The following is a 56400-nucleotide window of genomic DNA, read 5'->3' as shown; positions in this document are numbered from 1 at the left end:
GCTTTTGTCACGAGGAACTTTTGGGCATGATTCCAAGCGATAATACACAAGCTTGTGTACTGTCTTATAGCAACTATTTACTCCCAAGTTTTGGGAGAGCCACTCGACGATTTCTTGATAACCATTAAAACCTTGTGGTTCTTGCAATCTTTTATCTAATGCTTTTTCTGCCCAGTTTGGGATGCTTCTTGGTCTTCCTGGCGAAAATTTTTGTTCTAAGAGTCCTTCAATCCCTCCTGCTTTGTACTGTCGAATCCACTTGTGTAGGGTCACTCGATTTCGACCAATCATTTCTGCGGTTTGAGAAATTGTTTGACCATGCCCTGTTTTGAGTAAATATAGTAGCTGCACTCTTTCTTTAGCCATCGCAGTTTTTTGTATCGCCAGTAAATCTTTGAGTTCTGCGACAGTCTCTTTAATTTCTAGCTGATATACCCCTGACATTGTTTACCTTTTATCTGGTTTAATCTTATTATCACATCTGTAGGCTTATTTTAGAGAATTGGTATTAGTTAATGTCCTAACCACTGGCTATAAAAAGAGAGACGTTTTCATAAACGTCTCTATCAGGGTTATAGATAGATATGGAAATCAATGACAACAGAGGAAAGGTTAAAGATGTTGCTCTCACCCGTCCCCTGTAACTTGCCATTTAAGTAACACCAAAGACAATCACTAAGCCCAAAACTGCCCCAAAGACGATGAGGGCATAAAATTGGACGCGACCGTTTTCTAGGTATTTCAAACCTTCACCACTAACCAGGGTGAAAAATCCTGTTAAGTTTACAGCACCATCTACAACCCGGAAGTCTACTTCCAGTACCTGTCTAGCGAGACGGCGTAAACCCAGGACGAAGACATTGTAGTAAATGTCATCGAAGTACCACTTGTTGAGGGAAAACTCATACAGGGGTTTAATGCTTTTAGCGATCGCTGCTGCATCAATTTTCTTCCATAAATACATCAGCGCCGCTAGGGTAATACCGACAACGGAAATGGCAATAGAACTACCCGCCATCACATAAAATTCTTGGGGGTCGAACTCTGCCGCTTTTTCCATCACTTCAGCTAAATTTTCAGTGGGAGAAAAGATAAACTGCTCAAAATAGTTGGCGTAAGGAGTACCCACCAAACCAATCAAAATTGAAGGTACAGCCAACACCACTAAAGGTAAAACCATTGTCCAAGGGGATTCATGGGGAGAATCGCTGTGATGAGAGTGGGAGTCGTGGGAGTGGGCCTCCAGTTCTCCTTTCTTCATCGCCCCAGGGCCAAAGTTGGGTGCTGGTTCCCCAGCTAATTTTGCTACTACAGCGGCAGCAGCTTGCTTAAGTTGGGTTTTGATTTTCTCATCTTTACCCCGGAATTTGCCTTCAAATGTTGAGAAATACATTCTAAACATGTAAAAAGCGGTAATACCGGCAGTTAACCAACCAATGAACCACAACAGAGGGTTAGCAGCAAAGGCCGCACCTAGAATTTCATCTTTTGACCAGAAGCCAGCAAAGGGAGGAATCCCGGAAATTGCCAAGCAGCCGATCAGAAATGTGAAACCTGTAACGGGCATATACTTCCGTAGTCCACCCATTAACCGCATATCCTGGGCTAAAACGGGGTCGTGACCAACCACTGCTTCCATGCCGTGAATCACAGAACCAGAACCCAAGAACAGCATGGCCTTGAAATAGGCGTGGGTCATGAGGTGGAATAAACCAGCAGAGTAAGCACCTACTCCCATAGCCATCACCATGTAACCGAGTTGGGAAATGGTGGAGTAAGCCAAGCCCTTTTTGATGTCGTTTTGGGTAATAGCGATGGTCGCACCCAAGAAAGCTGTAAATGCTCCAGTGAAGGCAATCACGTTCATTGCGGCGGGAACGTGCTCAAACACTGGGTACATCCGGGCAATCAGGAATACACCTGCTGCCACCATTGTAGCGGCGTGAATAAGGGCAGAAATGGGAGTGGGGCCTTCCATTGCGTCTGGTAACCAGACATGGAGGGGAAATTGAGCGGATTTGGCCACTGGGCCGAGGAAAACTAAAATCGCAAACAGCACTGCCAGGAAATTGCTGACAGAACCTGTGGCTACGAGTTCAGCTAGGCGATCGCCCATGAGATTGAATTCAAAGCTGCCTGTGGCCCAAAATAGCCCCAGAATGCCCAACAACAGACCAAAGTCACCGACGCGGTTAGTAACAAATGCTTTTTGACAAGCATCGGCGGCTGCCTTGCGATCGTACCAAAAACCGACCAGCAAGTAGGAACACATCCCCACCAATTCCCAGAAAATGTAAATCTGTACCAGGTTGGGGCTGACCACCAGTCCTAGCATGGATGAGCCGAATAAGCTCAGATACGCGTAGAACCGCACATAACCAGGGTCATGGGCCATGTACCCATCAGTGTAAACCATTACTAAAAAGGCTACCGTGGTGACAATCACCAGCATTACCGCTGTTAAATGGTCAATGGTGTAGCCCATAGTGAGGTGAAAATTGCCTGCTGCTGCCCATTCCAGAGTGCGGAGATAAGGCTCATGCCCTTGAATTTGACTCCAGAGCAAAGCGATCGACAGACCCATTGCTGCCCCCATCAGGGAGATAATTACCGCAGCATTTAGCTGTCGTAGGCGATTTGTCACCTGATTTAATGAAATTAGCCCTAGACCGACTAGCATTGCTCCTAGTAAGGGCAAAACTGGAATCAGCCAGGCATACTGATAGATTACTTCCATCACTGACGCCTACTTCTTTTAGAATTCTGCACGAAAGAGGTTGAAGGCCAAAGCATGAAGAACGAAAAGTCAATTATAAGTCTCGCACAACATTCGAGAACGCCGATAGTAGGCGCTTTAGCAGCCTCCCTTTGAGGGTAGTTTTGGTTCGAGGAAGTTACAAGTCGTGACGGATTGAGTAAACAGACAATTTTCATACTTCCACGGTTGTGTCTTTGCTATTTCTGTGCAGAGCAAGCCAGGAGCAAAGAACAGCCGTTACCGTGTTTGCAACTTCATCACTTTAGCCTTCAATTGCCTAAACTTGTCCTAACTGTTAATAATTGTGACACACACCCTTGAGGATAAAATACCCCACTCGCAAATGATTGAGTGGGGTATTAAGCATGGTTTTATATTTGGCTAAAAAGTTGTTAAGTTTTTAATGCTAAATTTTGAATCAATTGACACTGGTTACACAGTACGGGGTGTTGATCATCAAGAGTCGAATTTAAGCTGAACGGCACTCCCAGTCTATGGTTTTGGGACTATTGTAATTTTTATGACTAATGCTGGATGCTAGTTTGATTTCTTCTAAAGCTAAACGAAAATCTTCTCTAGAACGAAAACCCTCTAGCCGTTGACGGACTATACCTTTTTCAATCAAAAGTAAGGTTGGTAAGGATTTGAGCCTATAGGTGTTAGACAACTTAAAATTTTGATCGGCATTTATCCCCACTAGTTTGATTTCTGAGCCATATTGCGCTTGAAACTGTAATAACACAGGATGAATAATCCGACACAATCCACACCAAGGTGCTTCAAAATTGACTAAAACGGGAACTGAAGATTCTAAAACTTCTTGAGTAAATGTCCGTTCACTAACCGACAACACCATGACACCTCGTGAATGATTAAGATTGTTCTATGGAAATAGCTACCAGCAGGAGAAGTTATACCATTAGGAATTTGGGCTTGGGGGTGGGAAATTGGCTTCTGGGTCTGGCTGAGTAATTGTGTAGTTGGCTCTGGATAATTCAGCTTTGAATGATATAAGCTCTCATGCTTGTGATAAATGGGTAAGATTGGAGTGCTTTGTATTGTTAGTATGGAAAAAAGCCAACTCGATTAATTTAGTGGCTTTTTGGAGATGTTGAACTCTTGAGTGCGGTGTAATGTCTAGAAAATATGTTCCTAGTACAAATTCTATCGGCTCAAGATAACTCTACTAACAGCTATTTGAATTCATCCTACATTGATTATGGGGCAACTGATCAGCAGAAGTTTTGATTAAATTGGTATCGGCTATGAGTATTGGGGATCAGCTATAACGACCATTGTACTTTACTTGTAGCTTCTATTAATAGCGGATGGGCCCACCAGAGTAAACCAACAAAAATGGTAATGCCTAAATACGCAGGACGCAGAAATTCATGCCATTGGAGAGATTGACGACCATCGAGAATAGCTTGGAAGGGAACGATGGAAGTTCTTTGTTTAACAGCAGCGAAAGCCTCACCATAGCGATCGCTCAACCTGCGGTCACCATGCCACACACCAAATAAGTGATGCAGTATCAAGCCCATAGAAGTGACAAGGGTAAAGCTTGTACCCAACCAGAGAGTATGAGCAATACACCAAATCACTTGACCAAACATTTGGGGGTGACGGGTAATACGGATAATGCCTGTTTCGTAAAGATGGACTTGGGGCTTTTGAATAGCCGCAATTTCTAGTAGATTGAAGGTAGCAGGATATAAAAACACAAAGGAAATTGCAGATAATACCCAAACTAATATTTTCACCCCCGGCACTCCTTGGACTTGCCACAGCTGCAAGCCGTCATAACGGTGCTGAAAAAAGTAAACAATGAGAATCACCGCCAAGGGTAAGCTTACCAATGCAAACAAAATGCGATACAGCCTTGGTCCAATGTATTTTTCTGCCCAAGGACGCAGAGCAGCGCCACCACTATGGGCGATGGCAAAGGTTAATTGTAACCCCAGCATGACAAAATGACTGGAGGTAAACCAAGGATTCGGCAGCATATACACAAGTGAAGTAATCTATAGAAAACTAAATTTAGTAACACCAATACCACGAAGTATGTACCAGAAGTGCGGAGTCAAAATATGGTATCCGCGTCTTTTTGGCCCTTGCCTTTCTGTTTGCAGATTTTATCATCAGAGGATTAATCAGTGTTGAAAACAGGACTTGAAACAATATGTTGTGGTAATGTCTTTTTCGAGTAAAGCTTCCAATTTTACGAACCAATAAATCATACCCAGCCATCTGAGAAACTTGATTTATTGCCAAAGCCGCTCCTTTCTTGTTTGTGGGTTGAGCCTTATGTCTGACCTTCCTTTCACACTAGATCAGTTACGCATTCTCAAAGCGATCGCTCAAGAAGGGAGCTTTAAGCGTGCCGCTGATAGTCTTTATGTCTCCCAACCTGCCGTGAGTTTACAAGTTCAAAACCTAGAGCGGCAGTTAGATGTCCCGTTATTTGATCGTGGCGGCCGTCGCGCTCAATTAACAGAAGCTGGTCATCTACTCTTGAGTTATGGAGAAAAAATCCTCAGTTTATGTCAGGAAACTTGCCGTGCCATTGAGGATTTACAAAATCTCCAAGGTGGAACTTTAATCGTTGGTGCATCCCAAACCACGGGAACTTATTTGCTACCAAGAATGATTGGTTTGTTCCGCCAAAAATACCCCGATGTCGCAGTGCAATTGCACGTTCATTCTACTCGCCGCACTGCCTGGAGTGTAGCCAATGGACAGGTTGACCTCGCCATTATTGGTGGAGAAATACCCGCAGAATTAGTAGAATCTTTAGAAATAATTCCCTACGCTGAAGATGAACTAGCGCTGATTTTGCCGCCGTTCCATCCTTTTGCCAAACTAGAAACCATTCAAAAAGAAGACCTATATAAACTTCAATTCATTGCCCTTGATTCCCAATCAACTATCCGCAAAGTAATTGACCATGTTTTAGCACGCTGCGATATTGACACTAGGCGATTTAAATTTGAAATGGAACTCAATTCCATCGAAGCCATTAAAAATGCTGTCCAATCGGGTTTAGGGGCGGCTTTTGTCTCAACTTCGGCGATCGCTAAAGAGTTACAAATGGGTGTTTTACATTGCGTTCCCATTGAAGGAGTTGTGGTCAAGCGGACACTGTGGTTAATATTAAATCCCAATCGCTATAGATCCAAAGCCGCAGAAGCTTTTAGCCAGGAAATTTTACCCCAGTTTGCCACTCCTGGATGGAATCAGGAAACGTTAAAGTTATCACCAAAAAATCTTGTGGTTAATACATTGGATGCTGTCACCCGCAACTTTGCCGACGCAGACTGAAAATGTCATCAACCATTTGGAGTCAGTAGCCAAACTATTGGAGATTAGCGATTGGCAATTGGAGATTAGCTATATGGTGATTTGAGATGTTTACCGTTATTCAGCGGACTAACTCAAACCAAACAACTAATTGCCAACGGCCAAACCTCAAATCGAAAATTTTTTGACCACTGACCCATGACCAAATACCAACATGGAACTTTACTGCACTCGTCCTAGTTGTCCACGTCCCAACAACTACTGTGCGGATTTGGACGATCTCACAACTCTGAAAACAACAGTGCAAAAATACTGCACTGCTTGTGGAATGCCGTTGTTGTTAGATGGTCGTTATGTACCTATTCAGATGCTGGGAAGAGGAGGCTTTGGAGCAGCATTCCTGGCACGGGATCGCCGTATACCTGGAATGCCTTATTGTGTCGTTAAACAACTCCAACCCATAGGTAATTTAAGTTCATCTCAACTTCAACTCGCTCAACAGCTATTTACTAGAGAAGCAGAGGTTTTAGCCCAACTCGGTCGTGAACATGAGCAAATCCCAGAATTATTTGCTGATTTTCCTGTCACTGTTAAGAGTACCTTTCCCGGTAAAAAAGAGCAGTTTTTCTATTTAGTTCAGGAATATATTCAGGGACAAAATCTCGATGCTGAGTTGAGTGAAAAAGGTAAGTTTTCAGAAGTTGAAGTTTTAGAATTACTCCAGGCAATTCTCCCAGTTTTACAGTTTGTCCATGACAAAGGCATTATCCACAGAGATATTAAACCCTCCAATATCGTCCGCCGTCATGATGGTAAACTCTATCTGTTAGATTTTGGAGCAGTAAAACAAGTCACGAATGTTTCTCCGGAAGCTCATGTGTCTACGGGTATTTATACCCCAGGATTTGCACCACCTGAACAAATATCCTCTGGTCAAGTATTTCCTGCCACAGATTTATATGCTTTAGCTGTGACGGTTATCACTCTGTTAACTGGGGAAAAAGCCACCAACCTATTTGATCCTCAACATCATCAGTGGCAATGGCGCTCTCTCGTCAGCATTAACCCCCACTTCGCTGATATTTTGGCAAAAATGCTCTTACCGGCAGCAAATCAGCGTTTCCAGTCAGCAGAGGCAGTATTGGCAGCCCTTTCTAGCCTGGATACCATCCCTGGAAAACCACAGTTTATCTCTGGACAATCGCATTTTTCTAGCTGGGAAATCTTGAGTGGTGCGGCTTTTAGTGGCTTTGAAGGGGCATTAATTGCGATCGCTCTATTGAGTTTAGTCAAAAACCCCATCATTGGTTTGGGTATATCCAGTGTAGTTTTAACCGCCCTAATTTTTGCTCAAACCCAACGTTGGCTAGAAAAACGGGATTTTCTGATTATTCCCAGCATTTCTTTAGCGATTATCTTTTTTATTCCCTATCTTCAAAGTGGGATGACCGTAAGACAAATCTTGATGCTGGCTTCATTTGCCGCATTAGCAGCCATTAGTGTCACTGCCTTATTTCGTTTAGTATATAAATTTTTATATTTAATTCTGTGAAAAAATCATGACCACAACTGAAGTTATTCAGGTGGCACTGTCAAGTTCAAGTTTAATTTGGAATTTCTCATGGTTAATGCTTAATTCTCTCTTCTCTATGTCCCAAAAGGAAATAAAAGTTTTAGTTTTATCTCTATTAATTACAACTAGCATTGCTAGCGGTGTGGTTTGGTTGGTCACCAATTATTTTCTCGATGAGCTATTAACTATTATTCAACTAACTCATCCCCAAGATTCACAAATTACAGCACTTATTAGTTTCGGGGAAAGAATCCTGACTCCTGGTGAAGTTGCTCCCGCTAAAAAAGATGGTGTCAAAGCCATGGGTGGGAAAAAATTTGCTCAAGCGATCGCTCATTTAAATGTCGCCCGCAATTTGAACCGCAACGACCCCGAAACCCTGATGTACCTAAATAATGCCCGCATTGGTGCCAAAACAAGTTATACCATCGTCGCTTCTGTTCCCATTGGCACTAACCCCAATGCAGCCTTAGAAATACTACGAGGTATTGCCCAAGCGCAAAACGAAATTAATACTATTGGTGGGATTAAAGGAGTACAGCTACGGGTGGGAATTGCTGATGACCAAGATCACCCCCTACTCACTCAAAAAATTGCTACTCAATTAGTCGCTAACCCATCTGTATTAGGTGTAGTCGGCCCCTATAGCAGCGATGTGACGTTAGCAGCAGGTCAGGTCTATACAGCCGGAGAACTAGTAGCAATTACTCCTACCAGTACCAGCTGGAAAATTACTAATTTTAGTCCCTATATTTTCCGCACTGTCCCCAGTGATGTCATCTCGGCTAGAACTTTAGTCAGTTATATGATGACAACCTTGCAGAAAAAAAATGCAGTGGTATTCTTTAATTCCCAAAGTAACTATAGCCAATCCCTCAAATCAGAGTTTGTGTCTTCTGTGGTGCAAGAAGGTGGACAAATATCAGGAGAATTTGACTTATCACAGCCTGGTTTTAGTCCTGGTAAAACTTTGTCACAAGCTATTAAACAAGGTAGTCAAGTGTTAATGTTAGCTCCTAGTCCTGACACTCTAGACCGGACATTGCAATTAGTGCAGGTCAACCAGCAAAGATTAAGTTTACTGGCAGGAGATAACGTCTATAATTTGAAAACTTTAGAAGTCGGCCGACAGCAAGCTTTGGGAATGGTGGTAGCTGTACCTTGGCATATTCACAGTCGCTCCCAATCTAGTTTCTCCCAAAATTCCCGGCAGTTATGGGGAGCGGATGTAAGTTGGCGTACTGCCACTAGTTATGATGCCACTGTGGCTTTGATTACTGCCTTAAAAACAAATCCCACTCGCTTGGGAATTCAACAAGCCTTATCCTCACCTAGCTTTACGGCTGATGGTGCTGTGGGTCAAATTAAATTTTTAAAATCAGGCGATCGCCAAGCTCCAGTCCAACTTGTCAAAATTATCCGGGGTAATCGTTCTGGGACTGGGTACGATTTTGAACCGATTTGAGCAAGTGATTGAACAAGTGAACATCCAAATATTGCCAGTATTTTCCAAGACATCTTGGGTGGTCAAGGGTTAAGTCCCCTCTGGGAGTGTGTCTGCACGACCACCCATACCTTAAAAAGGTGGCTGATAGTCCTGGTGGCATCTTTTACACTTGGGCCCCGAAAATATTTCCTCAATGTTCTTGGATGTCTAGAGTCTTGGGGCAAACTATGAATTAGACATTGCTTGTGATCAGAGACAGTTCTGATTAGCTGCTCAAGGCTCTGATCCAAGAAATACGCGAACATCAAGGTTCTTTCATCGGGAAAAACCCGATTACCCAAAATCTGTTTGTGGTGGTCAAACAGATTGGCGTGAGTGCAGATTCTTACCTAGAGTCTCAAGAAAGCTGTTTTAGCTCGCTCTGTTAATGGACTCTGCTGGTAAACAAATCAAATTATCCCCTTGGGTAAGAATGAGGCCACGTTGACGCAATTTACCCATCAAACGGGTTACGGTTACACGAGTGGAACCGATGGCACTGCCAATTTGGGCATGGGTTAGAGGGAAGGGTAGGCAATAGCCACGAATTACATCGGGATCTGTTTCGCTCATTGCCGGTTCTCCATATTCCTCAATCAACAAGGTGAGGAATCCTAAGAGACGGTCAATGGTACGCCTTTGTCCCAAAGCACTCAGCCACAACAACTTGCGTTGGTGCTGATATCTAAAGGCATCCATTACTTCCCGACGGAAGTGAGGCCAGTTGTCCAAATCATGCCAGTACATCCACAACACGGCTGTTTGGTCAACGTGAGCGTAGGACTGGAGTGTAAATGGAGACTGAGCAACAATTTCAAAAGGCTGTCCAGCGCCCACAAACCCTAAAAAGGCTTCTTCTGGGGTTCTGTTAATGCGCCGAGATGTGAGTTGGCTGGCAGTGGCGCTGACTTGAGCGGTTCCTACCATGCGGATAGCACCTCTCTGCACTAAGTACAGCAAACCAGGTCTAGCTGGAATACGTTCATCTTTGCTGAAGGTGCGGCAGCGATAGTGTTCTTGTGCCCAGTCAAGAATGCGTTGCCAAGTCAAGAAAGGCCGTGATGCCTCGGAAAAAGAGGATTGAGATTGCATAGGTAACAAAGAGCGTTCGGCTGAAGACAAAGACGTCATAAAAAAAGGTGCAAGGAGTGTCTTTGTGTAAACGGGTAGGCTTAACGCCTAACAGCGCCAGCCATCCAAAAGCGTAGAAAGCATTATTGTAGCTTCTACTCTTTTGTTATACTTCCTACTGTACAATGAAGGTAGTAAAATTTACTCGCTATTCATCGCTTATTCATTAAATTTTATCCTACTCTCATTTTTCTTTACCTAGAGTAAACTTCTATCGGCAGGTAGATGAAACAGGATAAAATAACGCACTCCGCAGATTTTTAGAAAAAAATACGTGCATCAGTCGCTACTTTTTCCTAATTATACATCAATTAAACAGCTAATAAATAGCTATTTATTAAAAACCCTAAGTGTTTATACCAGCGATAGGGCAATTCTAAGCATAGGAAGTACCAAAGTTCCTCTCTATCTAGATGGAGATGGTAAAAAAATTATATATATTTCTAGCATGGCCATGCGAATGGCGACATCCCACATTTCTCCTCTAGAGACTGCTAGGGCGATCGCTTCTCATTTTTCTAGGGGTTGTGAGGGCTTATTTACAGTTAAAACCGATGTTTCCGGCAAGATTTACATCGAATTAATACACTCAACCTTAGCAAATTGGTTACAAAATTTTACACAAGGCAGTGTTCCTTGGGAGATAAAAGAGACAATCGTTAAATCAAGTCACGATGTGCCAATTATTTTTCAAATGCAATATGTTCATGCTCGTTGTTACTCGATACTGCGTTTATCGCTGAGGGAAGAATTAATTAATTTATGTGAAACAAGTATTAATACCAATAGCTGTTTCCCTAGTTTTGTCACAACTCAACCCATACCTTGGTTGAATTCAGAACAGCAATTGTGTCTGCAACAGCCAGAGGAGATGGCGTTAATTCAAGTTTTGTTAAAAATAGTTGACGATTGGGTATGTCCTCCCAGCGATCGCCCAATTAAATGGGAGCAAGCTGGTGTTAAATTGGCTCAAGCTTGGGAAAAATTCTCTGCTCATTGCCGAATTTGGGGTGAAGTGAGGATTAATTCCCCAAATTTAAGCCAAGCTAGATTGGGATTGCTGATCATGACTCAATTGGTCTTAAAAGCTGTGTTGGAGGAGAAATTAGGAGTTATTGCTCCTATAGAGTTATGATTCTTAGCAAAAATTTAAATTACGGCTATTGACGGAATAAATCACCTTGGATATAGTATCTGGTGTGTGAGGAGCGAACCAGCAAGGACACCGAGACGAAACACGGCCAGTCGTCGGTGTCCTTTCTGATGTTTAAAGCAAGAATTTTTCAATTGCCGTCACTACTCCGTCGAAGTCTATACTGGGTGCTACCCAATCAGCGATCGCTTGCACTGGTTCTGGTGCATTACCCATAGCAACACCCAAACCTGCATATTGGATCATTTCTATATCGTTGAAATTGTCACCAATGGTCATAACGTTATCTCTTTGTAAACCCAGGATGGTTTCTGCTAGATAGGCCACAGCCTTACCTTTATTCGCGACGGGATTAGTTGCTTCTAAGAAGGTATCAACAGATGTAGTGAGATATAATTGTGCTGGTGTATATTGACGACGTAAATCACTCAACAGACGTTGAACTAGTTGGACATCATCGCACAAAGCTAAAACTTTGGTTGTTTCCTTCTCTAATACTTGACGCAAGTCTCCCACAGGGATGGGTTTGATGTTGCTACGTTTAGCATAGAATTTTGTGGCTTTGGAGATTTCCCGTACATAGAGTTGGTCATTGATATAACAATGTATAGAAAGGAGCGATCGCCATTCTGGTTGTTCAAAATAATCTAGTAATTGGTGGGAAATTTCTCTAGAGACAGACCAGTGACGCAGTACCTCACCTGTATTGGGGTCTTGAATCCATGCACCTTGATAAGCCATTAAGGGCAGAGTGGAACCAATTTCTTGATGAAATCTCAATGCCGAGCGATACATTCTACCAGTGGCGATCGCTACTTGAATACCTTTTGCTTGCACCGCAGCAATAGCATCTTTGACAGATTGATTGATATTGTTACTATGTCCGGCAATTGTGCCATCAATATCCAAAACTAAAAGTCGAATATTGTTGTCTGTTTTTGGCTGGTGGTTATTGTCAGAAGATGGATTAGTAGAGGATAGGGACATAAAATATTAGCTGATATTGTACGTGAATAGGCAAGTTTAAAGTTAACTATCTGGCAGTAGAAATAGGAAAAAAAGATATATTTTTCTACTGTTTGACATTTATTACCATAGAGACCACAACTTACCGCAGATTGCAGGTCATCAAAATTTAGGATTGGAAATTTTCGATTTCAGATGAATGACAAAGATAAATCAAGTTGTACCATCTAGCAATTCTTGGTACTCGATAAAGGATATGCACAATTAGCACTACACGCATATAAAGCTAGTATACTTTTTGTATGGCTTAAACGTTAATGATAAACGTAAAAGTGTATAATGATATGAATTGGAAGTAGCTAACAATACTTATTGCTGGAATTTTTGAACATTTCTTGCAGGAAAACTAAGTCTGGACTACAGACACTATACAAATAATTGGTATTCTTATGTCAACAAAAAAAACATCAATTAAAGTCACTGATATTGCTGAATATATTCGTTATAAATCCTGCGATCGCCGATTTAAATTAAAAATAAATAATTACGAAATTGCTAAAGAAGTTCCTCGCTATATCTATGATTTAATTTTTTCTACTTCTTTAGATCCAGTTTTAGAGGCAGAAGGTCACAGAAGAGAAGAAGAATGGGAAACTTCACTTCAAAAAATGGGGTTACTTAGCTTAACTAAAGGTAATCAAAATTCAGATTCAGATGAACCAACTGATTGGAATAAATTTGTTGAAGAGTTAAATAAACTGTCATCTGGACAAACAGCTTATGGGCGAGAAATATCTGTAGGTGGAAATCTGGGTGAATTTAATATTAGTGGGCAAATAGATTTTGCAATTATTTTATGGGAACAGAATGAACCTAGATTGCGATTAGTGGAGTGCAAAGCATCTCGAAAAGATAGAACTTATCATCAAGTACAAGTTGCTGTATATCGACTGATTATACATCAGTTGATAAAAGATAACCCAGTCACTATTAATGGAGTAGAACTGAAATCTGAAAATATTGAATGTGTTGTTGTTAGAATTGATGAGAATACTAATAAAAGCCAAGATATTCTTCAATCTAAAGCTCTGAACCTTGATATCATAGAGTCTGATATTAAGCGTTTATTAGCTTGCGATGGTTCATTATACCGAATTGTACATACTAACTTAGCTGAATTAGATTATCAGTTAGATCAAAAATGTAGTGATTGTACATTGAGCGTTCATTGTTTGGCCGAAAGTGCTAGAGAACGTCGTTTAGAATTATTAGGAATAGACTCATCAATTGTTAAATCTTTCCATAAAGTAGATGTCAATAATATTGATGATTTAGCTAACATTGATTTAACAGGCATTCAAGCTAGTCAAATTCAACAAGATATAAGTTTTACAGAAAATTTAGAACTTCTTAAATTAAAAGCACAAACCCGTAGACATACCCTTCCTGGTGGAGATTCTGCCCCAGATACTTATGAAGTACAAGCACTACCAAATTATTCAGGAGGTCAGAGTCAACTTCCAGAACATACAATTAATGGAGAGTGTCTGATTCGTGTCTATCTTTCTGTTGAGTATGATTATGTTGAAAATAGAATAGGTGCGTTAGCTGCTCATATCACTAAAAGTACAGGAAAATTAGACCCAAAATTTCTACAAAATGAAGAAGGTAAATGGCAACCAGACCCTAATATTAAAGAATATATAGAAGAAGGACTTGATGAAAATAAACAGCGGATTTATAGAGAAAAAGAACTTGAAGGCTTAGATATTATTAAATTTAAAACATCGGCATGGACAGGAGAATATAGAGAAGATAATGGTTCTGAAAAAGAACTAATACAAGCATTTCTATTAGAATTAGTAGATGCTATTGCTGAAGTTGCAGAAGTAGAAAAAGCTCCAATTCACTTTTATGTTTGGTCACGCCAAGAAATGACTCAATTAATTGAGGGATGTTCTCGTGTTAGTTCTCAACTACTGAGTCATTTACGAGAGTTATTAGGGTGCCGGGAAAGTTCAGAACAACTTATTTATTCTTGTTTGTCTAATGAAGTAGATTGCCGTTATGCTTTAGGATGGACAGGAAGGGATTTAGCAGTTGTCAGTTCTCTTCAATGGTTTGGAAGACGTTACCATTGGCAAAGGAAAATTGGAGGAAAAATTGTAAGTTTGGATCAAGTTTTTTCTCAAGATGTTTTCGACTTTAAAACAAATTTAGAAATAGATGAGAATAATCAATGGGTAATATCAAATTCTCAAAATACCCGTAAACATCAGTTTGAAGTTAGATTAAGATACTTTAATTCTCTCAGTGCTGCATATTGGCGTGGTTATTGGCGAAAACTTCCTGATCCTAATGATTCAACACTTAAAGATGACTTGAAAAAATATATTGAGTGTTGCAATCAAGCACAAAGACCAAACTATTTAAAAGAGTATTTTCGCGCTCGTACTCATGCTATTAGGTGGATTGAAGAAGGAATTAGGTTGAAAAACCCAGACCTAATCAAAGAATCTTTAGTGATTGCTGATTTACCTAAATTCAACTTAGGTATAGATGATGCGGCTCAAGCAGCTATTGATTTTCTTCGTTTAGATCAGCACGTTAAGGTAACAGATTGGATTGCTAGTCATTTAATACCACCTATATATCGTATTTCTTCGGGGCGAACAATCCCCGTGAAAAATGTCAGATCGCACAGTAATAATAGGCTAACAGCAGAAATTAATCTTGATGGATATAATGTTACTTCTGAAGTTTTACAAGCTAACTGCACCATTGATCTAGGTTCTTTTGTTAGGCTCAGTCCTAGTAATGAAAATTCACTTCACGGTCAAACAATTAATCAACTTTTTGCTGGTGGAAGTACCTGCGTTGTAGAAAGAATTGATTGGCATACTGGAGAAATTGAACTTACAGTTAGACAAACAAACATCCCAGATCGTTATCAAGTTCGTGGTCGTTTTTTCCCTAATGGAGAATATATTTATGATTATGCCACGATTGATGAAAGTCCCTCAGATTTTGTAGCTGGAAGAGTTGATCAAAAACTACGAAATAGTCAAGGAAATCATGTTTGTCAATGGTTAGCTCCGCAAAATCCGCAAATTCCAGCACAAACTCCCATTTCATCGAATGACCTAGAACTATATGGAAATCTACTTCAGACTTTACCACTACCAAATAGTAAAAGATTAGACGATAAGCAAAAAGAAGCAGTTATCAATGGACTAAATACAAGAATTCAACTTTTGCAAGGTCCACCGGGAACTGGTAAAACAGAAACAACTGCGATCTCAACTTTTCTAAGAATTCTGGCACGTCGTTCTGCTGGTGATCTTATTATTATTACGGCTCATACTCATACGGCTGTAGATAATTTACTTTTACGTTTAGATAGCCTTTTACCTATCTTAAACCGACACACTGCCGAATATGGACTTACTACCCCAACTATTCAGTTGAGTAAAGTACATTCTTCAGAAATTGAGCCTACAGGTGGAAATATACAAGACTTTTCCTCTAAATCTTGTGTGAAGAAAGTTATTAAAATGGTATCTAATAATGTATTGGTTATTGGTGGTACAACCAGTGCAATTTTGAAAATGGTAGATGAATTAAATAGCAAACCGACGTTTACTAATAGATATACTCAAGGTTTTCAAACAACTACTCTAATTGTTGATGAAGCAAGTATGATGGTATTCCCTCACTTCTTAGCTTTAGCTACATTAGTCAGAAATGATGGTGAGATTATGTTAGCAGGAGATCACCGACAGCTTGCTCCTATTGTTACCCATGACTGGGAAAATGAAGATCGTCCTCCTGTTATATTTTATCAACCTTATGTTAGTGCCTACCAAGCAATTCAAAATCTAAAAGAAAACTCAGAAGTTTTAGTACCTGATAAAGCAATTTTACGTTCATCTTTAGACAATACTTTTCGTTTACCTTATGAAATTCGTAAACTGATTGAACCAGTCTATCAAAAAGATGATATTCAACTAAGAGGTAAGGAAAAAGAACAAAATCTAGAAGAAAAAGAGATTGTAGGAACTTGGAAACAGCTTTTACAAGGAAAAAAAGGACTTTTTCTTGTTTTGCATTCTGAACGTGAATCAAAACGTAGTAACCAAATTGAAGTAGAAATAATCAAACAGATTCTTGAAGCTGGAGGAGAACTTCCTGATAGTTCTACTGCAATTCTTACACCACATCGCGCTCAAAGATCACTACTAAAAACCGAATTAGCAACTTATTATGGAAAGGTTGTAGATGTAATTGATACTGTCGAAAAAGTTCAGGGAGGTGAATGTGATAATGTAATTGTTTCTGCAACAGCCAGTAATCCATCAGCAATTAGCAAAAATGTGGAGTTTATTCTTAGTCTCAATCGCTCAAATGTTGCATTTTCAAGAGCTAAAAAACGTTTAATAATAGTTTGTTCTAAAACACTACTGAATTATATTCCAACAGAACTTGAAAACTATGAAGAAGCAATTCTTTGGAAAACTTTGCGTTCACAATGTTCAGAACGTATTTTTACAGAACAAATCGCTGAACACACAGTTGACGTGTTTACAAATCCTTGAAATTGGAGATAGCTGTAGGTAAAAGTATAATCATTCATCCATCAGCTTTAAGCAGTGCAGCAGTCTCCCAGAGGTATTGTCAACGAGACAGTTAAAATAGGTCTATGTCCCCAACTCGTGCTAATCAGGTGAATTCCCTTTCTGCATCTGCAACCAAACCTACCTTCATCCTCGTGGATGGACACTCTCTGGCTTTTCGTTCCTACTTTGCTTTTGCCAAAGGTAGGGATGGAGGACTGAGGACAAAGACAGGTATTCCTACCAGCGTATGTTTTGGCTTTTTAAAGTCACTGCTGGAGGTGATGACGACAGAACAACCACAAGCAATGGCCGTGGCTTTTGATTTGGGGTTGCCAACTTTCCGTCATGAGGCAGATGATACATATAAAGCAGACCGTCCTGGGACACCAGAAGACTTTATCCCTGATTTGGAAAACCTGCATGAGTTGTTGAGGGGTTTGAATTTACAGGTTTTAACTGCCCCAGGCTATGAGGCAGATGATATATTAGGGACTTTAGCAGAAACAGCGGCAGCATCTGGGTATCGTGTGAAAATTCTCTCAGGCGATCGCGATTTATTTCAACTCATCAACCCAGAAAAGGGAATTACTGTTCTCAACTATACTCCTGAAGCATGGAAACGGTCAGGTAATAGTATCACTGAATATGATAGCGAAAAAGTCCAGGAAAAATATGGTTTTTCTCCTGCTCAAGTTGTTGATTATAAAGCACTGTGCGGTGATACATCAGATAATATTCCTGGGGTAAAAGGCATTGGTGATAAAACAGCAGTGAAGCTGCTCAATACCTATAATTCTCTAGATAATATTTATGAGAAATTAGAGGAAATCACAGGTGCAACTCAGAAGAAATTAATTGAAGGGAAAGAAAGTGCTTTTCATTCTCGTTATTTAGCTACGATTATTCGGGATGTGCCTTTAGAAATTGAGTTAGAAAATTGTCAACTCACAGGATTTAATACTGGTGTGCTGACTCCAATTTTGGAAAAATTAGAATTTAAAACTTTTTTGGGTAAAGTTAACGAAATTCAAGAAAAGTTTGGGGGAACGATTGACGCAGCAGAAATATCAGATACCCCCAGTGTTGATGAAGGTGATGACATATCATTTTTTACTGCGGAAGAAACAGCATCGGCATTATTAGAAAAGCAACCAGAGACAACTATTCAACCACACATTATCACCACGGAAGAGAAATTACATGAGTTGGTGAAATGGCTGGAAAAATGTACTAATCCAGATGAACCAGTTGCGTGGGACACAGAAACGACAGATTTAGAACCCAGAGATGCTAATTTAGTGGGGATTGGTTGTTGTTGGGGGACGCAACCAGATGAAGTTGCTTATATTCCTGTGGGACATGCAAGTGGTGAAAATTTAAACTTGGATTTAGTTTTAAATACACTACGTCCGATTTTAGAAAATACTAATTATCCGAAAAGTTTTCAAAATACTAAATTCGACCGTTTGGTATTCCGCAATCAAGGAATTAATTTAGCGGGAGTAGTTTTCGATCCCATGTTAGCCAGTTATTTGTTAAATCCTGATAGTAGTCACAAATTGAGTGATTTAGCACAGCGATATCTAGGATTACAATTAACAGAATATGAAGATATAGTTCCTAAAGCCAGTAAAAAAGAACGGCAAAAAACTATTGCGGATATTCAGATTAGTACAGTAGCTCATTATTGTTGCTATCAAGTTTTTGCTACATTTCAGCTAGTCATAAATCTGCGGGAAGAATTAGAGAAAATACCAGCTTTGAATAAACTTTTGGTGGAAGTTGAGCAACCACTGGAAGCAGTTTTAGCAGATATGGAAGATGTGGGATTTAGTATCAACTCCGATTATCTGCGGGAACTTTCCCAGCATTTAGAAACAGAATTAGCTGGTTTAGAAGTGACTGTGGTTGATATTGCTGGCGAAAAATTTAATTTGGGTTCTCCAAAACAACTAAGCTATATTTTATTTGAAAAGCTGGGATTAAGTACCAAATATTCTCGCAAAATTCAAACTGGTTATTCAACCGATGCAGCTACTTTAGAAAAACTCCAGGAAGTTGATCAAACTGGTTTAGTGACAGCATTAATTGAATATCGCACTTTATCAAAATTAAAATCTACCTATGTAGATGCTTTACCAGTTTTGGTACAATCTAAAACTAAACGGGTGCATACAGATTTTAACCAAACTGCTACTTCTACAGGCAGGTTATCTTCTTCCAATCCTAATTTACAAAATATTCCCATTCGTACCGCCTTTAGTCGGCAAATTCGCAAAGCATTTATCCCCGAATCAGGTTGGTTAATGGTAGCTGCGGATTATTCTCAAATTGAGTTAAGAATTTTAGCTCATTTGAGTCAGGAACCAGTGTTAGTGGAAGCGTATCAAAAGAATGAAGATATTCACACTGTCACCGCTAAGTTAGTTTTTGAAAAAGAAGATATTACATCAGAAGAAAGAAGATTTGCCAAGACGATTAATTTCGGTGTTATTTACGGCATGGGTTCCCTGAAATTCTCGCGGTCAACAGGGATAGATAAAAGCGTTGCCAATGAGTTTATTAAGCGATTTAATGAAAGATACCCGAAAGTATTTGCCTATTTAGAGGGAGTGAAGAAACAAGCGATCGCTTACGGCTATGTAGAAACGATTCTGGGGAGAAGACGCTATTTTGATTTTACCAGCAACAGCCTACGTCAATTAAAAGGCAGCAATCCCGAAGAAATTGATTTAAGCAAAATGAAAAACTTAGGTGCTTATGATGCTGGGCTTCTGCGCTCTGCTGCCAATGCTCCTATTCAAGGTTCAAGTGCTGATATTATTAAAATCGCTATGGTGCGCTTACAGAAAGTTTTGCAGAACTATCAAGCGCGGTTATTGTTGCAAGTTCACGACGAATTAGTATTTGAAGTCCCACCCCAAGAATGGGAAGAATTACAACCACAGATTAAATCAGTGATGGAAAATGCGGTTGATTTAACTGTACCTTTACTAGTTGATGTCCGTGCAGGTGAAAACTGGATGGAAACGAAATAATAGCAATAGACATGTGGTGAAGATGAATGTAGAGAAGTTCCGTCGGAACGTCTCTACAAGGGTTTCAAACTATGCATATTTAATTACCACCAGATGTCCAATGTAATAGCATTAAAAATCAAAAATGGGACAGGTATGAGTTCAGAGGATGTTTGAAGTTATGTAGATCCCATTCTTCTCCTGAACTTCTGTTCGCGCAGCGTGCCGTAGGCATACTTCTGAACTTCTGAACTTCTGCAACTCCTGAACTCCTGAACTTCTGATTCACATGTTACGTTAACTCACATCTTGCGTCTCAGTGATATTCCTAGCATTATATTGTGTTAGAAACCTGAAACTGGGAAATACTGTGATGTCACCACTGTTATCCACTACCATTGTGAAAGACAACAAAGAGTCTCATTTCCACAATGCGATCGCTAGGGTTTGTCAGCATATCATCCAGGTAGCAGCTACGATTCTCCCTATGGTGGGGGTAATGAATGTAGGATTAGCCCAAGGACAGCAGATTATCCCCGCAGTGGATGGTACAGGCACAATCCTATCTCCCCACGGTAACAGAATTGATATTCAAGGCGGTACGACTTCTCGCGATGGTGCCAATTTATTTCACAGTTTCCAAGAGTTCGGACTTCAACAAGGTCAAATTGCCAATTTTTTAGCTAACCCCAACATCCAAAATATCCTGGGACGAATTACAGGTGGTAATCCTTCTTTAATTAATGGCCTAATTCAAGTCACAGGTGGTAATCCCAACCTGTTATTAATGAATCCTTCCGGCTTTGTTTTTGGGCCTAATTCCAGTTTAAATGTCCCTGCTGCTTTCACTGTCACCACAGCTAACGGTGTTGGTTTTGGTAACAGTTGGTTTAATGCTGTTGGTAGTAACAACTATGCAGATTTAGTAGGACAACCCAATGGCTTTGCTTTTACCATGAGTCAACCAGGGGCAATAATCAATACTGGAAACTTAAGTGTCAACACAGGACAAACCTTAAGTCTGTTGGGTGGTACTGTCATCAACACTGGACAACTTACTGCACAATCTGGACAAATTTTAGTTACAGCTGTACCAGGACAACAATGGGTGCGTCTGAGTCAACCGGGAAATTTGTTGAGTTTAGAAATTCAGCCCTTTACAGGAAATGATACCCAACCCAATAGCGCAAATATAGCGATCGCTTCTATTCCTGAATTACTCACCCTTGGTAACACAGGCATTACAGCTAATGGTAACACCATCAAACTTCCCACCAACAGCATCACAATTGCCGCCCAACCTGGTACAAATATCATTTCCGGCAAAATAGATGTTTCTGGTAATACAGGCGGCAAGGTCAATATTTTCGGGGATAAAGTCGGTTTAGTTGCTGCCAATATTAACGCTAGTGGGCATCAAAATGGTGGAACTGTCCTCATTGGTGGTGATTATCAAGGTAAAGGCACAGTTCCCAATGCCCAAGCAACCTATATTGACTCCCAAACAGTTATTAATACAGATAGCACCAATAATGGTAACGGTGGACGCACCATAGTTTGGGCAGATAATCAAACGGATTTTTTCGGTCAAATTTCTGCAAAGGGTGGTTCTGTATCTGGTGATGGTGGTTTTGTGGAAGTATCCGGCAAAAATAACCTAAATTTCCAAGGGACAGTGGATACTACTGCGACAAATGGCAACACTGGGACATTACTTCTCGACCCTAGCACCTTAACTATTATTGACGCTGCTGCTGGTGCTGGTAGCTTTGATACCCCTGCTGACGCGACAATTTTTGATTCTGACCCCAACAGGGGAAATAATACAATTTCTTGGGGGGCGATCGGTAATTTAGGCACAAATATCATTCTCCAGGCCACTGGTGATATTACCATCAATGCCATTACCAGCAATTCCCCCTTTACCAGTGGTGGTGTGGCTACACTTAACTTAGGTAATAGCGGCAGTTTTCAACTTGCTTCCACCAACGGTATTGTCAGATTTATCAATACAGATAACACCATCAAAACATTGGGTGGCAGTATTGATATCTCTGGCACTAGTTTGACCTTGGGCAACCTGGATACATCGGCTAGAGACGGCACAAGTGGTAATGTGAGATTATCTGCAACTAGCGGTGATATTGATGTTGGTAATATCATCACCAGTCCTGAAGAACCTGCCAATCATATTATGGGTGGTGGTAATGTAGATATTACAGCCTCTCAAGGTAGCATCACCACAGGGTTTATTAATACATCTGTCAATGCTGGATCAAGCACTTTTATTCAAGGCACAGGTGGATCTGTTAGTTTAACAGCAGCCAAAAATATTTTCGTCAACGGTGATATTAATGCTTCAGTTTCAGTGTCATCTAGTCAGGGTGATAACAATGCTAAAGGTGGCAACGTTACTCTGCAAACCACTGATAATAGTGCCAGTTTGATTAGTTTTAACAGCATCAACACCCAAGCTGGTACTAACAATGGCACAGTTAAAGGTGGTGACGTTCAAGTATTAACCAATGGACTAGTTCAGGGTTTTGGTAGAATCAGTGAGTCTTTAAACACCATCGATACCAGTGCTATTTTCTTTAATAGCGATAGTTTTTCTACTTTTTCTAACTTTGGTGGCACCATCACTATTAAACATGATGGCGGTGCGGATAATGTGCCATTTATAGTCGGCACTAACAATAACCCCGTTAATGGTACTAGAGGACGTATCACTAGAGGGGACACTGCAACTATATCCTCAGATAGTTTCCCCGTTTTACCTAATGGAGGTAATGCACTTGGCACTACAACAGGAATTACTATTACCTCTGTCAATACTGCACCGACATTAACATCAAGTTATACGCCTAACTTTACTGCTAAAACCAACGATGTCAATCTAGATAATACATCGATCGTTATTGAAAATATATTAGTTGGACAACTCCGACAAGGTAACAAAGTATTATCAGCCGGAGATATATTCTTTTTAGACCAGCAATTTGACTATATTCCCCCACCTAATGCTAGAGGTAACATACATGCTTTTACAATTAAAGCAAGCGATCGCGTCTCCTTCTCTCCCCTAGTACCAGTTTTCATTAACTTTGGGGGAACTAATACTCCTAATACTCCTACCCCAACCCCTCCTAGTTGCGATTTTCAGTGCAATAAACCACCAGAACCACCAAAGGGTAATCCTCCCATCCCGTCTAATCCTAGTCCTGGGCCTACTGCCCTAAATACAAATCCTACTCCTGAAGATAAATTTACATCTATATTTGCTAATCAATTAGGTGTATCGGTTCCGTCTGTGAAAATAGATAGCGAAGCGCGGGAAATAGCTGTTAAAATCGAATCCGCTACAGGAGTTAAACCTGCTTTCATTTATATCAGTTTCGCACCGATAGAAAGGCTTTCTGGGAATAATATCTTAGAACAAGATACAGACCAACTAGAAATCGTTTTAGTTACTGGTAAAGGTGAACCTATTCGCAAACGAATTGCTGGCACAACCAAAGCAGAAGTTCTTAAAACTGCGAAGGAATTTCGTGACCAAATTACAATTCCCTACAACCGCAGCACCAAAGGATATTTAAAGCCTGCCCAACAGCTATACAATTGGATTATTTCTCCCATAAAAGCCGATTTACAGGCACAAGCCATCCAAAATTTAGTATTCTTACCAGACGTAGGTTTACGTTCCACACCCCTAGCAGCACTCCATGATGGAGAACGTTTTTTAGTCGAGCAATATAGTATTGGTTTAATGCCAAGTTTGAGTTTAACTAATACTCTTTATACTGATATTAAAAAATCCCAACTTTTAGCCATGGGTGTGTCTGAAAGCACCCAAGGACAAGACCCTTTGCCAGCGGTTCCAGCAGAAGTTTCTACCCTAGTTTCTAAACTTTGGCCTGGTAAATTATTTCTGAATAAACAGGCCACAGTCGATAATCTCAAATTTATCCGTAGTCAACAGCCTTTTGGCATTATTCATTTAGCTACCCATGCTAATTTCAGCCGTGGTTCTTTGGATAATTCTTATATTCAACTATGGGACAATAAGCTGAGATTAAATCAAATTCGTCAACTAGGTTTCAATAACCCGCAAGTGGAAATGTTAGTTCTCAGCGCTTGTAAAAGTGCCTTAGGAGATGAAGAAGCAGAAATTGGTTTTGCTGGACTAGCAATTATGGCTGGAGTGAAAACAAGTGTTGCTAGTCTTTGGGCTGTTAATGATAGTAGCACTGCCCTTTTAATGACCAAATTCTATGAAAGCTTAAGAACTGCTCCCATTCGTGCAGAAGCGCTGAGAGAAGCTCAAATTGCTATGGCTAAAGGACAAATTTATATTCAAAATGGTCAAGTACGCGGACTAGAAGAAATAGGTAATTTTTCTTTACCAGCGACAACTATTGAAAACTCTAATAGCCCTTTTACTCATCCATTTTATTGGGCAGCTTTCACAATGGTAGGAAATCCTTGGTAACTGGACTCATCTAAAACTATTTTTTTCCTTTATTATTCTAGATAATGAGGTTATGCGTCTTGAAATTATGCTAAATAATGACTTATTGCTATGTTTTTTGAAAACTTATAATTAAACATAATTAGTATAAATATTCATTCTAGTGCAACATAATGAAACAAGAACAATTATTACCAGGATTATTCGGAATCGTAAACTCTAATAGGGATTTTTCTCAGAGAGATAGTTGGGGAAAAAATCAGTTTAATAACTCTTTCCCTGCTGCATTAGCATGTTATATGTATAGTAAAGGCTTGAAACTTATTTACTTAACACTTGATAATCAACTGAAAATCAAACATCAAACAATAGATGTAGAAGATATTTTTGGAGTTAACCCGCTTTCTCCTAATTTATTTTTTGCTTTTGAAAGCGATTTTGTACCTTATCGCAAGCTGGTAATAGGGAAGTTGCCAAGAGTTGATCTAGTCACTCAGGATATTTCTTATAATGAATCTTGTTTACGCTGTATGGAGATTAAATTAACCGCATTACCGGATAATTCAACTTATCGCTTGACTGATGATAAGTATGGCTGTGAAATTGTTGTAAGACCAGATACTATTGTTTATCTTGCTGTCAGTATTGCTAGTCATTTTCAAAACACTAGAAATAAGTTATTAAACTACATTGATCCAGTATGTTCAGAAATTAATGATTGGACAAATATCCGTTCTATTTTACCTTTGATATCTTCAATAGTTGATTGTTTAGATAATTTGTTTTGTGATTATATAGATATTCAATCACCATTAGTTATTCAGCCTGTTTGGAAAACGTTAGGTAAAACTTCAAAACTATATCATAATTGTTTAGATATTTTTGTTTGGAGTAATTTGGGTTTTACAAGACTGTTCTTTGATATAGCGAAAAGATTAGCCAAAACCGGAGAAGAAGGTATAAATAGACCAATGCGTTCTGTAGTTTGGTTGTGTAAGATGTTATACGAATTTGCTTTGAATGGAAAAATAAGTCATAAATTTATTATTGATAATCTTACATATAATACTAAGAATGATAAAGCCTTTGCTTTAAGTGGGACTAATACTCATGTCTATATGGTTTGTAATGAACTGATTCAACCTAGAATTACTAAAGAGGAAATTCGTAATATTATTATAGGTAACGGACAAAACTTCTTAAGTCCAGAAAGAAGATTCGACGCTATTATTCTCAGCAATCCAGAAATTTTTGATTATACATTAAAGTCTATTTAAAAATATGGCGAAATCAATTTTTAATGAAATTAATAAATCATCCTTGAAGGTTTTAGATATTTTTGCAGGATGTGGAGGACTATCTTTAGGTTTCCAAAATGCAGGCTTTGAGATTGTAGCTGCTTTTGATAACTGGAAAGCAGCAATAAACGTTTATCAAAAAAACTTTAATCATCCTATGATTAATTGCGACCTGAGTCAAGTCAATGGTGATTATACATTATTGAGTCAAATACCAGAAATAGACGTTATCATCGGAGGACCACCCTGTCAGGATTTTTCTAGCGCTGGCAACCGTAATGAAGATTTAGGACGAGGAAGTTTAAGCATTGTATTTGCTGAAATTGTACGTGTAATTAGTCCTCAATGGTTTGTAATGGAAAATGTAGATAGATTTCCTAAATCAAGAAAATATTTAGAATGTCGAAAAATTTTAAAATCTGCTAATTATGGTTTAACTGAAAAAATATTAGATGCAAGCCTATGTGGTGTACCGCAAAAAAGGAAAAGATTTTTTTGTATAGGTGAATTAGGTGGAAAAGATGAAGGTTTGCTATTTTACTTAGAAAGCAATTTATCCAAAAAATCTTTAACTATCAGAGAATATACAGGTGATATTTTAGGCATTGAATATTATTACAGGCATCCTAGAAGCTATAAAAGAAGAGCTATTTTTAGTATCGATGAACCAAGTCCAACTATTAGAGGTGTTAATAGACCAATTCCGAAAAACTATCAATTACATTCTGGTGATGCCTGTCCAGTAACATCTAGTTTACGTCCTTTAACCACTATTGAAAGAAGTTATATACAAACTTTTCCATATGATTTTATTTTTGAAGGTTCAAAAACTGATTTAGAGCAAATGATTGGAAATGCTGTACCTGTTAAGTTGGCAGAATATGTGGCCAAAGCACTTTTAAAATATATTCATCATAAATATAAAGATGAATTTTTTAGTAAGAGCCTATCTTTACCTTTGTAATACTAGTTAAATTTTTCTACACAGTAGTCGCAAATAGAAAATCCTGGAGATGTCTGATGCCAATTTTAAAATTAACCCAAAATAAAAATTTCCTATTTACCTTCTTAGCCACTTCAATTTTATTCACCAACCTTGACATCAAACCAGGACAGGCAGTTTGTGCTGCACCTTATAGCAACCTCGATTTTGAACAACAACCAACTTCTTACTGGAAACTTGAAGGTCGTGCAGGTTTCGACATTAATAAAGGATATAGTTTTAAAGGTTTCAATAATGCCTGGATGCGAAATGTTTCTGGCTGGAATGGTCTTCGTCAACAAGTACGTCTCAAACCTAATTCTAACTATATCTTAGAAGCCTATGTACGGACTTCTAGTAATGTCACAGATGGATATTTTGGAGTGCGTGACACTCAGCAAAAAGTTTGGTCGGAAATCAAGTTTGGTAGCTTACCTCAATATACAAAACTTACATTACCGTTTCGCACTGGTAATGCTTCAACTTATAACATATTTACAGGTTTCTGGGCTTTAGGACAAGATAGTTGGGTGCAAGTTGATACCTATTCTTTGCAAGGGCCAAGTCCAGGTTGTGCTGATCAAGAATAATTTGATCATACATTTATACCTTGCCATGAACCTTTGAAAACAATTACTTCTACATCTTTCAAGGTGTATTACTATTGTTAAACACAGATGTATCTAAAATTTGTGCCAAGTTTTCAAAGTTCATTCGGCATCTTCAATCTATAATCCCCAATTGATAGGATTAGTAGATAAATATACATCTTTTACCAACTGACAACCGCTATATTACTGATATTTTTATAATTAATTGAACAACTAGTTGAATTTTTTACTAATATGCAATTTTTTTACTTATTATCTAGGTTGGTATTTATAAAAACATAATAACTTTCCTATAAAATTACCGTATTTATGTAATAAGTGATATATATAATTGGCAAAATATTAATAAATTGTTCTTTGCAATACTTTACTTCTTTTTAATTAAAAAAAATAAATATAGATTAAAAATAATAACTAATATCTATTTTCGTGAAGTAGATCAGGCAAAATTAAGGGTATGCTGAATTATTAACATCACTTAGTTGACATCTTCAGTAATTAGCTGTGATGAAACTTCAAGGTTGATTAATGCTTTACTCTCTACCCAGAATTTAAGTATTAATCAGTAGCCGTGATAGTTGTGTATATCTGTGTACTGAGCCAGATGTTCAGCAAATTCCGAAAAAAAATCTCTTTTTACACTCTATGTGAGTAGTAAGAACCTAAGTAAACTTAACATTAACTGTGTAAAATGATAGAAAAAATTTTGTTGGCTGTCTCTGGACTAGGACACGCGGAAGAAATGCTCAAACGCTTGAGCGAAATGCCTTCAATTCAAAGTGCAACAGTTACTGTTTTGCATGTAGTTCCCCCCCAAAGCACTGCTGCATCAATGACTGCGAAGTGGGAAGAAGGCGGTAAGATTCTAGCTAATGCCATTCAGTCTTTAAATCTAGATCCTGCTAAAGTCTCTTCGATTTTGCGCCAAGGAGACCCCAAAGACGTAGTTTGTCAAGTTGCAAATGAAATTGACACTGACTTGATTATTATGGGTTCACGGGGATTAAAACGCTTACAATCCATTTTGTCGAACTCTGTCAGTCAGTATGTTTTCCAGTTATCTTCTCGCCCCATGTTACTGGTTAAAGATGATATTTATGTCAAAAAAATTAACCGAGTCATGGTGGCAATAGATAACTCTGATGCCTCGCAAAATTGCCTGAAATTAGCCCTATTTTTATTACGAGGTGTTGGAGGTGGCCAATTAATTTTGGCTAATATCAGCACTGATTTAGGTGGTAAATTATCAGGTATTACTGAAATTAAGCCAGAGAGAAATACTGTTTTAGGACAAGCGGTAGTTGAAGCCGAAAAACAAGGTATTCCGGTACGTTGTGTGACTAGCTGCGGTAAACCTGGGGAAGAAATTTGTCGTTTGGCTGAGGAATTAAATGTAGATTTATTGTTAATCGGGTCTCCAGACAGACGGCCATCTATTGCTAAGAGTTTTGTGGATTTAGATAGGCTTGTGGGTGCGTCTTTGTCAGACTATGTTCGTGTTAATGCAACTTGTCCTGTGTTGCTGGCGCGGACGGTTGGTTAACATTTGACTCAAAGCGGTTGATAAATAAAAACCCCTGCACAAATTTAGTGTAGGGGCTTTTTATGTTATAGCCACATTAAGAATCTTTTTTACCTTCGCGGCTGGCGGTTTGAATGTAAAGAACTATTAAAAAAACGGCGGGAACTAGTACGAACAAAATGCTCGCTACAAATCCCAAGTCATTAACTTGCATGGGGAGATAGCCTCTCTTTAATTTCCAGTCAACAATTTTAGAATAGCATCATCGTTGACAGAGTTAGAGCAAATTTTCTGTTGTGGGTAATACTGGTGGAAAACTTAAGGCTTGGTAACGACGCTGACGGGGCCATTTACTAGGGTTTGACAAGCAAGACGATAGTTTTCTGGTTTTTTCTTGAATTTGCGTTTTTCTACTTCTGTACGAGGGGAGAGATTTTCTAGTCCTGCGACTATCTCAACGACGCAAGTGGCACACTGACCATAACCTCCACAATTGGTCATTTTGCCTAAAAATTTATAGAGATCAATGCCGTTTTCGATGGCTTTGAGTCGAAGGTTGGCCCCATTTGCTGCCACTACTTCTTTGTTTTCTTTCACAAATTTGATATTCCCCATGATGTTGATTCCTCCTGTAAATGTGGCCTTTGGTTGCGTGTTGATTAGAATTGATACACTATTTTACTTAATTATATGAAATTTATTGCAAAACATTAAGAAATATGACTTTTATCAAAGATAATGAGGCAAAAAAATAGGACAGATGAAATACACCTGTCCATGGAGTTGGAGATAAATTAATTTACCTGAAACCCACTGCTGCTTGCCACACAAAAGCCAACAGCAAGAAGAAAACGGGAATAACAGGGAGAACATCTACCAATGGATCAAAGATTTGGTATGCTTCAGGCAGTTTTGCTAATAATAGTGCTGCTTCCATGTTTGTTTAAATCCACCTATCCAACACAGCTTTAATAGTTGAAATGTATATTAACATGGTTTGGTCATTGGTCTTTTGTTTGTAAATTTTCCTCTGGATGGGTAAGCCAGTGACCAAAGTCGGTGAAAAAGCGATCGCTTAATATGGATTGGCGAATTTTTTGGGTAAAACGAATTAATTCGGTGATGTTGTGAATTGTCAGCAAGGTATAGGCTAATATTTCTTGCGATCGCACCAAATGAGAAATGTAAGCACGAGTGAAATTTTGGCAAGTGTAACAGGGACAGGTCTCATCTAAGGGGGTAAAATCTTCACGAAACTTAGCATTTTTTAAGTTCCACCGTTCCCCCTGAACAATTGCAGTCCCATGACGTGCCCATCTAGTGGGAATTACACAGTCAAATAAATCTACACCAGAAGCGATCGCGATCGCCATTTCCCGATAAGTACCCACACCCATCAAATAACGGGGCTTATTCACTGGTAATAGGGGTGCTGTGGCTTGGACAATTTGTGCCATGAGTTCTGGTGGTTCACCCACACTCACACCACCAATGGCAAATCCTGGCATATCCAGCTTACCCAAATCCAGGGCAGCACGTGCCCGTAAATCCAAATACACACCACCTTGAACAATGGGAAACAAAGCTTGGTCAGGGCGTTGATGGGCATTTATACAACGTTCTAGCCATCGGTACGTCCGGTCTGTTGCCGCTTCTACCTCTTGCCGAGTTGCTGGATAGGGGGGACATTCATCAAAAGCCATGATCACATCTGCACCCAAAATATTTTGGATTTCAATAGACCGTTCTGGCGTAAATTTAATGATTTGTCCATCATGAGGTGAGCGAAAAGTCACTCCTTCTTCGGTAATTTTTCGCATTTCGCTCAAGCTAAATACCTGAAACCCACCAGAATCAGTGAGCATCGGCCCATTCCAGCCCATGAATTTATGTAAGCCTCCACCACCTGCAACTATCTCTTCCCCTGGCTGGAGATGTAAATGATAGGTATTAGATAAAACCATTTGTGCTCCAGTATCCCGTAACTGGGCAGGAGTAATGGTTTTAACATTTGCCAGGGTTCCCACAGGCATAAATCGGGGAGTTTCTACAGGGCCATGGGGAGTAAAAAATATCCCAGCCCTCGCTTTTGTCTGACTACAGGTAGCTAGACTCTGAAAAGAAAAATTGGCATTCAAGGTAAAAACAAAGCTATTGAGTAAAATTCATAGACCAACTTAACATTTGCCCCACCCTGCCGATAGGTAAGAGGGGAACTTTTGATCACTTCTTGGCTTCTGGTAACACAGTATGGACTAAGGCATCCTCTGGAGATAGTGGCAGGACAAAGCCACAGAGTCGAAGTTGTAAAATACTGTTCGCGCAGCGTGGCGTTAGCCATACTCCTGTAAGGGCGGGTTTACCAAAATTCTCGTTCATAGTTGATGATATCTGTAAACCCGCCCCTACTGACTCCTGTTCGCGCAGCGTGCCGGAGGCATACTTCTGAACTTCTGAACTTCTGAACTTCTGAACTTCTGAACTTCTGTTCGCGCAGCGTGCCGTAGGCATACTCCTGAACTCCTGACCTCCTGACCTCCTCATTGAGGTATTTGACACCAATAGGGTTGCACCCTGCAATACAGTTTTACCCAAGAGGTTATATGATTTCTTTCGTCAGAAGGAATCAGAACAGTCGTCGTCAAGTTCTGCATCCCATCTGGCGGCTAATACTTGATCCATCATGGCCTCGATGGCACAGGCGCTTAATTGGCGCTCACGGCGTTCTTGTAGGGGTGTGGAGTGCGGTATCAGGCGCAAGCACATCTCTTCTTGAACTAAATCGAAGTAAGTTTCTTTTTGAGGAGACTGTTTGAGTTCTAGATAGTCAAAACTATCCACATTGAGATACAAGGCATTGTTAACCACTAAAGTAGACCTTTGTGGATCGCCAAATACTTCCATCACATCGCCTTCACCCTCGCTTAAAAGCTTCTTTCCTTGGGTGTAAGTGTAATGAACTCGACCTAAATCAGTCAGCAATCGCCGTATATCAATTTTGTTAACAATAATGCCTGTGTTAACAATACACGGGGCCGGTATCCTGGTGTTGGGTAGATGGTGACTCATAGAGAAATAGCGAATTGGGGAAGGTGAGTGACAACGCAACTAAGACTGTCGATTTATTCCATTAGAGTTGTTAACTCCCTACATTTCAAAAATATCAACATTGTGACGCGATCGTCTAATAATCTGCGGTAAATTCTTTCAGTAGTATATTTTAATACTAAAAATCATACAAACTGAGCCATAAAACGGCGATCAATCCAGTCTTTCCAGTCCCATATTAATTTACTTGGTGGTAAAGTAAATTTGCCTTTATTAGCTATAGCGCGTTTGTCTCCTGTACCAATTAAACTCAAATATGTTTTTTGGGGTTTGTATGGTTTGAGTGGTTGGCCAAAGACGGTACGACACAAGTTTTTCCACAGGGGTTGACCTTGACGAACTGCAAATACACCCGCTTTAGGAAGGCTATAGTTAATCATTTTACTAATATCACCTGCTGCAAAGATGTAGGGACAGTTCACAGAGCGTAAACAATCATCTACTAAAATAAATCCTTGGTCATCAGTTGCTAATCCAGTTGTTTTTAGCCACGCTGGTGCTGATGCCTGTGTGACACAAAACACTTGATCAGATTCTATTTTTAACCCAGATTGACAGCTAATTGCCAACATTTTGTGGTTAGCAGGTGAAATTGTGGTTACGTTTTCTCCTAAATGTAATTTAATGTGTTTGTTAATCAGAATTTTCTCCATCAGTTTTCCTACTGAGGAGTGGTAATTTGGTAGTAATTGCTGAGTTCGCTGCCATAGATGAATCTCTGAATTTTTCACCCCCTGTAGGTGTAAATTGGCTTGCATTGATAAAGCTAACTCTACTCCCCCTGCACCACCACCGATAATACTGATGCCAAGAGGTGCTTGAGGATTTGCTACTATCTTTTTTTGTATTTCGTACCAATGTTCTAGCAGTTTTGCGACTGGTTTAGCAGCGATCGCATATTCTGCTGCACCTACTATAGACGATTGAGCCGGTATACTGCCAATATCAATTGACAGTAAATCAAACTCTATAGCGGGTCTGTTAGCGCATAAAACTTTTCGTTGCTGTAAATCCAAGCCGATTACATGATCAAGATATAAATTTGCTTGAGCAAAATTGCTTAATTTCTGCAAATTAATGTGACATTCATCATAACTGTACAAACCAGCAATATGTCCTGGTAACATTCCCGAATATGGTGTATATACGGTTGGAGTAATTAAAGTTAACCTTACTCCAGATAGAGGTCTACTCCCAAACATTTTTAAGACAATAGCATGGCTATGACCTCCACCAATTAATACTAACTTCGTAGTCATAAACAATATCAATCAAGGTATGCGATTATTGTAAGCATTTCCATGTCAGAAATGAAATTCTAGAGAAGAGACACTCATGATTAATTAACCGCAGATAAACACAGATAATGTGAGTAATTTTATGATCATGTAGATCAAAATATAGTTTATATCTTAAAAGGTACGGATTAATCTCCAGCAAAGTGAATTATTTTATTGTTGTTTATTATCCACATCAAGTGTGGTTAATTATAATGATTATATAATTCAGTATCCTGTATATTTAAAAAATTATTCTTAGCCTGTAGGGTGTATTAGCTTGGGTTTCTCGTCTGTATTTATTAATTTATCGCTAATCATCAACAGTATGTCTAACCATCAAGTTTTTGTTAATCAACCTAATTGGTTATTTTTGCTCAAGTCTCAATTAAAATTTTTCTATAACCATAAATATAGTATATCTAATATAAATACTGTTGTTAATCAGCTATCTAATCAAAATGAGGATGCCAGGTCAGGTGCGATTAACGATTTAGTATCTATTGCTAATCATAATCCCCAATCCCAATGGATCATTATAGATTTACTATGTAAATTCGTGAAAAAATATGCACCTTTAACAGCAACAGATAACAGTTCACGTAATTTCACTAGTAAAAGCCATCAGTTACTTCAATCTATCATGCATATCATCTGTAGTAGAGATATGAATAGGGTTTCAATGGATGAACAAATAGACTTGAGTTATACAGATTTACGGGGTTTAGATTTACCAGGAGCTAATTTACAACAAGCCAATCTTTATCAAGCAAATCTCAGTGATGCTAATTTGCTAGGTGCTAACTTGTCTGGTACGATTTTAACGGCGGCTCGACTTTCAAGAGCTAATCTAAGATTAGTTAACTTATCTGAGGCGATTTTGAATGCAGCTAATTTAGATTGTGCTGACCTTTCTGGCGCTAATTTACATCAGGCAAATCTATTTCTGGCTAATTTAAAAGGTGCTAAATTAACTGGTGTAAATCTAGATAGAGCTAATTTACGAGAATCAAAATTGTAAGGTTCTATTCAGGTATATTAACAATAATAATGTAGATGATGATAGTTGAAGGTTGAATAAATTGAAGTATAAAGTTACAAAAAGTGTATTTTTTATAACCAAAATTATTAATTATCTGTGGTGAATATCCATCCCTCAGTAGAAGATTTAATTAATACTACTAAATTATATCCAAATTGAAAGCAAAATGCTATACTGTTTTTCCCAATCATCTCAGTAACAACTCATGATTGTGAAGAATATTGCTGGTATCTCTGCTCAAAGTAGAGACACAACCTGGAAGTGGTTTATCGTCATCACAGTAATAGTTGCTTTATCTCTAATCTTGATTGTTTTTCCATCTCCTAATCTTGAAAAATTATCAATTCAGCAACAAGTAGCTTATAGAAATCAAGCGTTAATTACTACTGCTATAGTGTTTCTGGGGCTAGGGGTGATGATTCACGCTTATTATATATCTAAACGGACACAAGCGTTGCAAAAAAATGCGATCGCTACTGAGAAGAATTTGGCAATTGGGATGCAGAATACCAAACTCTTTCAAGATAAAGTGATTGCCGACTGTTTTCTTGGTGCCATAGCCCAACTTGGACATGAAAAAGTAGAGACTCGCACAGGTGCAATTTATGCTTTAGAACGAGTTGCTCAAGATTTCCCCCAAGAACATTGGACAATTATGGAAATTCTGACAGCGTTTGTGCGAGAAAATGCGCCCATTGCACCAGAACATCAACATAAAACAATAGTTGATTTGGAAACACGCCAAAATAGAGTGCATCCTGACCTGCAAACAGATTTACATTGGCAATCAGAATTAGTGAAACCCCGTACCGATATTCAAGCAGCACTGACGGTAATAGGTAGACGTAATTATCTCTTAGATAAAGAAAATCATAAGTTAGATTTGCGTCATACCAATATGCGAAAAGCAGATTTACCAAAAGCGAATTTGCAACGCGTAGATTTACGTGGGGCTGATTTGTGCGGGTCTGATTTGAGGGAGTGCGATTTACGAGAAGCTGATTTAGATGCAGCACAATTAACAGGTGCAATTCTCTATGAAGCTAGTTTGGTAAAAGCAAATATGCGGGGAACTAATTTAAGTTGGACGAATCTCAATCGTGCTAATTTGTGTGGTGCTAACTTGCGTACCGCTAATTTGTTTGGTGCGAGTTTACGTTCTGCTAATTTGCAAAATGCAAATCTCTATAAAGCCAATTTACAACAAGCTACTCTCAAAGCTGCTAATCTGTCTGGTGCCAAGTTATTTTTGGCTAATTTGCAAGGGGCAAAGTTAGGAAAAGCTAATTTACATTTAGCTGGATTAATTGGTGCGAATTTGCAAGGGGCAAATTTAACCGGCGCAAATTTACAAGGGGCAAATTTAAATGCAGCTAAATTACAGCACACCGATATATACTTTGCTGACCTGAGTACCGCTAGTTTGACAGAAGCTGATTTATCTCAAGCTAAGTTGATGGGTGCTAATCTTGCCGGTGCCACTCTAGAAGAAGCTAACTTGTCTTGGGCAAATTTGATGGGTGCTAACTTATTGGATGCTCAAATGGCTGATGTGCAGCTAGGCGGGGCGATTCTCACAGGTGCAAAAAATCTGCAATTACGACAAATTTTGGTGGCATTAGGCGATCGCACTACTCGCCTTCCCGATTATATCGAAGCACCAACTAACTGGCGGCAATCTGGTTGAAACAATGCTGAATTTCTAGGGTATTCGGGTGCATCCTGCTTTTTATTGTTTACTGACTATTTGTTATTCCCATCAATATTGAAAATGCAAATATTGTTAAATAATCACAGTTTACAATTCACAAATTCAATATAGTAACCGATAGAGTAGAGATATGTAAGAAAATTTTGACAAAATCATGATTTAAATTAGGAAATAATGACTTATTGATTGTTCCTTGATTTCTCTTTATCCAATAAAAATACACTTTATTAAGTATACTATATTTTTAAAATCTAATTTGTCACTTCAGTTAAATTCGCAATTATTTCCTTAGTAGCTAAATTAGCTTTTTATCTTGAGTAAATCATAGTAATTATTGACAAAGACCAAAAAATGTAGAAGCAACTTTGAGCAAGCTGTGAGGTTGCTAGGTTTAGCCTGTGACAAAAAAATGTTATTTTTGAGGGTAAAATATTTATGCAGCTTGATATTACTAACAAGTTAGCAACAGATCAAGGATTAGCAATTAATCCTAGTAGCACAACAGAAACGTTCACTACCCAGGCTGACAAAAGCATTAGTATCTATGGTCGTAGTAGTTCACTATTCACGAACACAGAAACTGCTACCATCAACGGCACATTTAACAGCAATAATGGCTATGGTTTAATTAACGCTGGGTCAGCAGTCAGCAAAGCTGTAGGAGCAAATCCCTATACAGATGTAGCACCAGTAGGTGGCAACAACTGGGGAGCCGATATGGTCAAAGCACCCACCGCTTGGGCTAATGGCTACACCGGCAAAGGCATAATTGTCGCCGTATTAGACACAGGGGTAGACTATAACCACGAAGATTTAAACAATAATATCTGGACAAATACCAAAGAAGTTGCAGGCAACGGCATCGATGATGATGGCAATGGTTATGTAGATGATACCAACGGCTGGAACTTTAACGATGGCAATAATAACGTTTTAGACAACAACGGTCACGGTACTCATGTTTCTGGCACCATTGCCGCTGAAAATAACAGTTCTGGGATAACTGGCATTGCCTATGATTCTCAAATTATGGCAGTCAAAGTCCTAGATGAAAATGGTTCAGGTTCCTACAATTCCATCACCAAAGGAATTTATTACGCCGTTGATAATGGCGCTAAAGTCATTAACTTAAGTCTGGGGGGTAATTCTGGTAATAAAAACTTGCAAACAGCCTTGGAATACGCCAGCAGCAAAGGTGTAATTGTGGTGATGGCAGCAGGTAACAATGGTAGCTCACAACCAGCCTATCCTGCACAGTATGCGAACAAAACAGGTATTGCGGTGGGAGCAGTAGACCAAAATAACAACTTAGCTGACTTCTCCAACCGTTCTGGTTCTACAGACATGGCTTATGTGACTGCTCCTGGTGTAGATATTTATTCAACACTACCGAATAATCAATATGCGTATTACAGTGGCACATCGATGGCATCACCTCATGTTGCTGGAGTAGTGGCCCTCATGCTCAGTGCCAACCCCAACCTGACAGAAAGTCAAGTCCGTACCATTGTCATGGATACATCAGTCAATGGCAATAATCAACAAACTCCACCATCCAGTCAACCTTCCTTTGACTCACCATCTTTGTTTCCTCCCTTCGATTCTATTCTTCCCATTGATTTAATTAGTCGGGTAGTAGAAGGAAACTTTACTTTCAATGCTCAATCAGAATCTAAAAATAAAACTGAACCACCAGTACAATTTCCACCGGTAGTGGTAGCTATTGGTGAAGATGGACTAGAGTTGAGATTTGGTGACACTGAAACTTCCACACCAAAAATTGAAAGTATTAATTATCAAAATGTCAATAATGACAGATTAGTCAATCAAGCATCTCTGTCATTATCCCGCTATTACGATAGTGGCAATGTTAAATATAGTGTCTCTAACTACACTCAAGAAGGAATTTTTCCTCTATCTGAATAATGGTTGTTAACTATGCTCAATCCTAGCCATGTGAGGGTTTTTGAGGTGGATTTAAGACCAGAAAAGTTCATCTTTTCCACTATATTATTGGTGATAAATTTACCTCAAATGACAGGTTTGTTGCTGATAAAACGATTGAGGTAAGTTTGCAATCTTTCATGTTTGGGACTGTCAACCCTCAGATGCCATACCCATTTAGGCCGCTACACTACATCCCCAAAATTAGGATGAGGAATAGAATTCAATTACACCCTGATATTAAGCCAAAATCCCCCAGAGTAGGCACTGGGGGATTTTTAATTTTTAATTTCTGTGTCTGGTAAAGGTGGACGTACAGATAAATAAACTAAGGGGCCAAAAAAGGGAATTAATGCAAATAACCAAAATAATTGATGATTTTTCCAACCCCTCCTAGCCATGTCATCTCCTAATAAGGATGGAAAAATTAAACCCAACATGCAAAAATCTAAACTCATGACATGAATGAAGCGGCTACTATGCCATTGCTGGACAAAATTAGCCCAATCACCTTGTAAACCATAGACGATTAAGGCCCCTGCGATCAGCGCAGCAGCCATCCCAGTGAGATGAGAGTCGAGAATTTTGATTAATAGGGATTTTTTGCCCTCAAATTGTGGGTTGGGGTCTCTTAAGGCTAAGTATGGGAGGATAGCAAAGGCTCCCACTCCTACGGATGCGATCGCAAATGGCCAAGCGCGGACTTTTTGACCTCTGCCATCCATCAAGATGACAGCAGTATAAATGAGTGCCCAAATACCCAACAAGTTAAACAAGGCTATCACCAAGGGGTTAATTCCTTCCCACTGGAAGACCAGCATATTTTTAATTAACTCGGAGGTGTTGGGATCATTAGGAGGAGCAAATAAAAAGGCATAGGTAATAAACCCTAGCCAAATTAAACCAAAACCTATTTTTCTAACCATACAGTCAGTGTTAACTAAAAGCCTCTGAGAGATAATCTGCGGCTGCCGCAACTACAGCGATCGCACTCTCATAGTCTAGCCTGGTCGGCCCCAAAACCCCCACACTACCCACCGGAATAGAACCTCGACGATAGGTAGAGGAAATCAAAGAACAAGTACGTATCGGCTCCAAGGGGTTTTCTGTACCAATTCTGACAGTTACCCTTGGTTTTCCTGCATCTTCGATTTCCGGTTCTTCACAAATTAATCGCCACAGTTGCTCTTGTTCTTCTTCCAACATGTGCATAATCGTTTGCACCTGCTGTACTTGCGAAAACTCTGGTTGACGTAATACCTCTCCTACACCCCGCACCATAATTTGCGTCGCCGATGGGGATACGGCACGCTTTGTTAATTCCGTCAATGAGTTCTTTAAAAATTCGCTGTAGTGTTGAAACTCCCGATCTAATTCACTCCAATTCAGATTAGCCAACTCTAATAAACTGCGACCCCGCAAATGGCTATTTAAAAAATTCGAGACGATTTGTAACTCACGGTCAATTACTTCTGGTTCAGGTTCAGATGCTGATGGCTGGTTAAATAAATCCATCACTTTAGAATGGGTTTCATAACCATCCGTCACCACAATCAACATAATTCGACCTGATTCAACTTGTAAAAGTTGGATGTGTCTCACCAATACCGTTGTCGTTTGCGGCATGGTAATTAATGTAATACACCCGCTTAAGGTGGCTAAAATTTGGGCTGCGCCTTGTAATAGAGCTTCTAGGCTCCAATCTTCCCAGTGAAGACGCTGTTGTAAAGCTGTTTCCACCTCCTTAGCTAACACTTCTGAAGGTGTAATCAGTTGGTCTACATAAATCCGATAACCAGAATCCGAAGGTACTCGGCCCGCGGAAGTGTGTGGTTGATAGAGTAACCCAGTTTTTTCTAAAACGTTCATGACGTTACGGATCGTCGCTGAACTGACTCCCAGGTCAAATTCTTCAATTAGAGCCTTGGAGCCAACAGGTTCTGCTGTAGCAATATAGTGGCGTACCGTTGCCCAAAGTATATGCTGTTGTCGATTGGTCAGCTGGACTTGCATAAGGGATGTTTTACTGAAGGCAAATCTTAATTAAAGTTTGAAAAAAATTTGTGATTTAAGGCACAAAGAAGATAAATTATTAATTAATTCAAGATAGCAAATTATATACTTATATTATATAAAGTCAGCACAAACCTTACTTGCTCTAGCTGATAATGCGTATTTTCCTCTATATTCATGCTTGTACTAGAAAATTTGTGATAGATAGTCAATGCCTTGATTTATCAGTAGTATTTCATAAGCCAATGGTATAGGCTGTGTGTTTAGCTACTAATTTTTATTTTAAAATTTGTACAATTTTTGACAACTACTTTTCTGAATCTGTAGTCAAAATATCCAGTTTTTTGTTCCTGAAGAGTCAATCAAACACTAGAGCTTGTTATCGCTTTTTCATCAAAAAAGCTGCTTTTATGATGCTGATATTGCCCTAATTATGCAGTTTGAATATGTTTATTAGGTGACAGTTAACAGGTGACAGAGGAAGAAGACAGAAGTTACAGAAGTTACAGAATAATTAATGCCATTGTTGAGGAAGAAGACAGAAGTTTTTGATTGAATTGGTATAACAACAGCGCGGGTTAAACCCGCACCTGGAAGGAATGATGGATTTTTTGCCAGTCCCTTAACTGCAAAGGATATGAATTGACACTTTAAAGTTAATACGTAGGAATAGAAGGATCTACTCGGTGGGAGTAAGCATCAATACCTCCAGTAATATTTTTAACATTTGTAAAACCTTGGGTGACTAACCACTGGCACATTTGAGCAGATCGCATTCCGTGATGACATAAAACCAGAGTTTCCGCATCAGGATTCAAGCGAGTGGTAATATCCTTATGCCATTGCTCATATTCACTCAAAGGCAGATTTACAAAGCCTTCAATCCTTGCTAGAGCCACCTCTTGGGGTTCGCGCACATCTACTAGTTGCAGTCCTGCTTCTCCCTCCGCTAAACGTTGCGCTAGTTCCTCTACGGTTATTTGGGTAATGGGTTGACCAAAAGATTGACCTGTCATGCACTTTTTATAAGAAAAGAATGTCAAAAGCTCTTTGAGAGGCTGAAAATAGATAAGAGACAGCACTGAAAGAGCAACATGAGTTAAGCATACCGCAGCAGCCTCATCGACGCATATTGTCTAAAATTAAAACTCTTGTGGGGTGGGCATCTTGCTTGCCATACATGTGCAAATTAAAGGGTTATCAGACGTTCCGTCGGAACGTCTCTACCAGGGTTTCTGGAGATGTCTATTGAAGGTGTTAACGAACCTTATTATCACTTTATCCCATCACTAACAGTATAATTACGGAAGAGGGCTTATTATCGGGTAATTTTGGGGTAATTAACGATGAAATTAGATTTTGCCAGGTTTTTTAAAGCTTGTAACCCTGCTAAGACGTTGGTAATGGGTCAAGCTGAGGATAGGCAATATTATATTGATTTCTCGGAAGTTAGGGGTGCGAGGATAATTGAAGAGTTAAAACGCACTATTACCCGACTCTCACCTGAAGACCCTACTTGTCAATTATTTACCGGACATATTGGTTGTGGTAAATCTACGGAATTACTACGGTTGAAAACAGAATTAGAACAGCAAGATTTTCATGTAGTCTATTTTGAATCTAACCAAAGTCTAGATATGGCTGATGTTGATGTTACAGATATTTTATTAGCCATTGCTCGTGAAGTCAGTCAGAGTTTAGAAGGAGTCAAAATCAATCTGCATCCTGGATATTTTCAAAACTTGTTTACAGAGGTTGCGAGTTTTTTACAAACACCAATCGAGTTGGGAGTAGAAGCAGAGTTATCGGTAGGTATTGGTAAAATCACTGCTAAAACTAAGGATAGTCCTAATTTGCGGAGTCAATTAAGACAACATTTAGAACCTCGCACCAGAAATATCTTAGATTCTATTAATCAAGAATTACTCAAACCGGCACGGGAAAAACTCAAGCTGCAAGGCAAAAAAGGTTTAGTGGTCATTATTGATAACCTAGATAGAATAGATAATGCTCCTAAACCCAATGGTCAATATCAACCGGAATATCTATTTGTTGAACGTGGTGATCAGTTAAAAAACCTCAATTGCCATGTAGTCTACACAATTCCCCTAGTATTGATCTATTCTAATGCTTTAGCTAGGTTAAATAATCGGTTTGGTGTCAGTCCCAAAGTTTTACCAATGGTTGCAGTCCAACAAAGAGATGGGTCAGATTTTAGCTTGGGAATTACACTCTTACAAAATATGATTATGGCTAGAGCATTTCCTGGAGAAAATTGGCAAGGAACAACGGAACTGATTGGGGAAGTTTTTGATAATCAGGAGACTTTAGAGCGATTATGTAAAGTGAGTGGTGGTCATTTACGGAATTTATTATCCTTGTTATATAGTTGCTTGCAACAAGATGATCCACCTATTTCTCGTGACTGTTTAGAAAGAGTAATTAAGAAAGAATCTAATAGTTTGACCCGTGCCATTGATAATGATGAATGGCAATTATTACAGCAAGTATGGCAACGCAAAAGTATTCAAGGGCATGAAGAATATGAAAGTTTAATTCGGGATTTGTTTGTTTTTGAATATATAGATGAAGATGGGTCTTGGTTTGACATTAATCCACTTTTACAAGAATCGCCAAAGTTTAGGTTATGAGTCATCAGTACCAACCAGAGGATGTTGATATTGAAAATGAGGGTAATTTGCAGATTTTAAATAGAGCAATTACCCTGTCTCAAGGTGATTTTTCATTGATTTTGCTGCGTTGTAATTACAGTTTTATTCGTGAACAAATAGTTCAAAAATTACAGGCAAGGGAAACTACAGATATTATCACGATTAATTTACCACCACATATCAAAACCCTATATACAAATATAGCTGAACAATTTCTCAATCACCAACCATCAGCATTAATGGTATTGGGTCTAGAGTCTGTAGAAAATATTGATATTGTACTGACTGCGGCTAACCAAGTACGAGAACAGTTTAGAAATAATTTTCAATTTCCCCTGTTGCTGTGGGTAAATGATGAAATATTAAAGAAATTGATTAGGTTAGCACCAGATTTAAAGAATTGGGCGACTACGATTGAGTTTACAAGCCCTAATAATCAATTACTGGATTTTATTCAACAGGAAACAGATAGAATATTTGCAGGTAATATAACTAATCTTGTACCTGCTTATTTCTGCCAAGAGTTAGAAAGTGCTAAACAAGATTTACAACAAAGAGGAGAAGTATTAAACCCTGCTGTTAATGCTAGTTTAGAATATGTGTTTGGTTATCGTGATTATTTAGATGATAATTTAGATTCAGCTTTAGAACATTATCAACATAGTTTAGCTTTTTGGCAAGAAAGCAATAATTTAGAGAGACAAGGTACACTGTTAGTTAATATCAGTTTAATTTACTATCGAAAAGCCTCAATCAGTCAGGTAGATAGTCAAAATTCATGGTCAGAAGCAAGGAACTATTTTCAGCAAAGTTTAGAGATTTTTAAATACACAGAAAATCAAGATTCATTATCTCAATACATTACTTTACTATGTGAAGTGTATTTGAAGCTAGAATCGTGGTATGAATTAGAGAAATTAGTTAATGAATCACTAAAAATACATCAACAACAAAATAATTATAGGTTATTTCTGTCTAAGGATTATAGTTTTTTAGCGGAATTAGCCTTACATAGAGCTAACTTTCAAGAAGCTAAAAAATATGTAGAAACAGCATTATACATATTAGATGATGCTGTAAAAATATTGTCTCAAGAAAATAAATCTGAATTAACTTTACCTAACCCTCTCCCCTTAGGAGATGGAACAAGAGATAATGATGATAAAACCTCTCTTATAAAAGGAGAGAGGTCTTTACATATTTCTCAAAATGAAGAAGCATATTATCAATTTCTCTTAGCTAAAGCCTATCATGGTTTAGAGGATATTTCAGCTAGTATTGAACAATTAGAAATCGCCAAGAACAACTATGATATTCAATATAATCCTCATCTATATATTGAGATTTTAGATAAATTAAATCAAGTCTATTTTCAACAAGGTGAATATTTAAAAGCCTTTACTACTAAAAAAGAAAAATTGCAACTTGAACAACAATATGGTTTGCGGGCATTTGTAGGTGCATCTTATATTAATCCCCAACGGCAAGCAATTAATTCTACACGGTTAGAACCAGACAACACAGTTAAAATTGCTCCTGAAATTTATGCTTCTGGTCGAGAAATCGATGTCAGAAGATTATGTACAAGAATTAGCGGTACTCAAGATAAATTAACGGTAATTCATGGTCAGTCGGGAGTGGGGAAAAGTTCAATTTTACAAGGTGGTTTAATTCCTGCACTCCAACAACAGCCAATTGAAGCGCGAAACGCTTTACCGATTTTATTACGAGCTTACACAGATTGGGTAGGAATATTAGGACGTGCTTTAGCACAAAAAATAACTAGTTTGGATGCTAACTTTTTAAAATCACCAGATGCAATTATCAAAGAGTTGCGAAAAAATGCTGAAAGGAATCTGTTAACAGTTTTAATATTTGACCAGTTTGAGGAATTTTTCTTTGTTTATCAAGACCAAGGGCAAAGAAAACAGTTTTATAATTTTTTACGAATCTGTTTCAACATTCCTTTTGTAAAAATCGTCTTCTCCTTACGAGAAGATTATTTACATTATTTATTAGAATTTGAGCGGTTATTTGATGTCACTGTCATTAATAATAACATTCTCGATAAAAGTATTCGCTATTATCTGGGTAATTTTTCACTTGCAGATACAAAAGCTGTAATTAAAACTCTCACCGAAAAAACGCGCTTTTACTTACAAGCAGAATTAATTGATGAATTAGTCAAAGACTTAGCAGGAGATATTGGGGAAGTTAGACCAATTGAATTACAAATAGTCGGTTCACAATTACAAACTGAACAAATTAAAACTTTAGAGAAATATCAAGCCTTTGGTAATAAAGAAAAATTAGTTGAAAAATTTTTAGAAGATGCTATTAAAAATTGTGGTACAGAAAATGAACAAATAGCCCGACTGGTTTTATATTTACTTACAGATGAAAATGGTACAAGACCTTTAAAAACTCGCGCTGAGTTAGCAGAACAATTAGTAGCAGAAAGCAAAATTTTAGATTTAATCTTACAGATTTTTGTGGCTTCGGGTTTAGTTTTACTTTTACCAGAATCACCTGCGGATAGATATCAATTGGTACATGATTATTTAGTTGAGTTCATTCGGCAACAACAGGGAAATGAATTATTAGAGGAATTAGTAGAAACAAAAAAGCAGCTTAAGGACGCAGAAGAAGCAAGGCAAATATTATCTGATGCCAAACAAAAAGCAGAACATCAAATTCAAAAGGCTAATTTCAGATCAGCTTGGACTTTAGGAGTGACAGGACTTTTTTCTGTACTGGTTATTATGCTTGCAGCGTATGCAGGTCAACAACTTAAAACTGTCGAATCAGAAGTTAGAAATTTACTGAATTCAAAAAATCATGCAGAGCAGAAATTAAAATCTTTAAATCAAGAACAGATATTAACTCAAAACAAATTATCAGAATTACAAACAAAAGCTCAAGAATTAGAAAATAAAAAGAATAGTGCTGAAAGTAAAGCTAAAACTGCCGATTACAAGCAAAAAGCATCAACTAAAAAGTTACAACACACTCAATCTCAACTGCAAAATATTCAGCGACAAGCTGATAAATTAGCACAAGAAAATAAACAAGCTCAGGAAAGAATTAAACAGGCTATTACCAAAGCGGACATTGCGGAAGAGAAATCGCAACAAGCAGAAGCAAAACAACGGGAAGCTATTTCGCAAGCTAAAAAAGCTGAGGAGATTCGCAAAGAGGCACAAGCCGCCCTAACAACAGCATATCGAGCTAAAAAAAAAGCCGAAACAGAACAACAAGAAGCACTACAGGGAAAAAACCTAGAGCGAGCAGGAGTTAATTCTTTAAGACAATTTGAATATGAAGCTTTACCATCTTTGATATCTGCAATTAAAAACGGCAAAGAAATAAAAAATATCGTTAAAGATGGCCGTCCCCTGGAAAAATACCCAGCTTTTAGCCCTATTTATGCGTTAAATACTATTGTTGACAATATTAAAGAACGCAACCAATTAGTCCATCAGGATACAGTCTTAAGCGTGAGTTTCAGCCCCTACGGCAAAACCATTGCTACGGCATCCGATGACAAGACAGCGCGGTTGTGGGACTTGCAGGGCCAACTTTTGAGAGAATTTAAAGGTCATCAGGGTTGGGTTCATAGCGTGAGTTTCAGCCCCGACGGCAAAACCATTGCTACGGCATCCGCTGACAAGACAGCGCGGTTGTGGAACTTGCAGGGTCAACTCATTCAGGAATTCAAGGGGCATCAGGATTCTGTCAATAGTGTGAGCTTCAGCCCTGACGGCAAGACCATTGCTACGGCATCCGATGACAAGACAGCGCGGTTGTGGAACTTGCAGGGTCAACTCCTCCAGGAATTTAAGGGGCATCAGAGTTATGTCAGAAGTGTAAGTTTCAGCTCCGATAGTAAAACCATTGCTACGGCATCCTTAGATAAGACAGCGCGGTTGTGGGACTTGCAGGGTCAACAAATTCAGGAATTAAAAGGGCATCAGGGTCTTGTCTGGAGTGTGAGTTTCAGTCCCGACGGCAAAACCATTGCGACAGCATCCAGTGACGGGACAGTGCGGTTGTGGGACTTGCAAGGACAACTTTTGAGAGAATTTAAAGGTCATCAGGGTCTTGTCTGGAGTGTGAGTTTTAGTCCTGACGGTCAAACCATTGCTACAGCGTCCTTAGATAAGACAGCGCGGTTGTGGGACTTGCAGGGTCAACAAATTCAGGAATTAAAAGGGCATCAGGGTGCTGTCTTAAGTGTAAGTTTCAGTCCTGACGGACGAAGAATTGCTACGGCATCCTTAGATAAGACAGCGCGTTTGTGGAACTTGCAGAAGCAACAAATTCGGGAATTGAAGGGGCATCAGGGTGGTGTCAATAGTGTGAGTTTCAGCCCCGACGGTAAAACCATTGCTACGGCATCCTTAGATAAGACAGCGCGTTTGTGGAACTTGCAGGGGCAAATAATCCAGGAGTTTAAGGGGCGTTATTATCCTATCTTTGGTGTGAATTTCAGCCCGGAGGGTAAAACCATTGCTACGGCATCCTTTGGCAAGACAGCGCGGTTATGGAACTTGCAGGGTCAGGAATTGATTTGGTATGAGAGTGAGGTCAATAGTGTGAGTTTCAGCCCCGATGGTAAAACCATTGTTACGGCATCCTTAGATAAGAAAGCGCTGTTGTGGAACTTGCAGGGGCAAATAATCCAGGAGTTTCAGGGGCATCAGGGTGGTGTCAATAGTGTGAGTTTCAGCCCCGACGGTAAAACCATTGCTACGGCATCCGATGATAAGACAGCGCGGTTGTGGAACTTGCAGGGCCAACTGCTACATGAATTTATTGGTCATCAGGGTGGTGTCAATAGTGTGAGTTTCAGCCCTGATGGCAAAACCATTGTTACGACATCCGATGATAAGACAGCGCGGTTGTGGAACTTGCAGGGCCAACTGCTACATGAATTTATTGGTCATCAGGGTGGTGTCAATAGTGTGAGTTTCAGCCCTGATGGCAAAACCATTGTTACGACATCCGATGATAAGACAGCGCGGTTGTGGAACTTGCAGGGCCAACTGCTACATGAATTTATTGGTCATCAGGGTGGTGTCAATAGTGTGAGTTTCAGCCCCGACGGTAAAACCATTGCTACGGCATCCTGGGACAATACAGCGCGATTGTGGAACTTGCAGGGCCAACTGCTACATGAATTTATTGGTCATCAGGATTCTGTAAATAGTGTGAGTTTCAGCCCGGACGGTCAAACCATTGCTACGGCATCATGGGACAATACAGCGCGGTTGTGGCCGGTGCGGGATTTAGACCGGGCTTTAAAGGATGGTTGTGCTTGGTTGCAGGATTATTTGCAGAATCCTAATGTGGGTTTGAGTGAGGAGGATAAAAAATTATGCGACGATATTTAGACCTGTTGATTAGACCGATGGTGGAAATGAATCGTAGAGAAGTTTGGACAGAATGTCGGGACTTATAGCAATTTTTTTATGACATCTACTTACCAGTCTGGCCTGCCTTCATCCAGCTGAGGCAGAGATAGCACAGGAATCCTATACTATTTCATGGTGGCAGAAAAGCTGAAAAATAGGTTTAGTGTGAACAGACAAAACTCCTTCTTTGGTTTTTTAGTGGCTGGTGTGATTGGGTTAGTTTTACTGGGTATTGCTGGCTTTTACTGGTTTGTGGGTCGCAGTCCTGCTCATCTTGTTGCCTCTCGTTCCCAACCTGGTGCGGCAATATTTGTCTCGAAGCTAGCACCTGTAATGGTGTCTTTGCTAGTTAATCCTGAGAAGCTACAGAAATTAGATACCCAGGGAGAACTGGCTGAGATTAAACATAATCTATTCGAGAAAAGCAATATAGATTACCAAGAAGATATTCGCCCTTGGTTGGGGAATGAGATTACTTTAGCTGTAACTAGTAAAGATTTAGACCGAAATACAGAAAATGGTTTTCAGTCAGGATATTTGATGGCACTAGCTACAGAAAAACCAGAGAAGAGTCGCGAGTTTTTGGAACTGCTGTTTTCTAAACGTGCTTTGTTGGGAGCAAAATTAGAGGTTGAACAATATCAAGGGATTAAGATTATCTACGACAATCATCAAGTGGCTGCTGGTGCTAAAAACCAAAATACTTTAGCTGGTGCAGTTGTGGATAATTTTGTTTTATTTGCCAATGACCCCAAGGTGTTGCGAGAAGCAATTAATAATTTACAAGCACCGGATTTGAATTTAACTAGTTCGCGAAAATATCAAAAGGCCACGGAACAATTACCCGAACATGCAGTAGCAGTGGCTTTTTTAAATTTGCCTATGGTAGCCCAATGGCAAGGGTTAAAATTGTCTGCTGCCACCTATGACAGTGAAATTATGGGTTTGGTGTTAAATCCCCAAGGTTTGTTGGCAGAAACCACATTTTTAGCACCGACAAAGGCGGAATCTTCAGCACCGTTATTAGCTCAACCTATAGCAGCTTGGCGTTACATTCCTGAATCGGCTGGTGTGGCTGTAGCGGGTGTTAATTTAACGAATTTAGAAACAAGCAATTTAGCAAAACTTTGGAAACAGGGGACTAGCACTCTTTACGGTACTGGGGAAGATGCTTTGGGTCGTTTGGCTCAACCTTTAGTAGAGATACAAAAACGCTGGGGATTGAATTTTAATCAGGATATTTTTAGTTGGGTGACAGGAGAATATGCGATCGCACTTCTACCACATACCAATAATTCTCTCCCTAGTTGGGTGTTTGTGGTGGAAAAATCTCCTCAACTAGAAGCAGGGATTGTAAATTTAGACAAAATTGCTAGTCAAAACGGCTTAAATGTCAATTCCCTCACCTTAAATAATCACCAAATTCTGGCTTGGACAGAGTTAACCACTGCTAAACAAAAGCAAGCACCATTATCAGTAGAAACTAAAATCCGAGGTGCCCATACATCTTTAGATAATTACGAAATTTTTGCCTCAGACTTGGAGATAATGAATCAAATCCTTGCTACCCCAGCAAAATCTGTCCTAGATAACCCCAATTTTCAAAAGGGTATAGCAGCCATACCCCAACCCAACCAAGGCTACGTTTATCTGGACTGGCAAAAGAGCCAAGGTTTGCTAGAGAAGCAAATACCTTTGCTGAAATTTGTAGAAGTGTTAGGTAAACCACTTTTTCACAAATTGCGATCGCTTACAGTCAGTAGTTACGGCAGCGAGACAGGAATTCTCAAAGGTGGTGTCTTCTTCCAACTCAATCCGTAATCAGTAATTGGTAATTTGTAATTGGTAATTAATCGTAGTTTTACCAATCACAAATCGCTAATGACTAATGGCAAAATTAGTATATATAGTTACTTTTTAATATTGTTGGAGGACTAATATGCCATTTTGTCGCCTCCGGCTTCAGTATGCCCTTGGGATAATTTTAGCTACATTTACTATTGTCAATACCTCATCTGTAGCCGCAGAAAAAGCTAATTTTGGCACAGTCAAACTGGCTCCAGGTTTTGACCAGGCTCAAGGCACAGTCACAGGTTATACCAACGGTGCTTATTCTTTATCGGCCATGAGTAATCGCGATCGCCATCAGAAAGCCTGTATTGGCTTTGGTGACCCCAATCCCGATCACATTTTGGTGTTAGAAAAAGACTTTGATAATCTCAAAATTTTAGTCAATACTGGCGGTTTTGACACCACCTTATTTATCCAAGGCCCAGACGAAAAAACAATTCGCTGTGGTGATGATACAGGTAAAAGTAAAGATGCGAGTGTGAGCGATCGCGACTGGAAACAAGGAATCTATCGCATTTGGGTAGGTACATTTGACCCTGGTGTTAAACGTAACTATACCCTCACCATCCAGCCCTGATTAACAGGGCAAAATCACTGTTGGAATAACTTACACCACCTGCCCTATCACAAGTGCCTCGCTTTGCGAGGGGCTTGGCTAGGGTGTGCTTTTGTCTGGCGATGTAACAAATTCGTTACAATGTTACGGAATATAGCGTTGCATTACCGCCAAGCGATAGATACTATAGATAACTACTCGCAGTTAACTACTATTGGTTCATACAACTTTACAATTTAGTTTATTTGTGGGGAGTCAGTCGCGTAAAGACTCGTTAGCGATGTGGCTGACTATTAGGCAAACAGGGACGATCTGGAAATGATAAATTGTCCAAAGCGCCTATTAAATTGTTTAAAGTTATGTAGCCTTTTACTTACAGCCCATCAAGCACTGCGGTAAACTATGCCTTGATTATGATGCTTTCGCAGAGAAGAACACTCGAAAGGAGCCGTTTTTTCAATGTCTCATACCGTAAAAATCTACGATACCTGCATCGGCTGCACCCAATGTGTCCGCGCTTGTCCTACTGACGTTCTGGAGATGGTTCCTTGGGATGGCTGTAAAGCTGCTCAAATTGCCTCTTCTCCCCGGACAGAAGACTGTGTAGGCTGCAAACGTTGCGAAACTGCTTGCCCCACTGACTTCTTGAGCATCCGCGTTTATCTCGGTGCTGAAACAACTCGCAGCATGGGTCTAGCGTACTAAGAGTTTTAAAATTCTTGGTACTTGAGTGCTGGGAACTGAGATTAAGAAGAAACAAGATTTTTGGCTTATAGCTGTCTTGCTTCTTCCCTCAGGACTCAGCACTTGTTTTTTTCTGAATTTCTGTCCCCAATAGCAGGTGACAGGTGATAGGTGACAGGTGACAGGTGACAGGTGACAGGTGACAGGTGACAGGTGATAGGTGACAGGTGACAGGTGACAGGTGACAGGTGACAGGTGACAGGTGACAGGTGACAGGTGATAGGTGACAGGTGATAGGTGACAGGTGACAGAAAGAGAGGGGGGAGTAGAGGAGAGAGTTTGAATTGGTATAAATATCTTGTCTACGGCTATACCATCAGAATATTTGCTAAAATGACCCTTTTATGCTGACCAAGGTATTGAATCTAATCATCCTCAAATAGGAGGGGTGTGAGCTATGTGCGGAATTGTTGGATATATTGGCACTCAACCGGCGACAAATATTCTGCTAGCTGGGCTAGAAAAGTTAGAGTATAGGGGTTATGACTCAGCTGGTGTCGCGACTATTTGGGAAGGTGAGGTTCATTGTGTCAGAGCTAAAGGGAAGCTACATAATCTGCGTTCTAAGCTAGAGCAAATAGAAACCCCTGCTCAAATTGGCATTGGTCACACTCGTTGGGCTACCCATGGTAAACCAGAAGAATATAATGCTCATCCCCACATGGATACGGCATTGCGAGTGGCTGTGGTGCAAAATGGTATTATTGAAAATTACCGCGAATTAAGGGAACAACTGAAAGGAAAGGGTCACGAATTTCGCTCCGAGACAGATACCGAAGTAATTCCCCATCTGATAGCTGAGTGTTTAAAGCATATTCCCGAAAATCCCCTTTCTCCTTCGCGGTTTTTTGACGCTGTGCGGGAGGCCGTGGGTAAACTAGAGGGAGCATTTGCGATCGCTGCTATTTCGGCTGATTATCCTGATGAACTGATTGTCATTCGTCAACAAGCACCTCTGGTAATTGGTTTTGGTCAAGGAGAATTTTTCTGTGCCTCTGACACCCCTGCCATTGTCTCCCATACCCGCGCTGTATTGCCCCTAGAAAACGGTGAAATCGCTCGCTTAACTCCTTTGGGGGTGGAAGTTTATAATTTCGCTGGACACCGCCTGAAAAAGCATCCTCGCACCCTCAACTGGAATCCCATCATGGTAGAGAAACAGGGATTCAAGCATTTTATGCTCAAGGAAATTTATGAGCAGCCAGGTGTAGTCAGAGCGTGTTTAGAAGCTTATTTTCCTGGTGGGTGGAATGCCCAAGCTAATGATCAATCTCCCGTGACATTGGGTATAGATGAGGCATTGTATGCAGATTTAGAACAAATTCAAATTGTCGCTTGTGGAACCAGTTGGCACGCCGCTTTAGTAGGTAAATATTTATTAGAACAACTAGCAGAAATTCCGACTCAAGTACAATACGCTTCTGAGTTTCGCTATGCGCCATCACCCCTCACTGCCCATACTTTAACTATAGGTGTCACCCAGTCTGGGGAAACTGCCGATACCTTAGCAGCGTTAGGAATGGAAAAAGAACGCCGTCAAGGGAAGGAAGCTAAGTATCACGTGCGACTGCTAGGAATTACCAATCGACCAGAAAGCACCTTGGGTAATATGGTAGCCAATATTATCAATACCCATGGAGGTATTGAAATTGGTGTAGCAGCGACAAAAACGTTTATTGCTCAATTAATGGCGTTTTATGCTTTAGCTTTAGATTTAGCTTACCGTCGTCAAACTCTCACAGCCGCAAGATTAGCAGAAATCATTAATGGTTTACGTCAACTACCCGCAGAAATTGAAGCAATTTTAGAAACTCAAGAACGTTATATTGAGCATTTAGTGCATGATTTTGCCGAGACAAAAGATTTCATTTTTGTCGGCAGAGGAATTAATTTTCCCATTGCTTTAGAAGGTGCTTTAAAACTCAAAGAAATCAGCTATATCCATGCAGAAGGCTATCCAGCCGGAGAAATGAAACATGGGCCCATTGCTTTGTTAGATGCAAAAGTGCCAGTAGTAGCTATAGCTATGCCTGGTAATGTATATGAAAAAGTGATTTCTAATGCCCAAGAAGCGAAAGCCAGAGATTCCCGATTAATTGGTGTAACTTCTGTGAATGATGGGGAAGCGGCAGAAATTTTTAATGATTTAATTCCTGTTGCTGAAGTGGAGGAAATATTGTCACCTATTTTGACAGTTATTCCCTTGCAATTGTTGGCTTATCATATTGCTGCACGGCGTGGTTTAGACGTAGACCAGCCTAGAAATTTGGCGAAGTCAGTAACTGTTGAATAATTAAAATAAAGGTAAAAATTGAATTTTTGGGGAAATAAAAACCTTGGAAAATTAATCAATAAGTTATACATTTATCCTATGGTTGTATATAAAAACCATAGGATAATTTTTTTGTATAGGATTGATTAACATTATATGCGACGTGACTCTATTTTTTATTATTTATTTCAACAATCCCCCAAGCTGCTGTTTGAGTTAGTAGACAATCCACCAGCGAATGCAGCTAATTATCGCTTCGATTCGGTAGCGGTAAAAGAGCCAAAGTTTGAAATTGACGGGGTGTTTTTACCACCAGAAACCGAAGCACCAGGGGTTGTTTATTTTTGTGAGGTGCAATTTCAAAAAGATGAGCGACTGTATGAGCGTTTGTTTGGGGAGTTGTTTTTATATTTTTATCGAAATAGAGAACGTTTCCAAGATTGGCAAGCGGTAGTAATTTATCCAAATCGCAGTACAGAACAAGGGGAAAATAAACCCTATCGCGCACTTTTGAGTTCTGAACAAGTACATCGAGTATATTTGGATGAGTTAGGAGAAATTGAACAATTACCCCTGGATGTGGGTTTGTTGGTTTTAACAACGCTAGAGGAAGAGGAAGCACCAGCAGCAGCAAGATATTTGCTCAACCGTTGTCAGCAGGAATTAGCCGAAACGGTAGCCAGTCGCGCCATAATGGAGATAATTACCACAATTATTTCTTATCGGTTTACTCGTTTAACTCGTGTGGAGATAGAAGCAATGTTAGGTATCAGTTTTCAGCAAACTCGCTTGTATGAAGAACTTAGAGAGGAAGCTACTGAACAAGGTAGACAGCAAGGAGAAGTAAATCTTATCCTGCGGTTATTGTCTAAAAGATTTGGGGAAGTCCCAAGTCAGCTAAGAATCGAGATTGAAAAGTTATCGCTGCCACAGTTGGATGCTTTGACTGAGGTGTTATTAGATTTTGTAAGTTTAGATGATTTAGTTGTTTGGTTGCAGAATTTAGAAGCTACTACTGAGAAATAGAAGCACGCTTTTCAAACATACCAAAATACTAGCTGAAGTTGAGGAAATATTGTCACAATTTTTGACATTTATTCCCTTGCACTTGTTGGCTTATCATATTGTCGCACGGCGTGGTTTAAAATTTGAATGATGAAAAGGCGATCGCTTGATAGGTAAGTTTCAACTAGCAGCAAACTCAGTAAATTTTCGTTTGTATGGGGCTTTAAACGCCAAAACTATATCTTGTTTAGGAACTCCAACTTCTACTAATTCATTAGCTACTCCGATTTCCGTTCCATCGCGTTCGATCCAAATTTTGCCATCTTTAATTTCTACGTAAATAATACAACCAAATATTCGCGTTAGGTCTTGCCATCCAATATTAAGAACTTGATAATGATCGCGCTCAGTATCAAATAACAATTTGACTTCTGTCTGGCTATTTGAGCGATTTTTCGCATGACTTTCCAGAATTTTTTGGACGATTTCTCTATAATTTAGTCTCTCCATATAACAATCTCCTCTCGCTCTGGATTAAAAATTAGTAATTTTAGTTGATATTCCCCAATTATTCTTTGAATAAACTTCCGACTAAAAAACTCATTATAAACATCTACTGGAACGGCTAAATACAAAATCCGCTCAGGTTCGGTCAGCCTCAGTGCTGAACGGTAGTTGAGACATTGACCAAGAGCTAGGTGAAATTCAGTTACGTCTGAGGCTCCTAAAAAGGATTTTATCTCTACTGCTATTTTTTTACCAGTTTTTTCAGCAGCTAGAATTCTCTCTGCTGTTAGGTCTATGTAAAAATCAATATCCTCAACTTGAATAAATAGATGCTCGTCAGTAATTGTCCATTTATCTTTTTCAAGGGCTGTTTTAACTGTATTATGAAATATATCTTTAGCTGGCATACGTATATTAAATCTATTTAACTACTACTCATACCATAAGGTGATCGCTCTTTAAAATGGCTTTGATGATAGATTTGCGATCGCTCTCTGGCATAAGTAGGGGGATAGCCGGAGGCTTAAGCTTTGCTTATCACGCTTCGGTAAAATGACTTTGGTAAAAGATAAGTTGTGATGGTTGTGGAATAATTTGTAATTAATTGAAATTAATTACTGAATGCTTTTGTATAATACCTGATAATAGCAATCTATCTAAATTATGATTTGCCTGAATTAGGACTATCAAAAATACCAATATTTTCCAACTTACATCCAACTATCCCAAATATGCCCAATACCCTAGAACAAGCCCTAGCCAGCCTACCTGACAAAGCGAAAGAAGTCACAGTTGGGCAAAACTTCATGCCCGAATTCTTCAAAGCATTGGGTTTCAAGCCTTCCACAGAAGTTTATCCCGAATTCAGCACAGGCATTGGTAACGAAGCGGTAGATTTTGCCCTTCGTCACAACACAAACAACTCAGACATCTTTCTCCACACCGGAAATAACCCCCAAATATTAATAGAAATTAAAGGCAGAGACATCAACCTCACCGAAGGCACAGCCCAATATCGCAACATTGTAACTCAAATCAAAAGATATTTACTTTCCCCCAACAGCAAAACCGTTGAATGGGGCATCATCACCAATTCATGCCACATCCAACTCTTCAGAAAACACGGTAAAGTCATCCACCCTGTCACCCAATGTTTAGAAATAAACCTTGATAACATCACCAAAACAGTTAAACAAATCAAACAGAAAATTATCAGTCCCCCAACAGCCCTCACCGTAGCCATCTACAACAACAAAGGAGGTGTAGGCAAAACCACAACCACAGTTAATCTAGCAGCAGAAGTGTTGAATGTTAAGAAAAATGCGATAAAAACAGCCCAAAATATGTTAGATTTTGGGCGAAACATTAAAGTATATCTATTTGATAGTGATTATAAATTCATT

Annotated in this window: 40 protein-coding genes and 1 pseudogene; 23 read left to right on the top strand and 18 right to left on the bottom strand. The window is 39.3% G+C overall.

What is annotated here, in order from left to right; translation table 11 throughout:
- From H6G73_RS19720 to H6G73_RS19705, 4 genes are all read right to left on the bottom strand, one after another.
- Positions 1–444: helix-turn-helix domain-containing protein (locus H6G73_RS19720; protein ID WP_190607562.1), on the bottom strand; the 444-nt coding region annotated here is incomplete at its 3' end.
- A 208-nt stretch (positions 445–652) separates the two neighbouring features.
- Entirely contained in the window at positions 653–2737 is a 2085-nt protein-coding gene (locus H6G73_RS19715; RefSeq protein ID WP_190607570.1) for an NAD(P)H-quinone oxidoreductase subunit 5, read from the bottom strand.
- A gap of 490 nt (positions 2738–3227) precedes the next feature.
- Positions 3228–3614 (bottom strand): thioredoxin family protein, encoded by a 387-nt coding sequence (locus tag H6G73_RS19710; protein WP_190607560.1) that lies wholly within the window; start codon positions 3612–3614, stop codon positions 3228–3230.
- Between the two features lie 427 nt (positions 3615–4041).
- A complete protein-coding gene (locus H6G73_RS19705; protein ID WP_190607558.1) occupies positions 4042–4764 on the bottom strand; it encodes an NnrU family protein in 723 nt (240 codons plus the stop codon).
- 301 nt (positions 4765–5065) lie between these two features.
- Between H6G73_RS19705 and H6G73_RS19700 the strand changes: the two genes are divergently transcribed.
- From H6G73_RS19700 to H6G73_RS19690, 3 genes are all read left to right on the top strand, one after another.
- Positions 5066–6079 carry a LysR family transcriptional regulator gene (locus tag H6G73_RS19700; protein WP_190607556.1) on the top strand — a complete coding sequence of 338 codons (1014 nt, stop codon included), beginning with the start codon at positions 5066–5068 and terminating at the stop codon, positions 6077–6079.
- 193 nt (positions 6080–6272) lie between these two features.
- A complete protein-coding gene (locus H6G73_RS19695) occupies positions 6273–7610 on the top strand; it encodes a serine/threonine-protein kinase (protein WP_190607554.1) in 1338 nt (445 codons plus the stop codon).
- Between the two features lie 7 nt (positions 7611–7617).
- The gene (locus tag H6G73_RS19690) at positions 7618–9096 is read left to right on the top strand and encodes an ABC transporter substrate-binding protein (RefSeq protein ID WP_313948656.1); all 1479 of its coding nucleotides are present in this window, start codon (positions 7618–7620) and stop codon (positions 9094–9096) included.
- Between the two features lie 393 nt (positions 9097–9489).
- Here the strand turns inward: H6G73_RS19690 and H6G73_RS19685 are convergent, their stop codons facing one another.
- A complete protein-coding gene (locus tag H6G73_RS19685; protein ID WP_190607552.1) occupies positions 9490–10248 on the bottom strand; it encodes a Crp/Fnr family transcriptional regulator in 759 nt (252 codons plus the stop codon).
- A 274-nt stretch (positions 10249–10522) separates the two neighbouring features.
- Here H6G73_RS19685 and H6G73_RS19680 point away from each other — a divergent pair, with 274 nt between their 5' ends.
- The gene (locus H6G73_RS19680; RefSeq protein ID WP_190607550.1) at positions 10523–11383 is read left to right on the top strand and encodes a hypothetical protein; all 861 of its coding nucleotides are present in this window, start codon (positions 10523–10525) and stop codon (positions 11381–11383) included.
- Between the two features lie 132 nt (positions 11384–11515).
- Here the strand turns inward: H6G73_RS19680 and H6G73_RS19675 are convergent, their stop codons facing one another.
- The gene (locus tag H6G73_RS19675) at positions 11516–12388 is read right to left on the bottom strand and encodes a Cof-type HAD-IIB family hydrolase (RefSeq protein WP_190607549.1); all 873 of its coding nucleotides are present in this window, start codon (positions 12386–12388) and stop codon (positions 11516–11518) included.
- A gap of 428 nt (positions 12389–12816) precedes the next feature.
- On the opposite strand from H6G73_RS19675, the gene H6G73_RS19670 reads away from it, so the two are divergent.
- From H6G73_RS19670 to H6G73_RS19640, 7 genes are all read left to right on the top strand, one after another.
- A complete protein-coding gene (locus tag H6G73_RS19670; RefSeq protein ID WP_199317782.1) occupies positions 12817–16962 on the top strand; it encodes an AAA domain-containing protein in 4146 nt (1381 codons plus the stop codon).
- Positions 16963–17066: 104 nt separating this feature from the next.
- Positions 17067–20021 carry a DNA polymerase I gene (gene polA / locus H6G73_RS19665; protein WP_190607547.1) on the top strand — a complete coding sequence of 985 codons (2955 nt, stop codon included), beginning with the start codon at positions 17067–17069 and terminating at the stop codon, positions 20019–20021.
- A gap of 352 nt (positions 20022–20373) precedes the next feature.
- Positions 20374–24489: a CHAT domain-containing protein gene (locus H6G73_RS19660; RefSeq protein ID WP_190607545.1), complete on the top strand. Its 4116-nt coding sequence runs from the start codon at positions 20374–20376 to the stop codon at positions 24487–24489.
- A gap of 152 nt (positions 24490–24641) precedes the next feature.
- Positions 24642–25745, top strand: a complete 1104-nt coding sequence (locus tag H6G73_RS19655) for a HindVP family restriction endonuclease (protein ID WP_190607543.1) — start codon at positions 24642–24644, stop codon at positions 25743–25745.
- Positions 25746–25749: 4 nt separating this feature from the next.
- Complete coding sequence (locus H6G73_RS19650) at positions 25750–26730, top strand: DNA cytosine methyltransferase (RefSeq protein WP_190607541.1); 981 nt, start codon at positions 25750–25752, stop codon at positions 26728–26730.
- Between the two features lie 56 nt (positions 26731–26786).
- Positions 26787–27338 (top strand): carbohydrate binding domain-containing protein, encoded by a 552-nt coding sequence (locus H6G73_RS19645; RefSeq protein ID WP_242034248.1) that lies wholly within the window; start codon positions 26787–26789, stop codon positions 27336–27338.
- 712 nt (positions 27339–28050) lie between these two features.
- A complete protein-coding gene (locus tag H6G73_RS19640) occupies positions 28051–28902 on the top strand; it encodes a universal stress protein (protein WP_190607540.1) in 852 nt (283 codons plus the stop codon).
- A 76-nt stretch (positions 28903–28978) separates the two neighbouring features.
- Here the strand turns inward: H6G73_RS19640 and psbM are convergent, their stop codons facing one another.
- The 7 genes from psbM to H6G73_RS19605 all read right to left on the bottom strand — a co-directional run bounded on the left by psbM (position 28979) and on the right by H6G73_RS19605 (position 33248).
- Positions 28979–29095 (bottom strand): photosystem II reaction center protein PsbM, encoded by a 117-nt coding sequence (psbM, locus tag H6G73_RS19635; protein WP_086686522.1) that lies wholly within the window; start codon positions 29093–29095, stop codon positions 28979–28981.
- A gap of 104 nt (positions 29096–29199) precedes the next feature.
- The gene (locus H6G73_RS19630; RefSeq protein WP_190607538.1) at positions 29200–29496 is read right to left on the bottom strand and encodes a 2Fe-2S iron-sulfur cluster-binding protein; all 297 of its coding nucleotides are present in this window, start codon (positions 29494–29496) and stop codon (positions 29200–29202) included.
- A 184-nt stretch (positions 29497–29680) separates the two neighbouring features.
- Positions 29681–29818 (bottom strand): photosystem II reaction center protein K, encoded by a 138-nt coding sequence (locus H6G73_RS19625; protein ID WP_006195022.1) that lies wholly within the window; start codon positions 29816–29818, stop codon positions 29681–29683.
- A gap of 64 nt (positions 29819–29882) precedes the next feature.
- Complete coding sequence (gene tgt, locus H6G73_RS19620) at positions 29883–31019, bottom strand: tRNA guanosine(34) transglycosylase Tgt (protein ID WP_190607536.1); 1137 nt, start codon at positions 31017–31019, stop codon at positions 29883–29885.
- An 85-nt stretch (positions 31020–31104) separates the two neighbouring features.
- Positions 31105–31392: a hypothetical protein gene (locus H6G73_RS19615; protein WP_190607535.1), complete on the bottom strand. Its 288-nt coding sequence runs from the start codon at positions 31390–31392 to the stop codon at positions 31105–31107.
- A gap of 105 nt (positions 31393–31497) precedes the next feature.
- Entirely contained in the window at positions 31498–31950 is a 453-nt protein-coding gene (locus H6G73_RS19610; RefSeq protein WP_190607533.1) for a hypothetical protein, read from the bottom strand.
- A gap of 164 nt (positions 31951–32114) precedes the next feature.
- Positions 32115–33248 carry an FAD-dependent oxidoreductase gene (locus tag H6G73_RS19605; protein ID WP_190607532.1) on the bottom strand — a complete coding sequence of 378 codons (1134 nt, stop codon included), beginning with the start codon at positions 33246–33248 and terminating at the stop codon, positions 32115–32117.
- 346 nt (positions 33249–33594) lie between these two features.
- Here H6G73_RS19605 and H6G73_RS19600 point away from each other — a divergent pair, with 346 nt between their 5' ends.
- From H6G73_RS19600 to H6G73_RS19590, 3 genes are all read left to right on the top strand, one after another.
- Entirely contained in the window at positions 33595–34287 is a 693-nt protein-coding gene (locus H6G73_RS19600; protein WP_190607530.1) for a pentapeptide repeat-containing protein, read from the top strand.
- A 250-nt stretch (positions 34288–34537) separates the two neighbouring features.
- Positions 34538–35995, top strand: coding sequence for a pentapeptide repeat-containing protein (locus H6G73_RS19595; protein ID WP_390840492.1), 1458 nt, complete (start codon positions 34538–34540; stop codon positions 35993–35995).
- A gap of 459 nt (positions 35996–36454) precedes the next feature.
- A complete protein-coding gene (locus H6G73_RS19590) occupies positions 36455–37945 on the top strand; it encodes a S8 family peptidase (protein ID WP_190607527.1) in 1491 nt (496 codons plus the stop codon).
- Between the two features lie 296 nt (positions 37946–38241).
- On the opposite strand, the gene H6G73_RS19585 is transcribed toward H6G73_RS19590, so the two are convergent.
- The 3 genes from H6G73_RS19585 to H6G73_RS19575 all read right to left on the bottom strand — a co-directional run bounded on the left by H6G73_RS19585 (position 38242) and on the right by H6G73_RS19575 (position 40992).
- Positions 38242–38889 carry a DUF2834 domain-containing protein gene (locus H6G73_RS19585; RefSeq protein WP_190607525.1) on the bottom strand — a complete coding sequence of 216 codons (648 nt, stop codon included), beginning with the start codon at positions 38887–38889 and terminating at the stop codon, positions 38242–38244.
- 10 nt (positions 38890–38899) lie between these two features.
- The gene (hrcA, locus tag H6G73_RS19580) at positions 38900–39976 is read right to left on the bottom strand and encodes a heat-inducible transcriptional repressor HrcA (RefSeq protein WP_190607523.1); all 1077 of its coding nucleotides are present in this window, start codon (positions 39974–39976) and stop codon (positions 38900–38902) included.
- Positions 39977–40632: 656 nt separating this feature from the next.
- Complete coding sequence (locus H6G73_RS19575) at positions 40633–40992, bottom strand: rhodanese-like domain-containing protein (RefSeq protein WP_190607522.1); 360 nt, start codon at positions 40990–40992, stop codon at positions 40633–40635.
- Between the two features lie 330 nt (positions 40993–41322).
- Between H6G73_RS19575 and H6G73_RS19570 the strand changes: the two genes are divergently transcribed.
- From H6G73_RS19570 to H6G73_RS25175, 8 genes and pseudogenes are all read left to right on the top strand, one after another.
- Positions 41323–42627 carry an ATP-binding protein gene (locus H6G73_RS19570; protein WP_190607520.1) on the top strand — a complete coding sequence of 435 codons (1305 nt, stop codon included), beginning with the start codon at positions 41323–41325 and terminating at the stop codon, positions 42625–42627.
- Positions 42624–48041, top strand: a complete 5418-nt coding sequence (locus tag H6G73_RS24545; protein WP_242034247.1) for a WD40 domain-containing protein — start codon at positions 42624–42626, stop codon at positions 48039–48041. The genes H6G73_RS19570 and H6G73_RS24545 overlap by 4 nt, the downstream gene beginning before the upstream one ends.
- Before the next feature lie 153 nt (positions 48042–48194).
- Entirely contained in the window at positions 48195–49883 is a 1689-nt protein-coding gene (locus H6G73_RS19560; RefSeq protein ID WP_199317781.1) for a DUF3352 domain-containing protein, read from the top strand.
- 118 nt (positions 49884–50001) lie between these two features.
- Complete coding sequence (locus H6G73_RS19555) at positions 50002–50490, top strand: hypothetical protein (RefSeq protein ID WP_190607518.1); 489 nt, start codon at positions 50002–50004, stop codon at positions 50488–50490.
- A gap of 438 nt (positions 50491–50928) precedes the next feature.
- Positions 50929–51174 (top strand): photosystem I iron-sulfur center protein PsaC, encoded by a 246-nt coding sequence (gene psaC, locus H6G73_RS19550; RefSeq protein ID WP_012411495.1) that lies wholly within the window; start codon positions 50929–50931, stop codon positions 51172–51174.
- A gap of 436 nt (positions 51175–51610) precedes the next feature.
- Positions 51611–53506: a glutamine--fructose-6-phosphate transaminase (isomerizing) gene (glmS, locus tag H6G73_RS19545; RefSeq protein WP_190607517.1), complete on the top strand. Its 1896-nt coding sequence runs from the start codon at positions 51611–51613 to the stop codon at positions 53504–53506.
- Between the two features lie 135 nt (positions 53507–53641).
- Complete coding sequence (locus H6G73_RS19540) at positions 53642–54511, top strand: Rpn family recombination-promoting nuclease/putative transposase (protein ID WP_190607515.1); 870 nt, start codon at positions 53642–53644, stop codon at positions 54509–54511.
- Between the two features lie 28 nt (positions 54512–54539).
- Positions 54540–54641, top strand: a pseudogene (locus tag H6G73_RS25175) (SIS domain-containing protein); the annotation flags it as partial.
- 29 nt (positions 54642–54670) lie between these two features.
- On the opposite strand, the gene H6G73_RS19535 reads toward H6G73_RS25175, so the two are convergent.
- Both H6G73_RS19535 and H6G73_RS19530 read right to left on the bottom strand, forming a co-directional pair.
- Complete coding sequence (locus H6G73_RS19535; RefSeq protein WP_190607513.1) at positions 54671–55000, bottom strand: XisI protein; 330 nt, start codon at positions 54998–55000, stop codon at positions 54671–54673.
- On the bottom strand, positions 54988–55404 hold the full coding sequence (locus H6G73_RS19530) for a XisH family protein (RefSeq protein WP_190607511.1): 417 nt from the start codon (positions 55402–55404) through the stop codon (positions 54988–54990). Before H6G73_RS19530 ends, H6G73_RS19535 begins: the two co-directional genes overlap by 13 nt.
- Positions 55405–55728: 324 nt before the next feature.
- On the opposite strand from H6G73_RS19530, the gene H6G73_RS19525 reads away from it, so the two are divergent.
- Positions 55729–56400, top strand: a 672-nt coding sequence (locus tag H6G73_RS19525; RefSeq protein ID WP_190607510.1) for an AAA family ATPase, incomplete at its 3' end; no start/stop codon positions are given.

This window comes from Richelia sinica FACHB-800, from assembly GCF_014698825.1.
Classification (GTDB): Bacteria; Cyanobacteriota; Cyanobacteriia; order Cyanobacteriales; family Nostocaceae; genus FACHB-800.
This window is presented reverse-complemented; position numbering and strand designations above follow the sequence as displayed.

Excerpts from the sequence above, each read along its gene's own strand:
- H6G73_RS19630 (WP_190607538.1), bottom strand. The coding sequence starts at position 29,496 with ATGGGGAATATCAAATTTGTGAAAGAAAACAAAGAAGTAGTGGCAGCA.
- H6G73_RS19645 (WP_242034248.1), top strand. The coding sequence starts at position 26,787 with ATGCCAATTTTAAAATTAACCCAAAATAAAAATTTCCTATTTACCTTC.
- H6G73_RS19590 (WP_190607527.1), top strand. The coding sequence starts at position 36,455 with ATGCAGCTTGATATTACTAACAAGTTAGCAACAGATCAAGGATTAGCA.
- H6G73_RS19715 (WP_190607570.1), bottom strand. The coding sequence starts at position 2,737 with ATGGAAGTAATCTATCAGTATGCCTGGCTGATTCCAGTTTTGCCCTTA.
- polA (WP_190607547.1), top strand. The coding sequence starts at position 17,067 with ATGTCCCCAACTCGTGCTAATCAGGTGAATTCCCTTTCTGCATCTGCA.
- H6G73_RS19670 (WP_199317782.1), top strand. The coding sequence starts at position 12,817 with ATGTCAACAAAAAAAACATCAATTAAAGTCACTGATATTGCTGAATAT.
- H6G73_RS19710 (WP_190607560.1), bottom strand. The coding sequence starts at position 3,614 with ATGGTGTTGTCGGTTAGTGAACGGACATTTACTCAAGAAGTTTTAGAA.
- H6G73_RS19695 (WP_190607554.1), top strand. The coding sequence starts at position 6,273 with ATGGAACTTTACTGCACTCGTCCTAGTTGTCCACGTCCCAACAACTAC.
- H6G73_RS19535 (WP_190607513.1), bottom strand. The coding sequence starts at position 55,000 with ATGGAGAGACTAAATTATAGAGAAATCGTCCAAAAAATTCTGGAAAGT.
- H6G73_RS19675 (WP_190607549.1), bottom strand. The coding sequence starts at position 12,388 with ATGTCCCTATCCTCTACTAATCCATCTTCTGACAATAACCACCAGCCA.
- H6G73_RS19640 (WP_190607540.1), top strand. The coding sequence starts at position 28,051 with ATGATAGAAAAAATTTTGTTGGCTGTCTCTGGACTAGGACACGCGGAA.
- H6G73_RS19705 (WP_190607558.1), bottom strand. The coding sequence starts at position 4,764 with ATGCTGCCGAATCCTTGGTTTACCTCCAGTCATTTTGTCATGCTGGGG.
- H6G73_RS19555 (WP_190607518.1), top strand. The coding sequence starts at position 50,002 with ATGCCATTTTGTCGCCTCCGGCTTCAGTATGCCCTTGGGATAATTTTA.
- H6G73_RS19540 (WP_190607515.1), top strand. The coding sequence starts at position 53,642 with ATGCGACGTGACTCTATTTTTTATTATTTATTTCAACAATCCCCCAAG.
- H6G73_RS19605 (WP_190607532.1), bottom strand. The coding sequence starts at position 33,248 with ATGACTACGAAGTTAGTATTAATTGGTGGAGGTCATAGCCATGCTATT.
- H6G73_RS19615 (WP_190607535.1), bottom strand. The coding sequence starts at position 31,392 with ATGCCTACGGCACGCTGCGCGAACAGAAGTTCAGAAGTTCAGAAGTTC.
- H6G73_RS19570 (WP_190607520.1), top strand. The coding sequence starts at position 41,323 with ATGAAATTAGATTTTGCCAGGTTTTTTAAAGCTTGTAACCCTGCTAAG.
- H6G73_RS19660 (WP_190607545.1), top strand. The coding sequence starts at position 20,374 with ATGTCACCACTGTTATCCACTACCATTGTGAAAGACAACAAAGAGTCT.
- H6G73_RS19685 (WP_190607552.1), bottom strand. The coding sequence starts at position 10,248 with ATGACGTCTTTGTCTTCAGCCGAACGCTCTTTGTTACCTATGCAATCT.
- psaC (WP_012411495.1), top strand. The coding sequence starts at position 50,929 with ATGTCTCATACCGTAAAAATCTACGATACCTGCATCGGCTGCACCCAA.
- H6G73_RS19700 (WP_190607556.1), top strand. The coding sequence starts at position 5,066 with ATGTCTGACCTTCCTTTCACACTAGATCAGTTACGCATTCTCAAAGCG.
- psbM (WP_086686522.1), bottom strand. The coding sequence starts at position 29,095 with ATGCAAGTTAATGACTTGGGATTTGTAGCGAGCATTTTGTTCGTACTA.
- H6G73_RS19600 (WP_190607530.1), top strand. The coding sequence starts at position 33,595 with ATGTCTAACCATCAAGTTTTTGTTAATCAACCTAATTGGTTATTTTTG.
- H6G73_RS19625 (WP_006195022.1), bottom strand. The coding sequence starts at position 29,818 with ATGGAAGCAGCACTATTATTAGCAAAACTGCCTGAAGCATACCAAATC.
- H6G73_RS19610 (WP_190607533.1), bottom strand. The coding sequence starts at position 31,950 with ATGAGTCACCATCTACCCAACACCAGGATACCGGCCCCGTGTATTGTT.
- H6G73_RS19560 (WP_199317781.1), top strand. The coding sequence starts at position 48,195 with ATGGTGGCAGAAAAGCTGAAAAATAGGTTTAGTGTGAACAGACAAAAC.
- H6G73_RS19575 (WP_190607522.1), bottom strand. The coding sequence starts at position 40,992 with ATGACAGGTCAATCTTTTGGTCAACCCATTACCCAAATAACCGTAGAG.
- H6G73_RS24545 (WP_242034247.1), top strand. The coding sequence starts at position 42,624 with ATGAGTCATCAGTACCAACCAGAGGATGTTGATATTGAAAATGAGGGT.
- glmS (WP_190607517.1), top strand. The coding sequence starts at position 51,611 with ATGTGCGGAATTGTTGGATATATTGGCACTCAACCGGCGACAAATATT.
- H6G73_RS19650 (WP_190607541.1), top strand. The coding sequence starts at position 25,750 with ATGGCGAAATCAATTTTTAATGAAATTAATAAATCATCCTTGAAGGTT.
- hrcA (WP_190607523.1), bottom strand. The coding sequence starts at position 39,976 with ATGCAAGTCCAGCTGACCAATCGACAACAGCATATACTTTGGGCAACG.
- H6G73_RS19585 (WP_190607525.1), bottom strand. The coding sequence starts at position 38,889 with ATGGTTAGAAAAATAGGTTTTGGTTTAATTTGGCTAGGGTTTATTACC.
- H6G73_RS19655 (WP_190607543.1), top strand. The coding sequence starts at position 24,642 with ATGAAACAAGAACAATTATTACCAGGATTATTCGGAATCGTAAACTCT.
- H6G73_RS19690 (WP_313948656.1), top strand. The coding sequence starts at position 7,618 with ATGACCACAACTGAAGTTATTCAGGTGGCACTGTCAAGTTCAAGTTTA.
- H6G73_RS19530 (WP_190607511.1), bottom strand. The coding sequence starts at position 55,404 with ATGCCAGCTAAAGATATATTTCATAATACAGTTAAAACAGCCCTTGAA.